Below are 55,436 nucleotides of genomic sequence, written 5' to 3'. Positions count from 1 at the left end.
CCATCGGCCGGTCGTACGGCCCGATCGGTGCCGGGAGCTGTGAACTGCCGGTCAGGTAGCGGTCGACGGCCGCCGCCACGGCCCGTCCTTCGGCGTGGTCGCCCAGACGGTCAGCGACTGGCCTGGCGCGGTGTCGCCCGCGACGGACACTGCTCGCGGGTTCGTCGTGAGGGCGACGCGGCGGGGAGTTCTGGCCCGTCGGGGCTCACACCACCATCGGCCGGTCGTACGGCCCGATCGGTGCCGGGAGCTGTGAACTGCCGGTCAGGTAGCGGTCGACGGCCGCCGCCACGGCCCGTCCTTCGGCGATCGCCCAGACGATCAGTGACTGGCCGCGCGCGGCGTCGCCCGCGACGAACACTCCTCGCGTGCTCGTCGCGAAGTCCGCGTCCCGGGTGATCGTGCCGCGGGGGGCCATCGCCAGTCCCAGTTGGTCGATGAGGCCGTCCTTGCGGTCGGGCCCGGAGAATCCGAGGGCGAGGAGTACGAGATCGGCGGGGAGGCTGCGGTCGGAACCGTCCAACGGGCGGCGCCCGGCGTCCACTTCCACCAGATGCAGCGACCGCACGCGGCCGCCTGTGTCCCCCTCGAAGTGGAGGGTCGAGGCCGCGAAGAGCCGGGCGTCCGCGTGCGCCGCGGGCGCGGTCTCCAGATCGCGCGCCTCCTCGTGCGCGGCCGAGAGTCGGTAGATCTTCGGATACGTCGGCCAGGGCTCCGCGTCCTCGTCGCGCTCGGCGCCCGGCTGGGCGTAGATGTCCAACTGCGTGACGGACGCGGCCCCTTCACGCACCGCCGTACCCAGACAGTCCGCCCCGGTGTCACCACCGCCCACGATCACGACATGCTTCCCGGCGGCCGACAGGGGAGAGGCCGCCACGTCTCCCTCGCACACCCGGTTGGCCAACGGCAGGTACTCCATCGCCTGGTGGACCCCGGTCAACTCCCGCCCTGGTACGGGAAGTTCACGCCAGGCCGTCGCCCCCGTGGCGATCACCACCGCGTCGTAGCGCGCCCGCAGTTCCACCGCCCCGACGTCCCGGCCGACCGTCGTCGACGTACGGAACTTCGTGCCCTCGGCCCGCATCTGCTCAAGCCGCCGTTCCAGATGCCGCTTCTCCATCTTGAACTCGGGGATGCCGTACCGCATCAGCCCGCCGAGCCGGTCGTCCCGCTCGTACACGGCGACCGTGTGCCCGGCCCGCGTCAACTGCTGTGCCGCGGCAAGGCCGGTGGGCCCGGAACCGATCACCGCGACGGTCCGCCCCGACAGCCGGTCCGGTGGCCGAGGTGGCGCGAAACCGTCGGCCCAGGCCCGGTCGGCGATGGCCACCTCGACGTTCTTGATGGTCACCGCGGGCTGGTTGATGGCGAGCACACACCCCGCCTCGCACGGTGCCGGGCACAACCGCCCGGTGAATTCGGGGAAGTTGTTGGTGGCGTGCAGCCGGTCGGCCGCCGCCCGCCAGTCGTCCCGGCTGACCAGATCGTTCCACTCGGGGATCAGATTGCCGAGCGGACAGGCCTCGTGGCAGAACGGGACACCGCAGTCCATGCACCGGTCGGCCTGCCGATTGACGATCGGCAGCAGCGCGCCCGGGACGTACACCTCGTCCCAGTCCCGCACCCGCTCCTCGACAGGCCTGCGGGGCCACTCCTCGCGCGGAGTGGTCATAAAACCCTTGGGATCGGCCATGGCCGTCTTCCTCGCGTGCGCATACGACAGGCCGTGCGTCATCGGGCGGCACTCTTTCAGCCACGATACGGCCGTAGGGCCGGACATGCAGAGCGGGAAGACCGCCTTATTGAGCGGCTCCGCCCGGCCCTCACTCAGTTGATCTTGAGGTTCCTCTCAGGTGAGGGCCAGCATGTACACCAGCGCGGCGGCGGCCGAGGCGGCCGCGCGGACGTGATTCCACATCGTCCACTCGCGTAGGTACGACGGCCAGTACGCGGCGGCCTCCGGTGTCCCCGGGTCCAGCTTCAGCAGTGCCTCGTTGCGCGGCACGTTCGCCACGAGGGTCAGCCCGAACGCCCCGACCAGGTACAGCGCGCTGCCCAGCAGCAACTCCGTGGTCCCCCGGTCCGGCCACAGCACGAACGTCACCACCGTGATCACCGCGCACACCACCGCCGAGCCGGCGAACAGCAGCATGAAGACGGGAGTCGTCGCCGCCCGGTTGATCGCGTTCATCGCGGCGACCCCCTGCGCGGGCGGCAACTCGGCCAGCCCCCGCATGACCAGCACGGAGAAGGCGCAGAACACACCGGCCATCACCCCGGTCGTGAGCACCCCCAGAACCGTCAGGGTCACATACGGTTCACCGATCATGCCGACACCAACTCCCGCCCGTAGAGCCGTGATCCTGCCCACCCCCACCCACCAGGACAAGTCAAGGCCGGCCTCGCTCCGGTAACCATGGCCGAGAATCGCCGGAGCATACACGAACGTCCACGGCCGCCTCCGGCGTAAGCGCCCGACCTTCCCGCCACCCCCGCAGCACCTCCTCCACCCGCACCGAGATCCGCCGTCGTGCCTCATGCCGGGGCACCCCGCTCATCAGCAACTGGTCGTAGGGCGTGTCCACATGCCGTACGGACGCCACCACCGCCGAGACCACCGCGCCCTCGGACAACGCCTGCCCCGCCGCACTCCGCCCCACCCGCCCGCTGCCCCGCACCGAGGCATGCGCGGCGATCGTCCGCGCCCGCTCCTGTGGGCAGCCGGGGAACAGCCGTCGTATCTCCGCCGCGAACGCCTCCGTGAACCGCAGGTCCTCCGCGGCCCGCCGCCCCGCGTCCCGCACCCGGCGCCGCCGTCGCGCCTCCGCGTCCGCCAGACACCGCTCCTCGGCGCGCGCGAGCCCCGCCTCCTCGACGAGGACACCCTGCCGCTCGTAGCGGCCCCGGCGCCGGTCGAACCGCACCACCACCGCCGACAGCGCACTCTCCTCCCGCGCCCGGCGTGTCAACGCCGTGTCCCCGCGCGGCAGGAACACCAGATGCCCGAGGTCGGCACAGTCGAGACACCGAGGCACCCCACCCTCGACCACCACCAACGGCAACGGCCCACGCCGACACTCGGCACAGTGCCGCTTCCTGAGCGGCTGAACGACCATCGGCCCACCACGGGCCGGCGGAGCCGCGAACGATGCCATACGGGATGCATTCCCTTCCGTCATACTCCTCTCCCCTCGCCTGCTCGCCGACCCCACCACCTCGACGCGCCCTGACCGCAACCTGCCGCATCATGGGCTCTGTGCGACTGGAAGCGATCACCTGGGACCGGCTCGGCGACCTCCTCGCCGAGCATCTGCTCGATCTGAAGCCGGCCGACGGCGGCCCCTGGCCGCGTATCGCCTTCGACGGTGCCCCGGCGGCCCGGCCGGGCGATCTCGCCGAGCGGGTCTCGGAGGCGCTGCGCATCCGCGGCCGCTCCTCGCACGTCGTCTCCACCGAGGGCTTCCTGCGCCCCGCCTCGCTGCGTCTGGAGTACGGGCACCAGGACGTCGAGGCGTACTACGACGGCTGGTTCGACACCCGTGCCCTGTGGCGCGAGGTCTTCGGCCCGCTCGAACCGGACGGTGACGGCCGTGTCCTGCCCGACCTGTGGGACCCGACCGCCGACCGGGCCACCCGCAGCCCCTACGTCCAACTCCCGCCCGGTGCGGTCCTGTTGCTGCACGGTCCCTTCCTCCTTCGGCACTGGTTCCCCTTCGACCTGACCGTCCACGTCCTCCTCTCACCCGGCGCCCTGCGTCGCCGTACCCCCGAGACCGAGCACTGGACCCTTCCCGCCTTCGAGCGCTACGAGGACGAGACCGACCCGGCCGGGACGGCGGATGTCCTGGTGCGCGCCGACGATCCGCGTCATCCGGCGTGGGGCGGGTGGCCCGAACGCTGAGCCGCACCCGCTCGACGGCGGGCGTGCCGGAAGTGGCGACCGTCCGGGTGCGTTCACCCCGCCGCGCGGCGAGAATGAAGGGCGCCGGGACTAGCGGAACGTTCTGTGCCGCGCCGGCCGTCCGGCACCGGGAGGTACTTCATGACCACCGCCGGAGACATCATGCACCGGGGCGCCCAGTGGATCCCCGCCCATGAAACCCTGGACCGCGCCGCCCAACTGATGCGTGAACTGGGCGTCGGAGCGCTGCCCATCAGCGACGAGAACGAACGGCTCTGCGGCATCCTCACCGACCGGGACATCGTCGTCGGCTGTGTGGCCGTGGGCCACGACCCGGCGAAGATCACCGCGGGCGAGATGGCCCAGGGCACACCCCGCTGGATCGACTCCGGCGCCGATGTCGGCGAAGTGCTCCAGGAGATGCAGGGACACCAGATCCGCCGGCTCCCCGTCATCGAGAACAAGCGCCTCGTCGGCATGATCAGCGAGGCCGACCTCGCCCGGCACCTGACGGAGGACCAGCTCGCCACCTGGGTCGAGAGCGTCTACGCCCGGAGCGCCATGCGCTGAACTCCCCGTTCAGAGCCAGCCGTTGCGCCGGAAGCCCCGGTACAGCGCCAGACAGGCCACGGATATCACGCCGATGACCAGGGGATAGCCGAACCGCCAGTGCAGCTCCGGCATGTGGTCGAAGTTCATGCCGTAGACACCGCACACCATGGTCGGCACGGCGATCACCGCGGCCCAGGCCGTGATCTTCCGCATGTCCTCGTTCTGCGCGACCGTCACCTGGGCGAGGTGCGCCTGAAGAATCGAGTTGAGCAGTTCGTCGAAGGACGCGATCTGCTCCTTCGCCCGCAGCAGATGGTCGGAGACATCACGGAAGTAGGCCTGTATCTCGGGGCCGACCACCCGCATCGGCCGGGTGGCCAGCTCCTCCAGCGGGCGGCTGAGGGGGACGACCGCCCGCTTCAGCTCCAGGAGTTCACGCTTGAGCTGGTAGATACGGCCTGGGTCCGCCCGCGCGCCGTTCTCCGCGAACACGTCCGTCTCCACCTGGTCGATGTCCGCCTGCACCGAGTCCGTGACGCTCAGATAGTCGTCGACCACATGGTCCGCGATCGCGTGCAGCACCGCGGCCGGACCCTTGGCGAGCTGCCGCGGGTTCGACTCCAACTCCTCGCGCAGCGGCCCCAGTGAGCCGTGCCGCCCGTGCCGCACGGTGATGACGAAGTCGGCGCCGACGAACACCATGATCTCGCCGGTGTCCACGACCTCGCTCGTCGCCGTCAGCGTCTCGTGCTCGACATAGCAGACCGTCTTGAACACCGCGAACAAGGTCTCGCCATAGCGCTCCACCTTCGGGCGCTGATGCGCCTCGACCGCGTCCTCGACCGCCAGCGGGTGCAGGTCGAAGAGCTCGGCGATGCCCGCGAACTCGTCGTTCGTCGGCTCGTGCAGACCGAGCCAGACGAAGCCGTCCTCCTTCTTGCGCACCCGCTCGACCGTGTCCACCAGATCGCCCGCGACCGGGACCCGGGCACCGTCCTGGTACGTGACGCACTTCACCACCGAGGAGCCCAGCGGTGACCGGGCGTGGTGGCTCAGGTCGACCCGCGGGCGCCGCCGGGCCAGCCGTGCCACCTTACGGAGGCCGCCGACCCTGCCCAGGCCCGTGACCTTCCGAAGATTCCCTGCCATGGACATCCGGATCTCCTTGCGTGGATCCCCTCGCATCGCATTTCTGCGCCTTGGCGTGCCAGTTTGCCAGGCCGATGTGAGCGGCGGGAAAGCCTGTGGGAACGGAATCCTCCGCTTTGTTCCCGGCTGTGGATGAACCGGTGCTCGGCCGTGGCAAGGGGGGTGCGGAACCGGAGCGTCGCCCCCTCCCGGCAAGCGGAGCAACTGGGATGATCGCGGCATGACGCGATCCGACGGGTATCTCCTCGACAACCGGCAGTCCGAGGCGGGACAGCGCTTCGACGCCTTCGCCACGCTCTTCGACCCCACGACGTTCCGGCACTTGGAAGGGTTCGGCGTCGGACCCGGCTGGCGCGTCTGGGAGGTCGGCGCAGGCGGTACCTCGGTGGTGTCCTGGCTGGCCAAGAAGGTCGGACCGACCGGGAAGGTGATCGCGACCGACATCGACACCTCGAAGGTCGCCTCGGCCGCCCGCCCGCCGATCGAGGTGCGCGTCCATGACGTGGGCGCCGAAGAACCGCCGGGGGAGGGCTTCGACCTCGTGCACGCCCGACTCGTCCTCGTCCATGTCCCGGACCGGGAACGGGCGTTGCACTCGATGATCAAGTCCCTGCGCCCCGGCGGCCGCCTCCTGGTCGAGGACGCCGACCCCGCCCTCCAGCCCCTGCTCTGCCCCGACGAACACGGCCCCGAGCAGCAACTCGCGAACCGTCTCCGCCACGGCTTCCGCGAACTCCTCGCCGACCGCGGCGCCGACCTCTCCTACGGCCGCAAACTCCCGCGTCTGCTCCGCGAGGCCGGCCTGCGCCGCGTGGAGGCCGACGCGTACTTCCCGGTCACCTCACCGGCCTGCGACGTCCTGGAATCCGCCACGGTCCGCCAGATCCGCGACCAGCTCGTCACGGCGGGCCTGGCCACCGACGAGGACATCGACCGCCACCTGGCCAATGTCGCCTCCGGCACGATGGACCTGGCGACGGCGCCGATGATCTCGGCCTGGGGGCGGAAGGCGTAGGCGGGGAGCGGGAGTCGACACCGGGCGGGAGGGCGACAGCCCGTTCAGGATGTCGACAGTTTCAGCCCTCGACCGGCGGTCGCCCTCCCACCCGTTCCACCGCCCGCGCCCCCGCCCGGCACCCCTCCCGCGCGGCCTCCTCAGGCTCGGCGCCCCTCAGCAGGGTCGCCAGGAACGCGCCCGTGAAGGCGTCGCCGGCGCCCGTGGTGTCCAAGGGAGTGGCCGGCTCGGCCGGCACGCGCGCGTGGACCGTGCCGGAGTGGGCCACGAGGGCTCCCTCGGCGCCCTGCTTGGTGACCACGAGCGGGACATGGCGGCTCAACTTGGCGGCCGCGTCCGCCGGATCGGGCAATCCCGTGAGCAGACACGCCTCGTCACGGCTCGGCAGCAGGACGTCCACCCCCTCGACAAGCCCCAGGAAACGGTCGACACCCAGCTCCACCAGGAACCCCGCCGACGCCGGATCCAGACTCACCGGCACCCCACGCGCGCGTGCCGACTCCACCGCCAGGGCCACCAGCGCCCGGCTCGGCTCGGAGAACAGCAGATACCCCGACAGATGCAGCCGTACGACACCGTCGAGCAGCGCGTCCGACCAGTCGCCGGGATCGAGCCGCAGGGACGCGCCACTGTCGGTGAGGAACGTCCGCTCGGCCGACGCCCCCGTGTCGACCAGACAGATCACCGTCCCGGTCGCCGCCTCCGGATCGACGACGAGACGGGGCCGCACCCCGGCGGCGACCAGCTCCCGCTCGTGCCACGCCGCCGCGTCCGCACCCACGCGGCCGAGCAGCCGTACGTCAGCACAGCCCCAATGAGCCGCCCAGCACGCCACGTTGGCGCCCGCGCCACCCGGCACGGTGCGGATCGCGGCGGTGGTGTCGGTGCCCGGGGCGAGCGGCCCCCGATGCCGGGCGACAACGTCGGTCACGACGTCCCCGACGACCAGGAGCGCGCCGTTCGACTCCGTCGTCACGCTCCGGCCCAGGCCGCCGCGATCCGCCCCGCCAGCCGTACGTTGCCGCGCACGGCCGCCAGGTTGGCGCTGAGCGAGGCACCGTCGGTGTGGTCCACAAGGTAGCCGAGCAGGAACGGCGTGACGGCCTGCCCGGTGATGCCCTCGACCTCGCACGCGTGCAGCGCGTCGGCGAGCACACGCGCGTGCAGCGCGGGGTCCAACTGCTCGTCCTCCGGGACCGGATTGGCGACGATCAGGGCCGACTCCGGGGCGTCGAGCGCGTCCTGCGCCCGCATCACGGCCGCGACCTGCTCCGGGGTCTCCAGCGTCCAGTCCACCGGGTGTCCCGAGTCGGAGAGGTAGAAGCCGGGGAAGCGGTCCGTGCCGTATCCGGCGACCGCCACGCCCAGCGTCTCCAGGCGCTGCAAGGTCGCCGGCACATCCAGGATCGACTTCACGCCCGCGCACACCACCGTGACCCGGGTGGACGCCAGCAGCCCCAGGTCGGCGGACTCGTCCTGCGTCACCGTCCACTCCCGGTGCACCCCGCCGAGCCCGCCGGTCGCGAAGACCCGTACGCCCGCCCGTGCCGCGAGCAGTGCCGTCGCCGACACCGTGGTCGCCCCGCTCGCGCCCGCCGCCACCGCGAGCGGCAGGTCGCGGTGGCCCAGCTTGCGGATCCCGTCCTCGTTGGCGACCCGCTCCAACTGGTCCTTGTCCAGGCCGACATGGGGCCGCCCGTCCAGCACGGCGATCGTCGCCGGTACGGCACCCTCCTGCCGTACGGCCGCCTCCAGTTCCAGCGCGACCTGCAGATTGCGCGGGCGCGGCAGCCCGTGCGCGATGATCGTCGACTCCAGGGCCACCACGGGTCGACGCGCGTCGATCGCCTCGCGTACCTCCTCGGACACCACCAGCACCACGCGCCTCCTATCGTTCGGTCTTCCCTCATCCCTGGCGGGCGTCGTGCCTCGTCAAACCCTCGCGGGCTGTGGGAGACACCACCAGCTTGAGACATGGCGCGAGAAGGGGGGCCACACCCGCGTGGTCCCCCTTCCGGTTCGAAGGCGTCAGACCGGGCTGACGCCCGCCAGCGTCCCGTGCGGATCGAGGACGTACTTGCGGCTGGCGCCCTGGTCGAACTCGGCGTAGCCGCGCGGTGCGTCCTCCAGCGCGATCGGGGTCGCGTTGACCGCCTTCGCGATGTGCACGCGCCCGTGCAGGATCGCCATCATCAGACTCCGGTGGTACGTCATCACCGGGCACTGGCCGGTCGTGAAGTGGTGGCTCTTGGCCCAGCCGAGGCCGAGCCGCACCTTCAGGGTGCCGCTCCTCGCGTCCTCGTCGACCCCACCGGGGTCGGCGGTGACATACAGCCCGGGGATGCCCAGCGCACCGCCCGCGCGCGTGATGCCCATCAGCGAGTTGAGGACGGTCGCCGGCGCCTCCGGGGCGTTCGGGCCGTGCGCCCGTGCCTCGAAGCCGACCGCGTCGACCGCCGCGTCCACCTCGGGCTCGCCGACGATCTCGGCGATCTGCTCGCCGATGTCGCCGCGCGAGACGTCGACGGTCTCGCAGCCGAAACTCCTTGCCTGGCCCAGGCGTTCGGCGTTCAGGTCGCCGACGATGACCACCGCGGCGCCCAGGAGCTGTGCGGAGGCGGCGGCCGCCAGGCCGACCGGTCCGGCCCCGGCGACGTACACCGTGGACCCGACCCCGGCGCCCGCGGTGACCGCGCCGTGGAACCCGGTCGGGAAGATGTCCGACAGCATGGTCAGATCGAGCAGCTTCTCGCGTGCCTCGTCCCGGTCCGGGAACTTCAGCAGGTTGAAGTCCGCGTACGGGACCATGGCGTACTCGGCCTGACCGCCGACCCAGCCGCCCATGTCGACGTAGCCGTAGGCCGCCCCCGGACGGGCCGGGTTGACGTTCAGGCAGATGCCGGTCTTGCGTTCCTTGCAGTTGCGGCACCGCCCGCAGGCGATGTTGAACGGTACGGAGACGATGTCGCCCACGTCGATGAACTCGACGTCCGGACCCCGTTCGACGACCTCTCCGGTGATCTCGTGTCCGAGGACCAGCCCCTCGGGCGCGGTCGTCCGACCGCGCACCATGTGCTGGTCACTGCCGCAGATATTGCTGGCGAGCACCTTCAGGATCACACCGTGGCGGCACTTGCGGCCGACGTTCTCGCGTGCGACTCCTGGCCCGTCCTGCAGTTCAAGCGTCGGGTGGTCGATGGTCCTGACCTCCACCGCTCCCGGCTTGAGATACGCGACTGCCCTGTTTCCGCTTCCACTCATCCGTGATCGCCGTCCCTTCGGCTCGGAGCCCTCGGACGCCAGTGGCTGTGCGCATGACCGAGTCTGCTACCGGCTCGGCCTCCCGGCCACCCTTCGCGGGGCATCCGAGACCGGGGTCTTCCGGGATCGGGTGAACAGCGCCAGCGCGGCCAGGGGTATCAGCAGGCAGGCGGCGGCGAGGTTCAGCCAGCCATAACTCCCCTCCGCGACCACGAGACCGGCCACCGCTCCGCCGATCCCGGCCGAGGTGTTCATGGTGAGGTCGGACAGGCCCTGCGCGGCGGCACGCGCGGGCTGCGGCACCGAGTCCGTGAGCAGCGCCGAGCCGGAGACGAGCCCCGCCGACCAGCCCAGGCCCAGCACGAACAGCCCCAGCGCGATCTGCCCATGGCTTCCGCCCGCCGTACCGGCGAGGAACACGGCCAAGGCCAGCAACCCCACCGCCAGCCCTATCCCCGACAGCCTTCCGACCCGGTCCGACAACCGGCCCATCAGCGGCGAGAACGCGTACATCCCCGCGATGTGCCCGCTGATCACCAGCCCGACCAGATCGATTCTCGCCCCGTGATGGCCCAGTTCGACCGGGGTCATCGCCATCACCGACACCATCGCGGTGTGCACCACGGCCACCGTCACCAGCGCGAGCCGCGCCCGCGGCGAGGCGGCCACCGCGGCGAACCCCGCCCGCAGCGATCGCGCGGCCGGCGACAGGTCCTTGTCCGACGCGAGCGCACGGGCCGTCAACAACGGGTCGGGCCGCAGAAGTACGGCGACCACGACCGCGGCGATCAGGAAGATCCCGCCCGCCCAGAGGAAGGGGCCGGCCGCCGCGGGTATCCCGAGCCCGGAGACACTACGGCCCGCGGGCGCGGCGATGTTGGGTCCGAGGACCGCCCCTATGGTCGTCGCCCACACGACCCGGGAGATGGCCCGCGCCCGCTGCTCCGGCTCGGCCAGATCGGCGGCGGCGAACCGGGACTGCAGATTCGCCGAGGAGGCCGCCCCGAACGCGGCCATGCCGCACAGCAGCAGCGGAAAGCTCCCGACGCTCGCCGCGAGCACCACGACACCGGCTCCCAGCGCCCCGACCAGATAGCCGAGGACCAGGCCGGGACGCCGGCCGCGCGCCGTCATCAGCGCCGCGAACGGCATCGACAGCAGCGCGGTGCCCGTCACGGTCGCCGTGGGCGCCAGCCCGGACAGCGACTCGGTCCCGCTGACCTGCTTGGCCAGTACGGCGGCCAGCGCGATCCCGGTGGCGACACCGAGGCCGCCCAGGATCTGGGTCGCGATCAGCACGGCGGACACCCGGCGCCGCAACGCGGGCAACCGGTCGGCCGTGACGGACAGCGCGGCCCACCCCTCGATGGCGGTCACCGAGCGCCCCCGCTGCCGCCGTTGCCGCACGCGTACGTGAAGCCGGTCCTCACCAGCACAGAGCCCCCCGATCGTTTCCTGTCCGCCCAAGCCCTCAGAACATCAGAACAACGGCTCGGGCAGTACCCCCTCCAGAGCCAGCAGTTGCCGCTTCGTCTCCAGGCCGCCCCCGAAACCGCCGATGCCGCCGTCGCTCTCGACGACCCGGTGGCAGGGCACGACGACCGGCAGCGGATTGGACCCCATCGCCACCCCCACCGCCTGCGCCGCGCGCGGCTGACCGACGCGCCCGGCCAGATCGCCGTAGCCGACCACCGAGCCGTACGGGACGCCGGACGCCAGCTCGCTCAGCACCTGGCGGTTGAAGCCGGAGATCAGGGACCAGTCGAGCGGCAGCTCGAAGTCGCGCCGCGTGCCGGCGAAGTAGGCCTCGATCTGACATATCGCCTCGGCCAGCAGGGGAGAGCCGGGCGACTCCACCGGCTCGGTGCCCAGTCGGGACGCCAGCCGGTCGAGCGTCCTGTCACGCACCGCGTCCGTGGCGTGGAACACGACGTTGACCAGGCCGTCCTGTGTCGCGGCCAGCAGCAGCGGACCGATGTCGGTACCGACGACGGTCCACACGACCCGCTGCTCGTTCTGCCCAAGGCTGTCCATGCGCCCACCGTACGACCCGGCACTGACAACGCCCCGCGAGCGGCCTCAGAACCCGTTCAGCGCGGACCGCACCACGTCCGGTCTGTTGGTGATGAGGCCGTCGACTCCGTATCCGGCGACCTTCCAGGCGGTGGGCGCGTCGTCGACGGTCCAGGCGTACACCTCCATCGGACGGTCGTGGGGGCCCGTGAACCCGTGCACCGCGGAGACGTAGCCGGCGGAGATCGAGCCGTACGACGGGTTGATCAGGTCGGTGTAGGCGGCGTACTCGTGCAGGGCGGACAGGGGAGGCGTGCCGAGGAAACCGGTCCTGATGCCGGGCTTGAGATCGTGCACGATCCGGATGCTGTCCGCGCTGAAGCTCTGCACGATCAGCCGGCGGTCGAGGTGCGACGTGTCCAACCAGCCCTCGTTGCCCAGGAGCTTGAGGGTCTGCTGCTCGATGCCGGGGTACAGCTCCGGGTTCTTGATCTCCAGGAGCAGGCTCTGGTGGTTGTGCTCCACCTCGCGCATGTACTGCGTGAGGGTGGGCACGCGTGTGCCCGTGTACGTGGGACCGAACCAGCTCCCCGCGTCGAGGCGCGCGATCTCGGCGGCGGTGAAGTCCTTCACCTTCCAGGGGGCCCGATGGGGGAACACCTCTTCGACATCGGTGGTGCGTTGGAGGCTGTCGTCGTGGATGACGACGAGTTCGCCGTCCTTGGTGCGCTGGACGTCGTTCTCGACCCACTGGAAGCCGAGCCGGGCCGCCTTGTCGATGGAGGCCAGAGTGTTCTCGGGGGCGTACGCGGACGCACCGCGATGGGCGACGATCGCGGGCCACTGGGCGGCGTCACCGGCCCGGGCGGCAGGGGAGGGGAGCAGAAGGGCGGCGGCCCCCAGGAGCGCGGTGGTCGAGGCGGCGACTGCGCGCAGGTGCATGCGTACTCCTCGCATCGGGCGATGACATACAGCTCAAGAGTGGCAGCGGAACGTATCTGCCTGTGGGTACAGGATGGACACAGAATGAATGGAGTTGCCGAAGTCCGCTCACCGATGCCGCACATGTGGGGCAGGGCCGTGTTTCTTTGCCGGAAAATCGTTCGACCATTCCGGTGCGGGTCATACTCTCTGCGTCGACCCTGACCGTTCCCGCGGTCCTGGGGCTGGGCGCGTTTCAGGAATTCCGGGACAGAACAGGGCGGAAGGGTAACTGCGCATGCAGGGCACGGTCGACGGATTCAGCTACGGACTCGTCACACCGCTGGTGGCCTATCTCATGGCGTGCCTCGGCGGTGCCCTCGGCCTGCGCTGCACCACCAGATCGATGCTCGTGGCCCAGTCCTGGCGCCCCGGATGGCTCGCCCTCGGTTCGGCCGCGATCGGTTCCGGCATATGGACGATGCACTTCATCGCGATGATGGGCTTCTCGGTCCGGCAGACACCGATCCACTACGACAAACCGATGACCTTCGCGAGCCTCGCCGTCGCCATCGTCATGGTGGGCGTCGGGATCTTCATCGTCGGCTACCGGGGAGCCAAGGGGGCGGCGCTGTTCACCGGCGGCACCCTCACCGGCCTGGGCATCGCCTCGATGCACTACCTGGGCATGGCCGGGATGCGCCTCAACGGAAAGCTCGAATACAACACCTTCACCGTCGGCGCCTCCGTCGTCATAGCGGTCGTGGCCGCGATCAGCGCCCTGTGGGCGGCCGGACAGGTCCGCGGCATCCTGTGGAGCGTGGGCGCGAGCCTCGTCATGGGGCTCGCCGTCACCGGCATGCACTACACCGGCATGGCCGCCCTCACCGTCCACGTCCACGGCGCGGCCGCGACCACCGACGGGGTGTCCGCCGCATCACTGCTCGCGCCCATGCTGATCGGTCCGCTCGCCTTCCTCTGCCTTGCCGGGGTCGTCGTGCTGTTCGACCCGATGATGGTCATGGGGAAGCCCGTCCTGCCCCCCGTCGAGCACAAGCCCGGCGTTCCGGCCGGCGCTGTGGTCCCGCACCCCCGGCGCGTCCAGGTCCGCCCCGGCCGCGAGCTGGGCCACCGCCGCTCCCGCACCCCGCAGAACCGCTGATCCGACCCCGTTGTCAGTGGCGAGTCGTACGGTTGGTTCCATGCGGCCCGTTTCCCACATCGAACGCACGGTGGCGCCCTTCGAGGTCGTCAGCCCCTACCAGCCCAGCGGCGACCAGCCGGCGGCCATCGCCGAGCTGGCCCGACGCGTCGAGGCAGGTGAGAAGGACGTCGTCCTGCTGGGCGCGACCGGCACCGGCAAGTCCGCGACCACCGCGTGGATGATCGAGAAGCTCCAGCGCCCCACCCTGGTGATGGCGCCGAACAAGACCCTGGCCGCCCAGTTGGCCAACGAGTTCCGCGAGCTCCTGCCGAACAACGCGGTCGAGTACTTCGTCTCGTACTACGACTACTACCAGCCCGAGGCCTACGTCCCGCAGTCGGACACCTACATCGAGAAGGACTCCTCGGTCAACGAGGAGGTCGAGCGCCTGCGCCACTCCGCGACCAACTCGCTGCTCACCCGCCGCGACGTCATCGTGGTCGCCTCGGTCTCCTGCATCTACGGCCTCGGTACTCCCCAGGAGTACGTGGACCGCATGGTCCCCCTCAAGGTCGGCGACGAGATCGACCGCGACCAACTGCTGCGCCGCTTCGTGGACATCCAGTACACGCGCAACGACGTGGCCTTCACCCGAGGCACCTTCCGCGTCCGCGGCGACACCATCGAGATCTTCCCGGTCTACGAGGAACTGGCCGTCCGCATCGAGATGTTCGGCGACGAGATCGAGGCCCTCTCCACCCTCCATCCGCTCACAGGCGAGATCATCAGCGAGGACGAGCACCTCTACGTCTTCCCGGCCTCCCACTACATCGCGGGCCCCGAACGCATGGAGCGGGCGGTCAACGACATCGAGAAGGAACTCGGCGAGCGACTGGCCGAGATGGAGAAGCAGGGCAAGCTCCTGGAGGCCCAGCGCCTGCGGATGCGGACCACGTACGACCTGGAGATGCTCCGCCAGATCGGGTCCTGCTCCGGCGTGGAGAACTACTCGATGCACTTCGACGGCCGCGAGCCCGGCTCCGCGCCGAACACCTTGATCGACTACTTCCCCGAGGACTTCCTCCTCGTCATCGACGAGTCCCACAACACGGTCCCGCAGATCGGCGCGATGTACGAGGGCGACGCCTCCCGCAAGCGCACCCTCGTCGACCACGGCTTCCGGCTGCCCTCCGCCCTGGACAACCGCCCCCTGAAGTGGGAGGAGTTCCAGAAGCGCATCGGACAGACGGTCTACCTGTCGGCGACCCCGGGCAAGTACGAGCTGTCGCGCGCGGACGGCGCCGTCGAGCAGATCATCCGCCCCACCGGCCTCATCGACCCCGAGGTCGTCGTCAAGCCCACCGAGGGCCAGATCGACGACCTGGTGCACGAGATCCGCAAGCGCACCGAGAAGGACGAGCGGGTCCTGGTCACCACGCTCACCAAGAAGATGGCCGAGGACCTCACGGACTACTTCCTGGAACTCGGCATCCAGGTCCGCTACCTGCACAGCGACGTCGACACCCTGCGCCGCATCGAGCTGCTGCGCGAGCTGCGCTCCGGCGAGTTCGACGTCCTGGTCGGCATCAACCTCCTCCGCGAGGGCCTCGACCTCCCCGAGGTGTCCCTGGTCGCCATCCTCGACGCCGACAAGGAGGGCTTCCTGCGCTCCGGCACCTCCCTGATCCAGACCATCGGCCGCGCGGCGCGCAATGTCTCCGGTCAGGTCCACATGTACGCCGACAAGATCACCCCGGCGATGGAGAAGGCCATCGAGGAGACCAACCGCCGTAGGGAGAAGCAGGTCGCGTACAACACGGCGAACGGCATCGACCCCCAGCCGCTCCGCAAGAAGATCAACGACATCGTGGCGCAGATCGCCCGCGAGGACGTCGACACGGAGCAACTCCTCGGCTCCGGCTACCGCAAGGCCAAGGACGGCAAGGGCGCCAAGGCCCCCGTGCCCGCGCTCGGCGGCAAGGCCGCGAAGAGCGCCAAGTCCGCGAAGGGGAAGGCCGGCGACGGGGTGCCTACCGACCGCCCCGCGGCCGAACTCGCCGAGCAGATCGAGGAGATGACGGAGCGCATGCGCGCCGCCGCCGCGGATCTCCAGTTCGAGGTCGCGGCCCGACTGCGCGACGAGGTCCACGAGATGAAGAAGGAACTGCGGCAGATGAAGGAGGCGGGCCTGGCCTGACCGCCCGGGTGGACCGCTGGACCTCGGGGTATGCGCTCTGTGTTGCAAGACCGACACAAAGTCCGATGCGGGGTTCGGCACTGTCAGTGGCGCTGCGTAGGGTTCTGGACATCCGCGGATTCCGCGGCAACAGGGGACAGTCCGAGAGGGGAACAGCCGTGACCGTCAACATGACCAAGGGTCAGGCCATCAGTCTGCAGAAGAACGACGGGGCCAGCCTGACCGCGGTGCGCATGGGTCTCGGTTGGCAGGCGGCTCCTCGGCGTGGGCTGTTCGGTTCACGCACCCGGGAGATCGACCTCGACGCGTCGGCCGTGCTGTTCGCCGACAAGCAGCCGGTCGACGTGGTGTTCTTCCGCCACCTGGTGAGCGACGACGGCTCGGTGCGCCACACCGGTGACAACCTCGTCGGCGGTGTCGGCCAGGGCGGGGACGACGAGGCCATCCTCGTCGACCTCGCGCGCGTGCCGGTCCACATCGACCAGATCGTCTTCACCGTGAACTCCTTCACGGGCCAGACCTTCCAGGAAGTGCAGAACGCGTTCTGCCGCCTGGTCGACGAGACCAACGGCCAGGAGCTGGCCCGCTACACGCTGGCGGGCGGCGGCCAGTACACGGCCCAGATCATGGCGAAGGTGCACCGCTCCGGCCCCGGCTGGACGCTGACGGCCCTCGGCACACCGACCAACGGCCGCACCTTCCAGGACCTGATGCCGGCGATCCTGCCGCACCTCTAGAGCGGCCCGGCGCACACGACACGACACGGCTGAGCAGGGGGACGAGAGCGATGGCGGCCGAGCTGGTGCGAGGGCAGAACCACCCGCTCTCCCAAGTGCGTCTGGAGATCCGGGTCGCGGCCGGCCGGCCGGTCGTGGCCGCCGCCACGCTCGGCGACGAGCAGGGCAGGATCCACGGCGTCGAGTGGGTGGCCCACCCGGGCACGCCCACCCTGCCCGGCCTGGAGGTCTCCAAACAGGCCGCCGCCGACCACCGCCTCGCGGTCGACCTGGGCGCCATGCCCGAGGCCGTGCACCGTGTCAGCGTGCTGCTCGCCCTGCCACCGGGCGCCGACGGCCCCGCCCGCTTCGGTGCCGTGGCCGCGCCCTTCGTGGCGGTCACCGGCCTCGACGGCAGCGAGGTCGCCAGCTACACGATCACCGGCCTCGACACCGAATCGGCGGTCGTGGCACTGGAGTTGTACCGCAGGCAGGGCGCCTGGAAAGTGCGCGCCGTGGGCCAGGGCTACGCGGGCGGCCTCGCCGAACTCCTCACCGACCAGGGCCTGCCCGAGGCGCCGCACCTGGCGGGCCGTATCAATGAAGCGGTGGCCCAGGGCCTGGCACGCTCCGTGGCGGCACCCCCACCGCGCACCCCGGACGGCGACCGCACCCGCCAGGCGGCCACACCGGCCCTCGGCCCCGACGCGAGCGGTCCTACGACACAGGGCGCCTCCGGTGTCGTAGCGCCGCAGCCGACGTCTCCGTACGGTGCGCAGCCGCAGTCCGGACATCCCGGTTCCGCCGCGCCCGCGGACCCCACCGCCACCCAGCCCGCCACTCCTGCCACCGGCAGCCCGATCGACTACAGCCACCCGCGCCGGCAGGTCGGGGCGCCCCCGTCGCCGCCGCCGACCGCGCCCCCGGCTCCGCCCGGAGAGCCCGCGCGGCCCGTCGCCGGTGACGCCACCGGGTGGTCGATGGAGGAGCGGCTCTACAACCAGGTGTGGGGCATGTTCGAGGACCTGGCGCGCACGATGGCCGCGTACCGCAGTGCGGTCGACTTCGCGGACTCGCGCATGGAGAAGGAGCTCGACCAGGCGCTCTCCGACCCGCGCAGCCGGCTCGGCGGCCAGGGCGACGCCGCCCGCGAGGCGGCCCAGGCCAAGCACGCCCAACTCGTCGACCAGGCACGGGCGGCCCTCGACCGGGACCTCGCCCAGCTCGCCGCCGAGTCCGAGGTGGTGGAGCCCGCGCTCCCACCGGCGTTCGCCGGCTGGGACAACCCCGTCTGGCACGGCTACCGCGTCCCGATGGAGATCCCCATGGCCCTGCGCCTCGGCGACCTCCATCTCCCGGAGAGTCCCGAGCTGCGCATCCCGATGCTGGTCCGGCTGCCGTTGGAGCGCGGCCTGTGGATCGACAGCGGTGACGGGGAGTCCCTCGACGGCTCCTTCGCCGACTCCCACGAGCTGAGGCGCCTCGCGCTGGACACGGCCGTGGCGCACGCGGCCCGGCTGCTCGCCGTCTACCCGGCGGGCGAGTTCACCGTGCACGTCATCGACCCGGCCGGTTCGGCGGCGCAGGCGCTGGTCCCGCTGGTGCACACAGGGGTGCTCGCGACGCCGCCCGCCATGGGGGCCGCCGGTGTGGCGGACGTGCTGGCACGGCTCACCCAGCGGGTCGACCTGGTGCAGATGGCGGTGCGCGGCGGAGCCGCCGACGCACTGCCGCCCGGCCTCGACACCGCCGAGCAACTGCTGATCGTCAACGACTTCCCGCACGGCTTCGACGACCGGGCCGTGACCCAGCTCCGCTATCTCGCGGACGAGGGCCCGTCCGTCGGCGTCCATCTGATGATGGTCGCGGACCGTGAGGACGCGGCGGGCTACGGCCCGTTGCTCGACCCGCTGTGGCGTTCGCTGATGCGACTCACCCCGCTGCCCGACGACCACCTCGCTGACCCCTGGGTCGGGCACGCCTGGACCTACGAGCCCTCGCGCGTGCCGCCCGGCAGCCAGGTGCTGCGGCAGGTGCTGACCGAGGTCGCGACCGCTCGCACCAGGTATCGGTAAAGCCCCCACCACCTGGGCTTTTGTCTTTCTTTTGCCCATCCCTTTACCTTTCCTTGGTGATTGGGGTAGGCTTTTCCGTACGGAGGGGAGTACTCCCTATCTGCTGCGGCGTACCCGTCAATACGGATCAGGCCAGATCCCGGGGCGTCGGCCCTGGGCGCCCGTCCAAGGTGGAAGAGACCTCCGGTAGCGACGACGCTGACCATTTGCCGTTAATACCGCCGGAGGAGCAGTAGTGGATGTTTCCGTGACCCTGTGGGTCCTGACCATCGTGGGGCTGGCCGCCCTCATCGCGGTCGACTTCTTCATCGGCCGCAAGCCGCATGACGTGTCGATCAAGGAAGCCGGAATCTGGACGATCGTCTGGATCGCCCTGGCCGGACTCTTCGGACTCGGCCTGCTCGTCTTCGGCGGCGGCCAGGCCGGCGGCGAGTTCTTCGCCGGCTTCATCACCGAGAAGTCGCTGAGCGTCGACAACCTCTTCGTCTTCGTCCTGATCATGGCGAAGTTCGCCGTGCCCTCGCAGTACCAGCAGCGGGTGCTGCTTGTCGGCGTCCTCATAGCCCTGGTCCTGCGGGCCGTCTTCATCGCGGCGGGCGCGGCCGTCCTCGCCAACTTCGCGTGGGTCTTCTACATCTTCGGCGCCTTCCTCATCTGGACCGCCTGGAAGCTCATCCAGGAGGCGCGGGCAGACGAGGAGGACGAGGAGTTCGAGGAGAACAAGCTCCTCAAGGCCGCCGAGCGCCGCTTCGGTGTGGCCGACCGGTACCACGGCACCAAGCTGTGGATCCGGGAGAACGGCAAGCGGGTCATGACCCCGATGCTCGTCGTGATGCTCGCCATCGGTACGACGGACGTGCTGTTCGCCCTCGACTCCATCCCCGCGATCTTCGGCCTGACCCAGGACCCGTACATCGTGTTCACGGCCAACGCCTTCGCCCTGATGGGCCTGCGCCAGCTCTACTTCCTCATCGGCGGCCTGCTGAAGAAGCTGGTCCACCTCAGCTACGGCCTGTCGGTCATCCTCGGCTTCATCGGCGTCAAGCTGGTGCTGCACGCGCTGCACGAGTCCGGGGTGCATGTCCCGGAGATCTCCATCCCGGTCTCGCTGGGCGTGATCTGCGGGGTCCTGATCGTCACCACGATCACCAGCCTGATGGCCAACAAGAAGCAGGCGGCGGCCGAGGCGGCGCGGACGGGGACCGAAGGCGCTCCGAAGGACAGCATCGACGCCTGACCACGCCGGACGTAGGAACGACGAACACCGGGAGCACCGCACGAGGAATTGCCGACCGCCGCTCCCGGTGCTTCGTTGTATACCGGGCGCGCCCGGCCGGGGAGCGCCGAGGCCGGCTGGAGGCATCCATGGACGTATCGAAGAAGTTCGTGCAGATCGTCGACTTCGAGACCGATCGCTTCGACGAGATGCGAGCGGTGGCGGACGAGGCGGACAAGCGCATGGCCGGCCGGACCGGCGGACCGACCCACCGCCTCGTCCTGCGGGACCGGAGCAATCCGGGCCATGTCCTCGTCGTGATCGAGTTCGATTCGTACGAGGACGCCATGCGCAACAGCCAGGACCCGGCCACCACCGAAATGGCCGAGCAGATGGCCGCGTTGTGTACCAGGCCGCCGTCCTTCACCGACTGCGACGTACTGGACATGACCGAGTTCAAGTAGCGCGTGACGGGCTCCGCGGCGCCGGAGTGCGGGGCCCGTACGCCTCTGCGAGGATCGCTTCATGATCGCTCGGCTCAGGTCGCTCACCACCCGGTGGACGACCCTCGTACCGGTGCTCGCGGCGATCCTGCTGATCTTCACCTGGGGGCGGAAGGATCTGCCCGGTGTGGTCGTCGCCCTGGTGACCCTGGTCCTCGCCGGCGCCGTGCTGGCCGCGGTGCACCACGCGGAGGTGATCGCCCACCGCGTCGGAGAACCCTTCGGCTCCCTGGTCCTCGCCGTCGCCGTCACGATCATCGAGGTCGCCCTGATCGTCACCCTGATGGCCGACGGCGGCGACAAGAGCTCGACGCTCGCCAGGGACACCGTCTTCGCCGCCGTCATGATCACCTGCAACGGCATCGTCGGCCTGTGTCTTCTCGTCGCCTCGCTGCGCCACGGCACGGCGGTCTTCAACCCCGAGGGCACCGGCGCCGCCCTCGCCACCGTGGCGACCCTGGCCACCCTCAGCCTGGTCCTGCCGACCTTCACCACCAGCAAGCCCGGCCCGGAGTTCTCCGGCGCCCAGCTCACCTTCGCCGCACTGTCCTCACTCGCCCTGTACGGCCTCTTCGTGGCCACCCAGACCGTGCGGCACCGCGACTACTTCCTGCCGGTCACCCGGCAGGGCCGGGCGATCACCAAGGACCCCCACGCGGACGTGCCCTCCGCGCGCACCGCGCTGATCAGTCTGGGGCTGCTGGGCCTCGCCCTGATCGGCGTGGTCGGGCTGGCCAAGGGGGTGTCGCCGACCATCGAGTCCGGCGTCGAGGCTGCCGGGCTGCACCATGCCGTCGTCGGCGTGATCATCGCGCTGCTCGTCCTGCTCCCCGAGACCATCTCAGCCCTGCGCTCCGCCCGCCGTGACCGGGTGCAGACCAGCCTCAACCTCGCGCTCGGCTCGGCCATGGCCAGCATCGGCCTCACCATCCCCGCGGTCGCCCTGGCGTCCATCTGGCTCTCCGGGCCACTCGTCCTCGGCCTCGGCTCCACCCACATGGTGCTGCTCGCCCTGACCGTGGTGGTCAGCTCGCTGACGGTGGTGCCGGGCCGGGCGACACCGCTCCAGGGCGGGGTCCATCTGGTGCTGTTCGCGGCGTACTTGGAGCTGGCGATCAACCCGTAGCCGTGTCACCCGGCGGCAGGCTCGGGGACCGCCACCCGCGCCGGCCGCGTCTCCGGCAGTAGCGCGAAGCAGCCCAGGCTGCACAGCGCGATCCCCGTCAGATAGACGCCCACACCCCACGGAACCCGCCCGCCGTGCTCCGCGAGCGCCGTCGCCACGATCGGGGTGAGCGCGCCGCCGAGGACCCCGCCGAGGTTGTAGCCGACAGCGGCGCCCGTGCAGCGCACCCGTGGCGCGTACAGCTCCGGCAGATACGCGCCCACTACGGCGAACATCGTCACGAACGCGAGCAGCGCCCCGAGGAACCCGAGGAACATCAGCAGCGGTTCGCCCGTCGCGAGCAGCGCGACCATCGGGATCATCCACAGCGCGGCGGCCGTGCACCCCAGCAGACACAGCGTCCGGCGTCCGTAGCGGTCGCTCAGCAGCGCCATCAGCGGGGTCAGCGAACCCTTCACCACCACGGCCGCCATGATGCAGACCAGCATGTCGGTACGGCCGACGCCGAGCCGCTCGGTGCCGTAGGCGAGGGACCAGGTCGTCACCGCGTAGAAGATGGCGTAACCCGCCGACAGTGCCCCGGCGGTCAGCAGCACCAGCCGCCAGTGCTCGCGGACGACCTCGGCGAGCGGCACACGCGCGTGGTCGTCGATTTCGAGGAACCGTGGGCTCTCGGCGAGCGACGAACGCAGCCACAGCCCCGCCAGGGCCAGCACCCCGGCGACCCAGAACGGCACCCGCCAGCCCCACTGGGCGAACTGCCCGTCAGTCAGGGTTGCCGACAGCGCCAGCATCACACCGTTGGCCAGCAGGAACCCCACCGCGGGCCCGATCTGCGGAAAACTCGACCACAGCCCGCGCCGCCCGGCGGGCGCGTGCTCGGCTGTCAGGAGCACGGCCCCGCCCCACTCCCCGCCGAGCCCCAGCCCCTGCAGAAAGCGCAGCAGCAGAAGAAGCAGGGGAGCGGCCACCCCGATCGAGCCGTACGACGGTACGCAGCCGACGGCGACGGTCGAGGCGCCGGTCAACAGCAGCGAGGCGACGAGGACCGGCCGCCGTCCGCGCCGGTCCCCGAAGTGTCCGAACAGCACCGAGCCCAAGGGCCGCGCCAGGAAGCCCACACCGAACGTCCCGAAGGCGGCCAGTGTCCCCGCCACCGGCGAGAACGTCGGGAAGAAAAGCGGGCCGAGGACCAGGGCCGCCGCAGTGCCGTAGACGAAGAAGTCGTAGAACTCGATCGCGGTCCCGGCGAGCGAGGCGGTCGCGAGGCGGAGCATGGACGGGGTGTTTACGGTGCGTGCATCGTGCATGCCGCGTCAACTACCCACGGTGAGCAACGGTTACGGGGGCGCGCGGTGGTGCGGAGACGGCGTGATAGACCGGAGCCGAGCAGCGGCCGTCGACCGACGGTCACGCCTCGAACGACATGTCCGAACGGACCGGAGGAATCGTGCCCCGCACCCTGGCCAACGCCCCGATCATGATCCTCAACGGCCCCAACCTGAACCTCTTGGGACAGCGCCAGCCGGAGATCTACGGCTCCGACACACTCGCCGACGTCGAGGCCCTGTGCGTCAAGGCGGCGGCCGCGCACGGCGGCACGGTGGACTTCCGGCAGTCCAACCACGAGGGCGAACTGGTCGACTGGATCCACGAGGCACGCTCGAACCACTGCGGCATCGTGATCAACCCGGCCGCCTACTCGCACACATCCGTCGCGATCCTGGATGCCCTCAACACCTGTGACGGGCTACCGGTGGTGGAGGTCCACATCTCCAACATCCACCAGCGCGAGACGTTCCGGCACCACTCGTATGTGTCGCTGCGCGCCGACGGCGTCATCGCGGGGTGCGGTGTGCAGGGGTACGTGTTCGGCGTGGAGCGGGTCGCCGGGCTGGCAGGGGCGGGGAAGGCCGACGCGTAAGCACCGGCCTCCAGGCGTACGCCCCTTACAGACCACCCGTTACAGGCGGCCCGCCTCCACGATCCGGCGCAGGAAGCGCCGGGTGCGTTCCTGCTGCGGGTCGCCGAAGATCTGCTGGGCGGTGCCGCGCTCCAGGACGATCCCGCCGTCCAGGAAACAGACCTGGTCGGCGACGTCCCGGGCGAAGCCCATCTCGTGCGTGGCCAGCACCATGGTCATGCCCTCGTCCTTCAAGTCCCGGACCACGGCGAGTACTTCACCGACCAGCTCGGGATCGAGCGCGGCGGTGATCTCGTCGAAGAGCAGCAACCGGGGACGGACGGCCAGCGCGCGCACGATCGCGACCCGCTGCTGCTGCCCGCCACTCAGCCGGTCCGGATACGCGCCCGCCTTGTCCCCGAGCCCGAGCCGCTCCAGCAGCTCGCGCGCGTGTGCCTCGGCCTCCGCGCGGGAGACGCCGTGCACCCGGCGCGGGGCGAGGGTGATGTTCTCCAGGACCGTCATGTGCGGAAACAGGTTGTACGCCTGGAAGACCACGCCGATACGGCGCCGTATCGCGTCCTGGTCGACGCGTGGGTCGGTGATCTCCTCGCCGTCCAGCCAGATCGCGCCGTCGTCGATGTCCTCCAGGAGGTTCGCGCACCGCAGCAGCGTGGACTTGCCGGAACCGGAGGCGCCGATCAGCGCCGTCACGGTGTGCGGCGGGACCTCCAGGTCGACGTCCCGCAGGACGACGGACGGACCGAAGGTCTTGCGGACGGCCTCCATGCGCAGCACGGGAGAGGTGGCGGGGATGTCGGCGGTGCTCATGTCGTGCCTCCCTGGGCGCGCTGCCGGTCCATCCTGGCCGTCACCCAGTCCGTGAAGCGGGTCATCGGGATGGTCAGCGCCACGAAGACGAGTCCCGCGACGATGTACGGGGTGTAGTTCAGGGCGCGCTGCGCGATGATGTCGGACGCCCGTACGGCGTCGATCGCGCCGCCGATCGAGACGAGCCCGGTGTCCTTCTGGAGGGACACCAGATCGTTCAACAAGGGCGGCACCTGCCGGCGTACGGCCTGGGGGAGCACCACGTGCCGCAGCGCCTGCCGGTTGGTCAGGCCGAGCGAACGGGCCGCCGCGCGCTGCGAGGGGTGCACGGACTCGATGCCGGCGCGGAACACCTCGGCGACGTAGGCCGAGTACGTGAGCGTCAGCGCCGCGCCGCCGAGCAGCACGGGGTCGACGGTCACGCCCTGGAGGCGCAGCGCGGGCACTCCGAAGACCACGATCATCAGGTTGATGATGAGCGGCAGCCCGCGGAAGAAGTCCGTGTACGCCGCCGCCAGCACCCGCAGCGGGAAGAACACCGGCCCGCGCAGGGTGCGCGCGATGGCGATCAGCATGCCGAGCGCGAGCACCAGCACACCGCAGATCAGCAGCAGCCGGACGTTGAGCCACAGCCCTTCGAGGACCTTGGGGAACGCCTCGCGCGCGTACCGCCCGTCGAAGAACGTCTCCTTGGTGCGCTCCCAGCCCGGCGCGCTGACCACGACCAGGTACAGGACGACGGCGGTGACCAGGGTCGACACCGCGGCGATCGCGGTCGCGCGACGGGCACGCGCGCGCTTGTGGCGCTCGCGGTCCAGGCGTCGCTGGGAGGGGACGTACGTGTCGCCCCCGCCGGGCATGTCGCCCTTGTCGTCCGCGCTCTCCCGGCCCGACTCGTCCTTCACCACGGTCACTTGAGGACCGGGGCGTCGACGGCGTCGGACAGCCACTGCTTCTCCAGCGCGGCCAGGGTGCCGTCCTTGCGGAGGGCATCGACAGCCGAGGTCACGCACGAGGTGAGGGCGCTGCCCTTGTCGAGGACGAGCCCGAACTGCTCGGGCGTGCCGCCCTGGTTCTCGAACTGTCCGACGATCTTGGCGTTGGTCACCTCGGCGGAGGTGACGTAGAAGGCGGTCGGCAGGTCGGTGACGATCGCGTCGACCTGGCCGTTCTTGAGCGCGGAGATCGCCTGGTCGTTCTTGGAGAACGCGGCCTCGTCCTGTGTCGGCTTCACCACGTCGCTGATGTAGTTGAGGCTCGTGGTGCCCACCTGGGCGCCCAGCTTGAGGCCCTTCAGACCCGCGATGCTCGTCGCCTTGGCGGCCTTGCTGCCCTTGAGCGCGATGACGGCCTGACGCACGTCGTAGTAGCCGGACGAGAAGTCGACGGCCTTCTTGCGCTCGGTACTGATCGACACCTGGTTGATGTCGAAGTCGAAGGTCTTCACGCCGGGAGCGAAGGCCTTGTTGAAGGGGACGCTCTGCCAGGTGACGGCGCTCTTGTCGTAACCGAGCTGCTTCGCCACGGCGTACGCGACCGCCGACTCGAAGCCCTTGCCGTTGGCCGGCTTGTCGTCCTCGAACCAGGGCTCGTACGCCGGTTGGTCCGTCGCGATCGTCAGCTTGCCAGAGGTCTGGGTGGCCAACTTGCCCTTGGCGCAGGTGGTTCCGGTCGATGTGGAGGCCTGGTCGGAAGCCTTGTCCTCCGGTTGCGGAGCACAGCCGACAGCGGTGGCGAGCAGGGCTATGGTGACGGCGGCTATCGCGCGACGCGGTACGCGAGGGGCAAGGTGCATGGCCGGAGAGTGACAGTCGGACGTCGTGATTGTCCAGGTCACAGCCGCGATTGTCCGCATAGTGGGAATAGGTGTTGCGCTCTTGTGAACAGCGCCTGTGAGGCGGTGATTCCACGGCGTTCGCCGGGGCCGCCGGTCGAGGGCGGGGAATGATGGACCGGCGGCCCATCCGCGCGGGAGCCGTCATCCCGCGCGGGGCTGCCTCCAGTTGACCGCGCAACCAGGCGTGCGGGGAGCGAGCGCGGGACACCGGCGCGTGCGAAGCGTTCACACGGGGCGCGCACGACGCGGTTCACGCCGTGCGCGCACTGTTCCGGCGGAATCTCACCACCCGCGCGCGTGCCACTCCGGCAGGTGCGGACGCTCGGCGCCGAGGGTGGTGTCGTTGCCGTGCCCCGGGTAGACCCAGGTCTCGTCCGGGAGCACGTCGAAGATCTTCGTCTCGACGTCGTGGATCAGACTGGCGAACGCCTTCGGGTCCTTCCAGGTGTTGCCCACGCCGCCGGGGAACAGGCAGTCCCCGGTGAACACATGAGGATGCCCATGCGGGTCGTCGTAGACGAGCGCGATCGAGCCCGGCGTGTGGCCCACGAGGTGACGCGCGGTCAGCTCCACCTGTCCGACCCGGATCGTGTCGCCGTCGTCGACCAGGACGTCGGTCGCCACGGGAATGCCGTCGGCGTCCTCCCGCCCCGCGTACGTACGCGCGCGCGTGGCCGCCACGACCTCGGCGAGCGCCTGCCAGTGGTCTCCGTGCTGATGGGTGGTGACGACGGCCGCGATGCCGTCGTCACCGATCGTGCCGAGCAGGGTCTCCGCGTCGTTCGCCGCGTCGATCAGCAACTGCTCGTCCGTGGCCCGGCAGCGCAGCAGATAGGCGTTGTTGTTCATGGGCCCGACCGCGATCTTGGTGATCATCAGGTCCGGCAGCTCATGCACGTCCGCCGGACCACCGACCGTCACCTCTCCGCTGTACGTCATGGTGGTCAGCCTATAGCGGGGGAAGCGTAGGCAAGGCGCCCCCGTCGACCGTCAGCCCCGCCCCGTCACGGCGTCCGCAGAGCCAGCCGAGGAGATCGGCGGGGCCTCCGGTGACGGTGAGTTCGGGTTTCTCGGCGGGGCGGCCCGTGGTCCACGCGTGCGTGCCGTCGGTGAGGTGGGTCGAGGGTACGTCGGGGTGGCCGGTGAAGCGCTCGGCCAGGAAGTCGGTCTCCCGCCGGGTGAACTCCTCCGGCAGGTCCTCCAGCTCGTACCCGATCCCCAGGTCCACGTGATGCAGCTCGACCTCGACCCAGCGCCGGAACGGCACGCGCGAGGCGGTGTCGACGACCCCGTTGCGCAGCTCCACCCGGCGCGACCAGTCCGCGGGGGCGGCGCCCGTCGCCTGGAAGCGGGCCGCGCTCTCGCGCACGTCGGCGAGCTGGACGGCGAGGGGGCGCGGGGCGTCGCGCTCGATGTCCGCGTCCCGGGTGCCCGCCGAGGCGTACATGGGGCGCCCCTCCAGGACGTTCACAAGCGCGTCCGCATTGCGGGCGAGATGGGCGAGGACATGGTTGCGGCTCCAGCCGGGGAGCCGTGACGGCCCGGAGGCCGAGACGTTGTCCAGGGCGGCGGCTGCGGTGAGCACTCGCTCGGTCGCTTCCTGTACAGAGGCCAGGTCATGAGCGTGATCAATCATGCTGCTGACCCTAGTCCCGCCACACCTTTGGGTGAAGGTGGTGAAGCGGTGCCGTAAATCGAATGCGCGTGCTATATCGTCGGCCGTGGCGTCGGGCATGCTGGAAGGCCGGAGGTTGTTATGCCTCGGCCGGGATTCCGACCGGCGTTGTCAGTGGCTCCCCCTAGTCTGGGAATGACGGGGGCCCCGCCCCTGTCACTTCTCTCAAGAAAGGTGCGGACCGGCGTGGCCGACCGTCTCATCGTCCGTGGCGCGCGCGAGCACAATCTGAAGAATGTCTCGCTCGACCTTCCACGCGACTCGCTCATCGTGTTCACGGGCCTGTCCGGGTCGGGCAAGTCCTCCCTGGCCTTCGACACGATCTTCGCCGAGGGCCAGCGGCGCTACGTGGAATCGCTCTCCTCGTACGCCCGCCAGTTCCTCGGCCAGATGGACAAGCCGGACGTCGACTTCATCGAGGGTCTCTCCCCGGCCGTCTCCATCGACCAGAAGTCGACCTCGCGCAACCCGCGCTCGACGGTCGGCACCATCACCGAGGTCTACGACTATCTGCGCCTGCTCTTCGCGCGCATCGGCAAGCCGCACTGCCCGGAATGCGGCCGCCCGATCACGCGCCAGTCGCCGCAGGCCGTCGTCGACAAGGTCCTGGCGCTCCCGGAGGGGAGCCGCTTCCAGGTCCTGTCGCCGCTGGTGCGCGAGCGCAAGGGCGAGTTCGTCGACCTCTTCGCGGACCTCCAGACCAAGGGCTACAGCCGCGCGCGTGTGGACGGCGAGACCATCCAGCTCTCCGAGCCACCCGTCCTGAAGAAGCAGGAGAAGCACACCATCGAGGTGGTCATCGACCGCCTCACGGTGAAGGACTCCGCCAAGCGCCGCCTCACCGACTCCGTGGAGACCGCCCTCGGTCTGTCCGGCGGCATGGTCGTGCTCGACTTCGTCGACCTCCCCGAGGACGACCCCGAGCGCGAGCGCATGTACTCGGAGCACCTGTACTGCCCGTACGACGACCTGTCCTTCGAGGAGCTGGAGCCCCGCTCCTTCTCCTTCAACTCGCCCTTCGGCGCCTGCCCCGAGTGCTCCGGCATCGGCACGCGCATGGAGGTCGACGCCGAGCTGATCGTCCCGGACGAGGACAAGTCCCTCGACGAGGGCGCCATCCACCCGTGGTCGCACGGCCACACCAAGGACTACTTCGGGCGTCTCATCGGCGCCCTCGCGGACGCGCTGGGCTTCCGCACCGACATCCCCTTCGCGGGGCTCCCGCAGCGCGCCAAGAAGGCCCTGCTCTACGGCCACAAGACACAGATCGAGGTCCGGTACCGCAACAGGTACGGCCGCGAGCGTGTCTACACGACGCCCTTCGAAGGCGCCGTCCCCTTCGTCAAGCGCCGGCACGGAGAGGCGGAGAGCGACGCCAGCAGGGAGCGCTTCGAGGGCTATATGCGCGAGGTGCCCTGCCCCACCTGTCACGGCACGCGCCTGAAGCCCGTCGTCCTCGCGGTCACGATCATGGGCAAGTCCATCGCCGAGGTCTCCGGGATGTCCATCAGCGACTGCGCGGAGTTCCTGGGCGGGATGAAGCTCGACGCCCGCGACAAGAAGATCGCCGAGCGCGTGCTGAAGGAGGTCAACGAGAGGCTGCGGTTCCTGGTCGACGTCGGCCTCGACTACCTCTCGCTGAACCGCGCGGCCGGCACTCTCTCCGGCGGCGAGGCCCAGCGCATCCGGCTGGCCACCCAGATCGGCTCCGGACTCGTCGGTGTCCTGTACGTCCTCGACGAGCCGTCCATCGGCCTGCACCAGCGGGACAACCACCGGCTGATCGAGACCCTGGTCCGGCTGCGCGACATGGGCAACACCCTCATCGTCGTCGAGCACGACGAGGACACCATCAAGGTCGCCGACTGGATCGTCGACATCGGCCCCGGCGCGGGCGAGCACGGTGGCAAGGTCGTGCACAGCGGTTCCCTGAAGGAGTTGCTGGCCAACGACGAGTCGATGACCGGTCAGTACCTGTCCGGCAAGAAGGCCATCCCGCTGCCCGACATCCGGCGCCCGCACGACCCCTCCCGCCAGCTCACGGTGCACGGCGCCCGGGAGAACAACCTCCAGGACATCGACGTCTCGTTCCCCCTGGGCGTGTTCACCGCGGTCACCGGTGTCTCCGGCTCCGGCAAGTCGACCCTGGTCAACGACATCCTGTACACGCACCTGGCCCGCGAGCTGAACGGCGCGAGGAACGTACCGGGACGGCACACGCGCGTGGACGGCGACGACCTCGTCGACAAGGTCGTGCACGTCGACCAGTCGCCCATCGGCCGCACCCCCCGGTCCAACCCGGCGACGTACACCGGAGTCTTCGACCACGTCCGCAAGCTGTTCGCCGAGACGACCGAGGCGAAGGTGCGGGGCTATCTGCCCGGCCGCTTCTCCTTCAACGTCAAGGGCGGCCGCTGCGAGAACTGCGCGGGCGACGGCACCATCAAGATCGAGATGAACTTCCTGCCGGACGTGTACGTCCCGTGCGAGGTGTGCCACGGCGCCCGTTACAACCGGGAGACGCTGGACGTCCACTACAAGGGCAAGTCCATCGCCGACGTCCTGAACATGCCGATCGAGGAGGCCACGTCGTTCTTCGAGGCGGTCCCCGGGATCGCCCGGCACCTCAACACCCTCAAGGACGTGGGCCTGGGCTACGTTCGGCTCGGCCAGTCCGCGACCACCCTGTCCGGCGGTGAGGCCCAGCGCGTCAAGCTCGCCAGCGAGCTGCAGCGCCGCTCCACCGGCCGTACGGTCTACGTCCTGGACGAGCCCACCACCGGCCTGCACTTCGAGGACATCAGCAAGCTCCTCACCGTGCTCGGCGGCCTGGTCGACAAGGGCAACACGGTCATCGTCATCGAGCACAACCTCGACGTGATCAAGGTCGCCGACTGGGTCGTCGACATGGGCCCGGAGGGCGGCGCGGGCGGCGGTCTGGTCATCGCCGAGGGCACACCGGAGCAGGTCGCCGCGGTACCGGCCAGCCACACCGGCAAGTTCCTCCGCGAGATCCTCGACGCCGACCGGATCAGCGACGGGGCCCCGGTGAAGGCCCCGCGCAAGACTGCCGCCAAGAAGACAGCGGCGGCCGCGAAGAAGACCGCGGTCGCGAAGAAGACCGCCACACCCGCCAAGAAGGCCACGCCCGCGAAGAAGACGACGCGGGCCCGCAAGGCCTGACCGGAACAGAGGAGCACACGGACACGGCGCCCGCGGGAAACTCCCCGCAGGGCGCCGTATCCGTATCAACGACCGCTACAGACCGCCCAGTTCGGAGGCGTACGGCGGCTCCGCCCCCGCCCGTGAACAGGTGATCGCCGCCGCCCGCGCCGCGAACCGCAGCAGCTCGACCCAGCCGTCACGGCCCAGGCCGGCCATCCCCTCCGGGGACAGGGCGCCCCGCGTGGACAGCCCGTGCAGCAGTGCCGCGTTGACGGTGTCACCGGCGCCGATCGTGTCCACGACCTCGACCTTCTCGCCCGGCACCGGATACACCGTGCCGTCCCGGGTGAACGCGGCGAGCCCGTCACCGCCCTGAGTGATCACGACCGCCGAGGGACCGGCGTCCAGCAACTCGCTCGGGGTGCCGCCCAGCCACAGCGCGTCCTCCTCCGACAGCTTGAGGAGCGACACATACGGCAGCCAGCTCCGGAAGCGCGCCCGGTAGGCGTCCGCGTCCGGGATCAGGCCCGCCCGGATGTTCGGGTCGAGCAGGGTGAACACGCCCCGCGCCGACGCGCTCCGCAGCAACTCCTCGTAGGCGCTCGCCCCCGGCTCCAGGACCAGCGAGCAGGTACCGAAGGACACCGCCTCGGTCTCGGCGGGCAGGGCCGCGGGCATCGAGAAGAGCCGGTCGGCGGTGCCGTCGACGTAGAAGGAGTAGGTGGCCGAGCCGTTCGCGTCGAGCGTGGCGACCGCGAGCGTGGTCGGCTCCGGGCCGCGCTGCACGTCCAGGACGTCCACGTCGGCCTGCCGCAGCCCGGCGAGGAGGGCCTCGCCGAACGCGTCGTAGGAGACCCGGGAGGAGAAGGCGGTGGGGGAGCCGAGGCGGCCGAGGGCGATCGCCGTGTTGTAGGGGCCGCCGCCGAGCGCCGGCTTGAGGGCCGCGAGGGCGCCCGGGCCCTGCGGTACCAGATCGATCAGGGCCTCACCGGCGACGACGATCACGAGACGTTTCCCTTCTTGGACTGATGGAACTCATGGGATGTGTCAGGCTGTTGGGCCTCTTCAGGATTTTCCTGCCGTTCGCGGCAGCCGCAGGACGTGCGGTGGACTAAGGCGCAGGGGAGCCGCAGGAGTTGGGCGGGCCGGTCCGGCGCCGCGAGCCTGTCCAGCAGGAGTCGTACGGCCTCGGCGCCCATCTCCCTGCTGGGCTGGGCGATCGCGGTGAGCCGGGGCTCGAACAGGTCCGCCCAGGCGAAGTCGTCGAAGCAGCAGAGCGCGAGATCGCCGGGGACGGAGAGGCCGCGTTCGCGCAGGGCGCGCAGGGCACCGATGGTCATCGCGTTGTTGGCGGTGACCAGGGCCGTGGGCGGGGCCGCGAGGGACAGCAGGGTCGCGGTGGCCCGCTCGGCGGCGTCCGAGGCGGAGTCGCCGTGCGCCAACAGCCGTTCGTCGTACGGGAGTCCGGCGGCGGCCAGGCCGTGCCGGTATCCGGCGATCCGCTCACGGGTGGTGCTGAGCCCGGGCAGGCCCGCGACGAGGCCGATCCGGCGGTGACCCAGTCCGGCGAGATGAGTGACGAGTTGTGCCGTCGGCTCGATGTTCTCGGCGCACACCTGGTCGAACGGGGACGCCTCGTCAGACCCCCATGTGCGGTCAAGGAACACCGTCGGTACGGAGTGCCGCCTCAGGTAGGCGACAAGGGCGCCCGGGTCCGCCGACGGCGCCACGATCATGCCGTCCACCCGGCGCTCGTGCAGGAGTTGGACGACCTTGCGCTCGTGCTCCGGGTCGTCGTGCGGATCGGCGATGAGCAGGCTGTAGCCGTGCTCCAGGGCGCCGGCCTCGACGCCCTGGAGGATCTCCGTGAAGTACGGGTTGCTGATCGCCGACACCGCGAGCCCGATCGAGCGGGTGCGGGACGTCACCAGGGAGCGGGCGAGGGTGTTGGGGGTGTAACCCAGTTCCTCGATCGCGGTCAGTACGGCCTGCCGGGTGGCGGGCAGCACCGGACGGGTGTCGTTCAGAACGTGCGAGACGGTCGCGACGGACACACCGGCGCTCCGTGCGACGTCGGCCATGGTGGCCATCGCGGGTTTCCCTCCCCGAGCCGTGGTGGGCCTTCTGGCCGGGAACGTATCCCATCCGCAGCTCGACGTAAACGCTTGCGCAAGCGTTTACGTACTGTGAGCGCTCCTCCGGTGAACCCACCTCAAAGCGGGCGGAACACCGCGGGTAAGGTCGCCGTGCACCGATCTCCGAACGGTCGCGCACCGCCGCCTGAACAGCCCGAACAAGCTGGAGACCCCCATGCCCGGCCGCCCCGCCCCGAGCCGTCGTACCGTCCTGCGCGGAGCGGCCCTCACACCCGTCGCCGGGCTCGGACTCACCGCCTGCTCGGGCGGCGGATCAGGGGCCCCAGCGACCCCGACCGCGCCCGTGGACCTCGGCGCGGAGAGCGAGATCGCCAAGGGGGGCGCCAAGCTCTACCGGGACAGCAATGTGGTGGTCAGCAGGGCGGCGGACGGCACCCTCAAGGCGTACAGCACGATCTGCACGCACGCGCAGTGCCCCATCAACAAGCTGGACGGCACGACTCTCATCTGCCCGTGCCACGGCAGCCAGTTCGACGCCACCACCGGCAAGGTGCTCCAGTCCCCGGCCACCGAGCCGCTCCAGGAGCTGAAGATGACGGCCGGGAACGGCAGGATCGTCGTGGGGCCGGGCGCCTGACCTCAGGCGTCCCGACGGTGGCGGCTCACTCCCAGTCCCAGCCGATCCCCACGATCCCCGACCGCATCCGCGGCTCGACGAGATGCACCGAGTGGTGCCCGCCGGTCAGGCGCAGCTCCTGACGGCCGCTGCGCGGGGCCGCCGCCGAGTGCTGGGTGAAGCGGTGGCAGCGGGCCGGCAGCGCGTTCTCGTCGAAGCTCACCTGGAGCGCGTACTGGCCGCCCGCGATACCGAAGTCACGGACGTACTCGCGGGAGACACCGGCGGTGCCGTCCTCGACGCCGTAGCGGAAGAGGAACGTATCTCCGGAGCGCAACCTGGTGTCGAAGAGGAGTTCGGCGACGAGGATGCCGGTGTCGTGGTGGCGGCGGACCCGGCCCGTGCGGCAGTTCTCCAGGGCATGCACGGTCATGCGTTCCGGAGCGCAGTCCGGGTCGCCGTAGTGGACGGCCACGAAGCGGTCGATGCCGTCCCGGTGGGCGCGGACGATGTGGTGCGACTCGCGGCTCGCCAGCTCGCGGCGCGGTCCCACCCGCACGCGCTCGTGGTGGCCGAGGGTGTGCAGGCCGCTGTCGAGTGAGCACTCCAGTTCGGCCAGCAGTTGTCCCAGGACGCCCGAGGCCGCGACGAAGGAGCGGTACGAGCGGGCGGCCGGGCGCTGGGCCACGGAGCGTTCCTCGGCCTCGGCCAGCAGCCGGATCAGTGACTCCTCCGGGAGCTGGAGGATCTCCTCCAGCGCCCGTACGGCACGCAGCGACTCGGGGCGCTGCGGGCGGCGGGCGCCCTGCTGCCAGTAACTCAGGCTGGTGACCCCGACCTTGACGCCGTAGCGGGTCAGATGGTGCTGGACGCGCTGCAGCGGCAGTCCGCGGGCGGCTATGGCGGCGCGCAGCGCGACGTGGAAGGGGCCGCCGCGCAGGGCCGAGTCCAGTTCCGCGGTGGCGACGTCCGCCTGCTGTGTGGCGTGCGGCATGCAGGGCCCTTTCTGTGAATGTTCACAACGGCTGGTCAGGCCGTTCACGCGGGTTGCTTCGGGGCCCCCGTCGGCACCGGAGAAGGGTCTTCACATCCGTACGCCGTCGTTCACGCCCCGAGTTCCCCCGCATTGAAGCGTGTTGACCAAGTCCCGACAACACTTGTCGCCCAACAGTCATATGTGACCTGGCCGAGTCGCGACGGGTGTCCTCACGGCGGTGCGGCCGGCTCCTCGCCGCCCAGGACGTCCCTGATCGCCCGTGCGGACAGGGCCGACTTGTGCAGGAAGCCGAGCGCGGGACTGGCGGCGATGAGTTCCTGGAAGTCCTCCATCGAGTTCGTCGAGATGAGGATCACCGCCGGTACGTCGCCCACCAGTCGGCCCGCGACGTCGAAACCGTTCTCGCCGTCGAGGTCGAGATCGACCAGGACGACGTCAGGAGCCGTCTCCCGGGCCCGGGAGACGGCGTCCGCGCCCGTCGAGGCAATGCCGACGACTTCTACGCCGCCACGTTCCAGCAGGGCGCGAGCCGCCTCCAGGAACCGGGCGCTGTCATCGACGAGGAGACAGCGCAGCGACATGCGCACAGCTTGCCAATGCGTGGTCGTGCGCGCCTTCCGGCTAGCCGGAAAGTGCTGAAGTCCCGTGCCGCGTCGGAAGGTTCTCGTGCACACAGGGCGATGGGGGCGGGACGGGCGGTAGCATGACGGCGCCCTGGGGGGGCCATGTCGGCCGGTCGGGTGGGGGTGTGCCATGAACGGTGTGAGCGTCACGCGCGCGTGGGTCGCGGGCCGTCGGGTCCGTCGGCTCCGGAGAACCCTGGTCCCCTGGACGCTGTGCGCGGCCCTGCTGCTGGCCGCGTGCGACAGCAGCGGAGGGGGCGACGCCAAGGGGGCGGGCGCGTCGCCGAAGGACACCACCTGCGACGGGAAGATCCACGGCATCGCGCACATCACGGTGTGGTACCACGCAGGTCCCAGCGGCGAGTTCACCACGTTGCAGAAGCAGGTCAAGGAGTTCAACGGGCAGCAGAAGCAGGTGCGGGTCGAGCTGGTCACCCTCCCCGAGGACCGCGCCTACACCGCCCTGGTGCTGTCCGCCGCCGCCAGCGGAGACCTGCCCGACCTCCTCGACTTCGACGGACCCAACCTCTACAGCTACGCCTGGTCGGGCAAGCTCCGGCCGATCGACTCCTGTGTGCCCGCGAGCGTCCGCGCCGACCTGCTGCCGACGATCCGTCAACAGGGCACCTATGCGGGCAGGTTGTGGGGCGTCGGCACCTTCGACTCGGGCATGGGCCTGTATGTGCGCAAGTCGGTCCTGAGGAAGGCCGGGATACGCATCCCCGCCGGGCCCAAGGACGCCTGGACGGCCACCGAACTCACGGGCATCCTCCGCAAGCTCCGCAAGCAGGGCTACAAGGCGCCCCTCGACCTGCGGCTCGTCTACTCGCAGCCGGGCCAGGAGTGGAACACCTACGGCTTCGCGCCCGCCGTGTGGTCGGCGGGCGGCGACCTCATCGAGCCCGGCGACCACCGCACCGCCGACGGGTATGTGAATGGCCCCGGTGCGGTCAAGGCGCTCACCGACATGCAGAACTGGGCCAAGGACGGGCTCATCGACATGGTCAAGGACGACAAGGCGTTCGTCAGCGGCCGCAGCGCGATCTCCTGGTGCGGGCACTGGACCTATCCGGAATTCAACAAGGCCTTCCCCGGGGACGTCGCGATCGTCCCGCTGCCCGACTTCGGCCGGGGGACCGCCACCGGCATGGGCTCCTTCCAGTGGGGCGTCCCGGCGGGCGACGCCGACGGCGACGCCGTGTGGCGCTTCCTGTCCTTCCTGCTCCAGCCCGCCCAGGTGCACCGGATGAGCGTGGCCAATGGAGCGATCCCGGCGACCGAGAGCGCGGTCAAGCTCTCGCCGCAGTACGCGCCCGGCGGCCCCGAGCACCTGTTCATCGAGCAGCTCCGGGACGGAGTGGCCCGCCCCAGGCCGCAGACACCCGCCTATCCGGCGATCAGCGACGCCTTCTCCCGCGCCTTCGCGAAGATCATCTTCGATCGGGCGCCGGTGCAGGCCACCCTGGACGAGGCCGCGAAGAAGATCGACAAGGACCTCGCGGCGCACGACGGCTATCCGGCGAACACATCCTGAGAACGGGCTGCGCGCGCGTGCCCGACGCCGATGTTCCCGGGACCTCGTCAACACCCTGACGATCATGGCCGGTTCGCGGCAGGCTGGGCACGTGAGCCACCACCCTCGCTCCTTCCCGCCCACCGGCCGCTGAGGGCCGGTCGTGCGCCGCCGCCTGTCCCCGGGCCCGCTCCGCAGGGTGCTCGCGGGGCTCCGCCCCCGGACCGGTCGCTCCGCGCCCGCCGCCGCCCTCCGCGCCCCCTTGCTCGCGCGGCTGCGCGTCGGCCGCAAGCTGATGCTCCTGGTGCTGCTTCCGGTGACCGGCATGATGGCCTTCACCGTCTTCGGCACCGTCTCCCAGTGGCGCGACGCGCAGACGATGCGGGACTTCCGTACGGCGACCGAGCTGTCGTTCCGGACCACCGCGCTGACCGACGCCCTCGCCGGGGAACGTATCGCCGCCGTGAAGGCCCGGCTCCGCCCGGGACCGGCGACCCTGAAGGAACGCGCCGGGGCTCAGCACGCCACCGACCGCGCGTTGGACGCGGCCCTCCGCGACACGGCCGAGTGGACCGGGTCGCCCGACGTGCGCGGCCGACTCGACGCGCGGAACCGCCAACTGCACGCCCTGCGGTTCCAGACGGGCACCGGCTCGCTCACCGCGCCCCAACTCGCCGACCAGTACGACACGATCGAGAACGACCTCCTGGAACTGACCGCCACCCTGGAGTCCGGCCGTCCGACCCGCACCTCGGGGCAGGCGGCCGACGCCCACGTCGCGCTCCTGAACGCCATCGAGGCCGCCGAACGCGAACGCACCGAACTCGCCGTGCTCTTCGACACTCCCGAGGCCCCGCAGGCCACCGCCACGGACCGCTGGTCGGCCCTGGAGAAGGCGCTCCTGGACGACTTCGGCCAGACCGCGCCCGCCGGCCTCAAGGTCAGCCTGTACGTCATCCTCCTCCAGCACCCCGGCCTCGTCGTCCGCCAGACCCGCGAGACCCTCGCCGACCCGCACGCCGACCGGAATGCCTGGCCGTCGTACGGCAGTTGGCTGACCGCGTCGACCCGGCGCATCGACGCCCTGCGCGGCATCCAGCACCGGGCCGCCACCGAACTGGGCCGGGACGCCCGGCGCGACCTCGCCACCGCGCGGGCCCGCGAGACGCGCGACCTGACCGTGTCGCTGGCCGTACTGGCCGCCGTCACCGTGCTCGCGCTCACCCTGCGCCTGTCGATCACCCGGCCGCTCAGTGAGGTGTCCGCGGGCGCCCGGGCGCTGTCCGAGGGCGATCTGTCGTACGACATCCGGTACGCCGGCCGGGACGAACTCGGCGCCGTCGCCGACACGTTCCGCGAACTGAGGGTGACCACCGAACGGCTCGCCGCCGAGATCAACACCATGAACACGGCGATCGACGACAACCGGCTCGGCCACCGCGCGGACGTCGCCTCGTTCGAGGGGACCTGGGCGCAACTGCTCGGCGGCATGAACGGCACCATGGCCTCCTTCGCCGCGGCCCACGGGCGGCGCGACCAGGCCGAGCAGGAGCTGGCGAGCATCTTCCACCTCTCCCTCGACCTGTTGTGCATCGCCGGACTCGACGGCTACTTCAAGCGCGTGAACCCCGCCTTCGAGCGGACCCTCGGCCACTCCGCCGAGACCCTGCTGAGCAGACCGTGGCTGGAGTTCGTCCACCCCGAGGACCGGGCACGCACGCGTGCCGTCCTCGACGAGCTGGCCGACGGCGCCGAACTGGGCGAGTTCGAGAACCGCTTCCTCCGGGACGACGGCACCGAACGCTGGCTCCAGTGGAGCGCCCGCCCGGTCACCGGAGAGGGCCTCATCTACGGCGCCGCGCGCGATGTCACCGAGAGCCGCCGCACCGCCCGTGAACAGACCGCGCTGCGCCGGGTCGCCACCCTCGTCGCCCGCGGGGTGCCACCGCACGAGGTGTTCTCCGAAGTCGCCCATCAGGTGGGCAGGGTGCTGAGCAGCGGCCCCGCCGCGGTGCTGCGCTACGGCACCGACGGCGCCACCACCGTCCTCGGTTCCGCCCACGGCCCCGCCGTCGAGGCCGACACGGCCGTGGCCGCGGAGGTGGGGCGAACCGCACGCCCCGCGCGCGTGGGCGGCTCGGTGGGCGCGCCCATCGTCGTGGACGACCGGCTGTGGGGTGCCGTCGTCGCGAGCGCCGCCGGACCCGAACCGCTGCCCCCGGGCACCGAGTCCCGGCTCGCCGACTTCACCGAACTCGTCGCCACCGCCCTGGCCAACGCCGACAGCCGGGACCAGCTCACCGCGTCACGCGCGCGCGTGGTGGCCGCTGGGGACGCCTCCAGACGCCGTATCGAACGCGATCTGCACGACGGCGTCCAACAGCGGATCGTCTCCCTCCAACTCGACCTCAGAACGGCCCAGTCGATGCTGGAGGAGCAGCCGGAGGACCTCGCCGAGCAGTTGGACCACATCGCCAAGGGCCTGGACGACGCCTTCGCCGACCTGCTCCAGGTCGCGCGCGGCATCCACCCCGCGATCCTCTCCAAGGGTGGCCTGGGCCCGGCCCTGCGCGCGCTGGCCCGCCGCTCCGCCGTCCCCGTGGAACTCGATCTGCGCCTGCCCGCCGGCCGCCTCCCGGAACAGACCGAGGTCGCCGTCTACTACGTGACCTCCGAGTGCCTCACCAACGCGGCCAAGCACGCGCGCGCGAGCTTCGTGCGGGTGTCGGCGCGCGTCGAGGACGACGTCCTGGAGGTGACGATCGCCGACGACGGAGTGGGCGGCGCCGACCTCGGGCACGGTTCCGGGCTCATCGGACTCGTCGACCGCGTCGAGGCGATCGGCGGCAAGCTGCACGTCGGCAGCCCACCGGGGAAGGGCACGACCCTCACCGTACGACTGCCGCTGCCCCGGACAGGGGTGTGACCGCCCGAGGCGTACGCCATGGGGTCCAGGCCGGGGGAGCCGTGGACTCGGTGACGTCGCGTACGCGTCGGGCGGTCTTCTCGGACGGAGAGGCGACCGTCCGGCTCTGGGGGTGGTGGATTCCACCGTGCGGGGTCAGGGCCGGCCCTGGACGCTTGGCGCGGCCCACGACCGGTCCGCTCGCGTCTGCTCTGTTCTGTTCTGCTATGAGAATCGCCCGGACGCGGCCCCATGTCGTCACGGGCACCCCCCAATTCCCGTACCTGCTAGCCGTACCCGACCAGGTCCGGCAGGCTGTCCGTGGCGCACGGCAGCGGGTCGGGCAGGGGGAGCCGGGACGATGGACGCATCGCAGCAGACCGCGCGGGGACGGGTCGTCCTCGCCGACGACGACGTCCTGCTCAGGGAGGGCCTGGCGAGCCTGTGCGCACGCCTGGGCTACGAGGTGGCGGGCCAGGCCGGTGACGCGGTGGGACTCCTGGAACTGGTCGACACCGAGCGGCCCGACCTCGCGATCGTCGACATCAGGATGCCGCCCGACCACTCCACCGAGGGCCTGAAGGCGGCTCGTACGATCCGTGAGCGCCACCCCGACACCGGCATCCTCGTCCTCTCGGCCTACGTCGAGGTCGAGGAGGCCCTGGAGCTGCTGGCCGGCGGGCACAAGGTCGGGTATCTCCTCAAGAGCCGGGTCACGGTCGTCGACGACTTCATCGAGGCCCTCGACCGCATCCACAAGGGCGGCTCGGTCGTCGACCCCTCCTTGGTGCACGAGCTGTTCTCGGCGCGGCGCCGGGACGACCCGCTCTCCGTCCTCAGCAACCGGGAACGCGAGGTCCTGGCGCTGATGGCGGAGGGCCGCTCCAACGCCGGCATCGGCCGCCGCCTGTGGGTCACCGAGGGCACCATCGAGAAACACGTCCGCAGCATCCTGGGCAAACTCCGCCTTCCGGAGGCCGCCGACGACCACCGCCGTGTGCTGGCGGTTCTCACGTTTCTGGAGTCGCGGTAGGAGTTCCGCGAGGCATGCCGGGCGTTGTCCACAGCCCCGCCGCGCTGTCACCCCGCGCCAGTAGGGTGTGAAACATGGCCGACCCCTCCAGCTACCGCCCCAGGCCGGGAGAGATCCCGGACTCGCCCGGGGTCTACAAGTTCCGCGACGAGCACCGCCGGGTGATCTACGTCGGGAAGGCGAAAAGCCTGCGCCAGCGCCTGGCGAACTACTTCCAGGACCTGGCCGGACTCCACCCGCGCACGCGCACGATGGTCACCACGGCCGCGTCGGTGGAGTGGACGGTGGTGTCCACGGAGGTCGAGGCGCTGCAGTTGGAGTACTCCTGGATCAAGGAGTACGACCCCCGGTTCAACGTCAAGTACCGCGACGACAAGAGCTACCCGTATCTCGCGGTGACGATGAACGAGGAGTACCCGCGGGTGCAGGTGATGCGCGGTCACAAGAAGAAGGGCGTCCGCTACTTCGGGCCGTACGGCCACGCGTGGGCGATCCGCGACACGGTGGACCTCCTGCTGCGCGTGTTCCCCGTCCGCACCTGCTCGGCCGGCGTCTTCAAGAACGCCGCCCGCACCGGCCGCCCCTGTCTGCTCGGTTACATCGGCAAGTGCTCCGCCCCCTGCGTCGGCCGCGTCTCCGAGGAGGAGCACCGCGAACTGGCCGAGGAGTTCTGCGACTTCATGGCCGGCCGCACCGGCACGTACATCCGCCGCCTGGAGCAGCGGATGACGGACGCGGCCGAGGAGATGGAGTACGAGCGGGCGGCCCGCCTGCGCGACGACATCGAGGCCCTTCGCAAGGCCATGGAGAAGAGCGCGGTCGTCCTCGCCGACGCCACCGACGCCGACCTGATCGCGGTCGCCGAGGACGAGCTGGAGGCGGCCGTCCAGATCTTCCACGTCCGCGGCGGACGCGTGCGCGGCCAGCGCGGCTGGGTCACCGACAAGGTCGAGGACGTCACCACCGGAGCCCTCGTCGAACACGCGCTCCAGCAGCTCTACGGCGAGGAGACCGGGGACTCGGTCCCCAAGGAGGTCCTCGTCCCGGCCCTGCCCGACCCGGTGGAGCCGGTCCAGCAGTGGCTCACGGACCGGCGCGGGGCGAACGTGTCGCTGCGCATCCCGCAGCGCGGCGACAAGAAGTCCCTCATGGAGACCGTCGCGCGCAACGCCCAGCAGTCATTGATCCTCCACAAGACCAAGCGCGCCTCCGACCTCACCACCCGCTCGCGCGCCCTGGAGGAGATCTCCGAAGCCCTCGACCTGGAGAGCGCTCCCCTGCGGATCGAGTGCTACGACATCTCGCACCTCCAGGGCGACGACGTCGTGGCGTCGATGGTCGTCTTCGAGGACGGCCTGTCGCGCAAGAGCGAGTACCGCCGCTTCCAGATCAAGGGCTTCGAGGGCCAGGACGACGTCCGCTCCATGCACGAGGTGATCACCCGCCGCTTCCGGCGCTATCTTGCCGAGAAGGAGAAGACGGGGGAGTGGGTGGACGGCGACGAGTTGACGGACCTCAAGGACGACGAGGGGCGTCCCAAGCGGTTCGCCTACCCGCCGCAGCTCGTCGTCGTGGACGGCGGGCAGCCGCAGGTCGCCGCCGCCAAGAAGGCGCTCGACGAGCTGGGCATCGACGACATCGCCGTGTGCGGCCTCGCCAAGCGCCTTGAGGAGGTCTGGCTCCCCGACGAGGACGACCCCGTGGTCCTGCCCCGCACCAGCGAGGGCCTCTACCTCCTCCAGCGCGTCCGCGACGAGGCCCACCGCTTCGCGATCACCTATCAGCGTGCCAAGCGCGCCAAGCGCTTCCGGGCGAGCCCCCTGGACGACGTGCCCGGCCTCGGCGAGACACGCAAGCAGGCGCTGATCAAGCACTTCGGGTCGGTGAAGAAGCTGCGGTCCGCGACAATCGACCAGATCTGCGAGGTTCCCGGCATAGGTCGCAAGACCGCCGAGACCATCGCGGTGGCCCTCGCCCAGGCGGCCCCGGCCGCACCCGCCGTGAACACGGCGACTGGAGAGATCATGGAAGACACGGAAGACGGGACACCCGGGACGACGGCGGGTGCCCCAGGGGATCCCGTACCCGCGGGCGCCCCGGACGAGCGACGGGGGCAGGAGACATGACGGAACAAGAGAAGCAGCCCACAGCGGACCGAGATCGGACGCACAAGGAACCGGGCGAGGATCAGGCTCCGCAGCCAGCGGTCCAGAACGACGGAGCACAGGTGAGTACGGACAGCGCGACAGCCGGCGGAGTGCCCGAGACGGCCATCCCCGAGCTGGTGATCATCTCCGGCATGTCCGGAGCCGGGCGGTCCACGGCCGCCAAGTGTCTGGAGGACCTCGGCTGGTTCGTCGTCGACAACCTCCCGCCCGCCCTGATCCCCACCATGGTGGAACTGGGCGCCCGCTCCCAGGGCAACGTGGCGCGGATCGCGGTCGTCGTCGACGTACGCGGCCGACGCTTCTTCGACAACCTCCGCGACTCCCTCGCCGACCTGGCGTCCAAGCACGTCACCCGGCGGATCGTCTTCCTGGAGTCCTCCGACGACGCCCTGGTGCGCCGCTTCGAGTCCGTGCGCCGCCCGCACCCCCTCCAGGGCGACGGCCGCATCGTCGACGGCATCGACGCCGAGCGCGAACTGCTGCGCGAACTGCGCGGCGACGCCGACCTCGTCATCGACACCTCCAGCCTCAACGTCCACGAACTGCGCGCCAAGATGGACGCCCAGTTCGCCGGCGAGGAAGAGCCCGAACTGCGGGCCACCGTCATGTCCTTCGGCTTCAAGTACGGCCTGCCGGTCGACGCCGACCTGGTCGCCGACATGCGCTTCCTGCCCAACCCGCACTGGATCCCGGAGCTGCGCCCCTTCAACGGCCTCAACGAGGAGGTCTCGGCGTACGTCTTCAACCAGCCCGGCGCCAAGGAGTTCCTGGACCGGTACGCCGAGCTGCTGCGCCTGATCGCGGCCGGCTACCGGCGTGAGGGCAAGCGGTACGTGACGATCGCGATCGGCTGCACCGGCGGCAAGCACCGCTCGGTCGCCACGGCGGAGAAGCTCGCCGCGCGGCTCGTCGCCGAGGGTGTGGAGACGGTGGTCGTACACCGGGACATGGGACGGGAATGACGGGACGTAGCCCACGGCTGGGCAGGCTCCGCCGAGTGGTGCCCGAGGGACGCACGACCAGGCCGGTGGAAGCCCGCGGCGGCAAGCCGCGCCGGCGCGGCACCCAGCCCAAGGTGGTCGCCCTCGGCGGCGGCATGGGCCTGTCCGCCTCGCTCACCGCACTGCGCCGGATCACCGGCGACCTCACCGCCGTCGTCACCGTGGCCGACGACGGCGGCTCCAGCGGACGCCTGCGGGACGAACTGGGCGTGCTGCCCCCGGGCGACCTGCGCAAGGCGCTGGCCGCGCTGTGCGGCGACGACGACTGGGGCCAGACCTGGGCCCGCGTCATCCAGCACCGCTTCCAGTCCAAGGGCGACCTGCACGAGCACGCGGTCGGCAATCTGCTGATCGTCGCCCTGTGGGAGCAGCTCGGGGACCATGTCCAGGCCCTCGACCTGGTCGGCAAGCTGCTCGGCGCGCACGGGCGCGTGCTGCCGATGTCCGCCGTACCGCTGGAGCTGCAGGCCCTGGTCAAGGGGCACGACCCGGCGCGGCCCGACGACATCGACACCGTCCGGGGACAGGCGACCGTGGCGCTCACGCCCGGCGAGGTGCAGTCCGTGCACCTCGTGCCGCACGACCCGCCGGCCGTGCCCGAGGCCGTCGCCGCCGTGCTCGACGCGGACTGGGTGGTGCTCGGTCCCGGCTCCTGGTTCTCGTCGGTCATCCCGCACCTGCTGGTGCCGGAACTGCTCGACGCGCTCACGGAGACGAAGGCGCGCCGGGTACTCTCCCTGAACCTCGCTCCGCAGCCCGGAGAAACCGATGGCTTCTCCCCGCAGCGTCATTTGGAGGTTTTGGGACGACACGCCCCTAAACTCGCCCTGGACGTGGTGCTGGCCGACGAGGCCGCCGTGCCCGATCGCGCGTCGCTCACCGAAGCCGCCAAGCGGCTCGACGCCGCGGTCGAGCTGGCGCCGGTGGCCCGGCCGGACGGAACTCCAAGGCACGACCCGGAGCTGTTGGCCGCCGCGTACGACCGTATTTTTCGGATGCATGGAAGGATCGGCCCATGGCGATGACGGCAGCGGTGAAGGATGAGATCTCCCGGCTCCCCGTCACCCGGACCTGCTGCAGGAAGGCGGAGGTCTCCGCCATTCTGCGGTTCGCCGGAGGCCTCCACCTGGTGAGCGGGCGCATTGTGATCGAGGCGGAGCTGGACACCGCGATGGCGGCGCGCCGGCTCAAGCGGGACATCCTGGAGATCTTCGGCCACAGTTCCGAACTGATCGTGATGGCGCCCGGCGGACTGCGCCGCGGCTCCCGTTACGTCGTCCGGGTGGTCGCGGGCGGCGATCAGCTCGCGCGGCAGACGGGGCTCGTGGACGGCCGCGGACGCCCGATCCGGGGTCTGCCGCCGCAGGTGGTGTCGGGGGCCACGTGTGACGCGGAGGCGGCCTGGCGCGGCGCGTTCCTGGCCCACGGCTCGCTGACCGAGCCCGGCCGGTCCTCCTCCCTGGAGGTGACCTGCCCGGGTCCCGAGGCCGCGCTCGCACTGGTCGGCGCCGCCCGCCGGCTGTCGATCGCGGCGAAGGCGCGCGAGGTGCGCGGGGTCGACCGGGTGGTCGTGCGCGACGGCGACGCGATCGGCGCCCTGCTCACCCGACTCGGCGCGCACGAGTCGGTGCTGGCCTGGGAGGAGCGCCGGATGCGCCGCGAGGTGCGCGCCACGGCGAACCGTCTCGCCAACTTCGACGACGCCAACCTGCGCCGCTCGGCCCGCGCGGCCGTCGCCGCCGGTGCCCGGGTGCAGCGCGCGCTGGAGATCCTCGCCGACGAGGTCCCCGAGCACCTCGCCGCCGCGGGCCGGCTGCGCATGGACCACAAGCAGGCCTCCCTGGAGGAACTGGGCGCCCTCGCCGACCCGCCCCTCACCAAGGACGCGGTGGCCGGCCGTATCCGCCGCCTCCTGGCGATGGCCGACAAGCGGGCCCAGGACCTCGGCATCCCGGGCACGGAGTCCAGCATCACCGAGGAGATGGCCGACAACCTGGTCGGCTGACGGTTCCTCAACACGCCGGTGGGGATGACCTCTTGGGCCATCCCCACCGGCGTTTGTATTTCGTTGAGGCGCCCTTGACTCGATCATGAAGTGTCATGAGCCTGGCAACTGTTCGCCGCTGTGGCGGACAACCGCTAGGGGGGTTCATGAGACACAGAGCGAGATCGATCCTCGCTGTCGGCACGCTCCTGATCGCTGGAGCGAGTATCGCGCCCATCGCCCAGGCGCAGGGCGGAGTCTCCGCGAAGCCGGACCCGGACGAGGTCAAGGTCTTCCACGCCGACGTCACCCAGAAGCAGATACCCCTGCTCCTGAAGGCCGGACAGGACGCGCACGAACTCGGCGACAACCAGTTCTCCGCCTCCGGAAAGACCGCCGTCGAGGTCTACCTCACCGACCAGCAGGCCCAGAAGCTGGAGAAGCAGGGCGTCGACCTCACCGAGCACACCCTGTCGGCCAAGGCCGAGACCCGCGTCGAGGACGCGGCACAGGGCGTGTTCCGGCCGTACAGCGGAAGCGGTGGGCTGGAGGAGGAGATCGTCAGGACCGGGCAGGCCAACCCCGGCCTCGCCAAGGTCGAGTCGATCGGGAAGACCATCGACGGCCAGGACATCCTCGCGCTCAAACTGACCAAGAACGCGAAGACGACCAAGGACGGCTCCAAGCCCTCGGTGCTGTACGTGTCCAACCAGCACGCGCGCGAGTGGATCACGCCGGAGATGACCCGCCGGCTGATGCACTACTACCTGGACAACTACAAGACCGACCAGCGCGTAAAGAAGATCGTCGACTCCACCGAGCTCTGGTTCGTGCTGTCCGCCAACCCGGACGGCTACGACTACACCTTCCAGAACTCCGACACCCGCCTGTGGCGCAAGAACCTGCGGGACGTCAACGGCGACGGCACCATCTCCACCGGCGACGGCGTCGACCTCAACCGCAACTTCGCCTACAAGTGGGGCTACGACGACGAGGGTTCGTCCCCCAACCCCACCAGCGAGACCTACCGGGGCACGGCCCCCGCCTCCGAGCCCGAGACCCAGGCGCTGGACAACTTCGAGAAGCGGATCGGCTTCTCCTACGGCATCAACTACCACTCCGCCGCCGAACTCCTCCTCTACGGAGTCGGCTGGCAGGTCGCCACACCGACCCCGGACGACGTGCTCTACAAGGCGCTCGCCGGCACCCCGGACAACCCGGCGATCCCGGGCTACCGCTCACAGGTCTCCTCGGAGCTGTACACGACCAACGGCGAGGCGGACGGCCACGCGTCGAACGTCAACGGCATGTCGATGTTCACCCCGGAGATGTCGACCTGCCAGACCGCGTCGAACATCGACCCGAACGACGCCTGGAACGCGGCCGACTGCCAGTCCGTCTTCAACTACCCCGACGACGAGAAGCTGATCCAGGACGAGTTCGCGAAGAACATCCCCTTCGCGCTCTCCGTCGCGGAGACCGCCGCCCACCCCGACCAGCCGAAGTCCTCGGTCGGCCTCAGCGCCGCCGACTTCACCCCGGCCACCTTCACGACGTCGTACTCGCGCGGCGCCGACCAGGAGGTCTCCGTCGTCGTACGGAAGTCCGTGCGCGACAAGGAGCTCAAGTACCGCGTCAACGGCGGCCGTACGCAGGACATGGCGCTCAGGCCCTGGAAGGGCGGCCAGACCTACGGCGGTGACGACAACCTGTACTTCGACGAGTACCGGGCCAAGGTCAAGGACGGCGACCAGGGCGACAAGGTCGAGGTGTGGTTCACCGGTGAGACGAAGGCCGGGAAGCCCACCTCCAGCGCCCACTTCACCTACACGGTGGCCAAGAGGGCGGTCGCGGACACTCTTGTGGTCGCTGAAGAAGGTGCCGCCGCCACCCAGACACAGGCCTACGTCGACGCGCTGAAGGCCAACGGCCGCAAGGCGGTCGTCTGGGACGTCGCCACCCAGGGCGCGCCCGACGCGCTCGGCGTGCTCGACCACTTCAAGACGGTCGTCCACTACTCGGGCCCGGCCGGCCCCGGCAACGACACCCAGCTCCAACTGCGCGCCTTCCTCAACGAGGGCGGCAAGCTGATCGAGGCCGGCGAACAGGCCGGTGGCAGCGTCGACCTCGGCGACGGCACTCCCTCGAACGACTTCAGCCAGTACTACCTGGGCGCCTACTCCCGTACGTCCCTCCCCGGGGCCACCGGCTTCACCGGCTCCGGCAAGCTCGCCGGCTTCACCGGGGCGCTCGGCGACGCGCCCGGCAACCCGCTGGACCGGGCCGGGAGTTACAGCGTCACCTCCGACTCGCTGTCCCCGGCCACCTACCCGCAGTTCGCGAGCGCCGGAGCGGGCCAGTTCGCCGGGACCGTCAACCCGTACGGGCCCTACTCGGGTTCCTACATGGCCGCAGCCGTCCACACCGACGACGCCTACAAGCGCCTCACCCGCACCATCGACCTCACCGGCGTGACCGCGTCCGACAAGCCCACGCTCCGTAGCGAACTGCTGTGGGACACCGAACCCGGCTACGACCACGCCGTGGTCGAGATCCACACGACCGGGGCCGACGACTGGACCACGCTCCCGGAGGCCGGCGGCGCCACCAGCACCGCCCCGCCCTCGGAGTGCGAGGCCGGATTCCTGGTCGCCGAGCACCCCTGGCTCAAGCACTACCTGACCTTCGCCACCAGCGGCTGCACCGCGACCGGCTCCACCGGCGCGTGGAACAGCCTCACCGGCGCCTCCGACGGCTGGCAGCAGGTCAACTTCGACCTGAGCGCCTACGCCGGCAAGTCGGTCGAGGTGTCGCTGAGTTACATCACCGACCCGGGCTCCGGCGGTCACGGCGTCCTCGCCGACGACGCCTCGCTCGTCGTCGGCGGTACGGCGACCCAGACCGAGGGCTTCGAGACCTCTCTCGGCGCCTGGAGCGTGTCAGGACCCCCTCCGGGCAGCCCGGCGGCCCTGAAGGACTGGACCCGCACCGGAGCCCTGTTCCAGACGTACGGCGCGGTCACCACCGACCGCACCGTGATGCTGGGCTTCGGCCTGGAACAGGTCACCTCGGCCGCCGACCGCGCGGCCCTGCTGAAGAAGGCGCTGGCGGCTCTCCAGAGCTGACCCGGACCTGGTTCCGAGCCGACTCGGTATGACGATGTCATGAACATCAAGTGCGGTCCGTACTCCTACTGGCGGGTACGGACCGCACTGCCGTGTATGGGGCATCTCGATGTCACCACGGAGGGCTCAGGGAGGTAGGGTCGTAGGCGGTCGGGGACATCCCATACAGCTCGCCGGATTCGAACCCGGCGTACCAACGAGGAGATCGGTTCGTGACGATCCGCGTAGGCATCAACGGCTTTGGCCGCATCGGTCGTAACTACTTCCGCGCGCTGCTGGAGCAGGGTGCTGACATCGAGATCGTGGCTGTCAACGACCTGGGTGACACCGCGACCACCGCTCACCTGCTCAAGTACGACACCATCCTGGGCCGCCTCAAGGCCGAGGTGTCGCACACCGCCGACACCATCACCGTCGACGGCCACACCATCAAGGTGCTCTCCGAGCGCAACCCCTCCGACATCCCGTGGGGCGACCTCGGCGTCGACATCGTCATCGAGTCGACCGGCATCTTCACGAAGAAGGCCGACGCCGAGAAGCACATCGCCGGCGGCGCCAAGAAGGTCCTCATCTCGGCTCCGGCCAAGGACGAGGACATCACCATCGTGATGGGCGTCAACCAGGACAAGTACGACGCGGCCAACCACCACGTCATCTCGAACGCCTCCTGCACCACCAACTGCGTGGCGCCGATGGCCAAGGTTCTCGACGAGAACTTCGGCATCGTCAAGGGCCTGATGACGACGGTCCACGCGTACACGAACGACCAGCGCATCCTGGACTTCCCGCACAAGGACCTCCGCCGCGCCCGCGCCGCCGCCGAGAACATCATCCCGACGACGACCGGTGCCGCCAAGGCGACCGCCCTGGTGCTCCCGCAGCTCAAGGGCAAGCTCGACGGCATCGCGATGCGCGTCCCGGTCCCGACCGGCTCGGCCACCGACCTGGTCGTGACGCTGGCCCGCGAGACCACCAAGGACGAGGTCAACGCCGCGTTCAAGAAGGCCTCCGAAGACGGCGACCTCAAGGGCTACCTCACCTACACCGAGGACGAGATCGTCTCCTCGGACATCGTCGGCGACCCGGCCTCCTGCACCTTCGACTCCTCCCTGACCATGGTCCAGGAGGGCAACACGGTGAAGATCCTCGGCTGGTACGACAACGAGTGGGGCTACTCCAACCGCCTCGTCGACCTCACCGTCTTCGTCGGCGGCCAGCTCTAACTCCCAGAGCAGGCAACTCGATGTGAGCCAGGGCTCGGACAGCGCACGCCGCGCTGCCCGAGCCCTGCGCTACGTAGTGATCGATCAGCCCTCTCGGACCTGAAGAGCCCTCCCTAGGAGCCCCATTCATGAAGACGATCGACGAACTTCTCGCCGAAGGCGTGGCCGGCAAGCGGGTCTTCGTCCGCGCCGACCTCAACGTCCCGCTGGCCGACGGCCTCATCACCGACGACGGCCGCATCCGCGCCGTGCTGCCCACCGTCAAGGCCCTCGCCGAGGCGGGCGCCAAGGTGGTCGTCGCCTCGCACCTGGGCCGCCCCAAGGGTGCCCCGGACCCGGCCTTCTCCCTGCTCCAGCCCGCCGAGCGACTCGCCGAACTCCTCGGCGCGCCCGTCGCGTTCGCCCAGGACACCGTCGGCCCCGCCGCCCACGACGCGGTGAACGGCCTCGAACCCGGCCAGGTCGCGGTCATCGAGAACCTGCGCTTCAACGCGGGCGAAACCTCCAAGGACGACGTCGAGCGCGGCGAGTTCGCCGACCAGCTCGCCGCCCTGGCGGACATCTACGTAGGCGACGGTTTCGGCGCCGTGCACCGCAAGCACGCCTCCGTGTACGACCTCCCGGCCCGCCTGCCGCACTACGCCGGCTACCTCATCGCCACCGAGGTCGGCGTCCTGAAGAAGCTCACCGAGGATGTCCGGCGGCCCTATGTCGTCGCCCTCGGCGGCTCCAAGGTCTCCGACAAGCTCGCCGTCATCGACCAGCTCCTCGGCAAGGCCGACCGCATCCTCATCGGCGGCGGCATGGCCTTCACCTTCCTCAAGGCCAAGGGCTACGAGGTCGGCACCTCCCTCCTTCAGGAGGACCAGATCCCGGCCGTCACCGAGTACATGGAGCGGGCCAACAAGGAGGGCGTCGAGCTGGTGCTCCCGGTCGACGTGGTGGTGTCCCCGGGCTTCCCGGACCTGAAGGCCAAGGCGTCCACCGAGCACACCGTCGTCGACGCGGAGAAGATGCCCGAGGGCCAGCTCGGCCTGGACATCGGCCCGAAGACCGGTGAGCTGTACGCGACCAAGCTCGCCGACGCCGAGACCGTGTTCTGGAACGGTCCCATGGGCGTCTTCGAACACCCCGACTACGCCGAGGGCACCAAGGCGGTCGCCCAGGCCCTCGTCGAATCGAACGGCTTCACCGTCGTCGGCGGCGGAGACTCCGCCGCGGCCGTGCGCACGCTCGGCTTCGACGAGAAGGCATTCGGCCACATCTCGACCGGCGGCGGCGCCTCCCTCGAATACCTAGAGGGCAAGACGCTCCCCGGCCTCGCCGCACTGGAGGACTGACCTACATGAGCACGCGCACGCCGATCATGGCGGGCAACTGGAAGATGAACCTCAACCACCTCGAGGCCATCGCCCACGTCCAGAAGCTCGCCTTCGCCCTCGCGGACAAGGACTACGAGGCCGTCGAGGTCGCCGTCCTGCCGCCCTTCACCGACCTGCGCTCCGTGCAGACCCTGGTCGACGGCGACAAGCTCAAGATCAAGTACGGCGCCCAGGACATCTCGGCGCACGACTCCGGGGCCTACACCGGCGAGATCTCCGGTGCGATGCTGGCCAAGCTGAAGTGCACCTACGTGGCCGTCGGCCACTCCGAGCGCCGCCAGTACCACGCGGAGACCGACGACGTCGTCAACGCCAAGGTCAAGGCCGCCTACAAGCACGGCCTCACCCCGATCCTTTGCGTCGGCGAGGAACTGGAGATCCGCGAGGCGGGCAACCACGTCGCCCACACGCTCTCCCAGGTCGAGGGCGGCCTCAAGGACGTCCCGGCCGAGCAGGCCGAGTCGGTCGTCATCGCCTACGAGCCCGTCTGGGCCATCGGCACCGGCAAGGTCTGCGGAGCCGAGGACGCCCAGGAGGTCTGCCAGGCCATCCGCGGCAAGCTCGGCGAGCTGTACACCCAGGAGCTGGCCGACCAGGTCCGCATCCAGTACGGCGGCTCCGTGAAGTCCGGCAACGTCGCCGAGATCATGGCCCAGCCCGACGTCGACGGCGCTCTGGTCGGCGGTGCCTCGCTGGACGCCGACGAGTTCGTCAAGATCGTGCGCTTCCGCGACCAGTGAGACCGTGAGTAGGCCTTAGCGACGATCCGTCGTACCCTTGCGGGGACATGGCTCCACAGCCATGTCCCCGTCGTCCATCCGAATCCGAGGAAGTTGGTCCAGCCGTGGTTTTGGGGTTCTCGATCGCCCTGATCGTCTTCAGCCTGCTGCTGATGCTGCTGGTGCTGATGCACAAGGGGAAGGGCGGCGGTCTCTCCGACATGTTCGGTGGCGGCATGTCGTCGTCCGTCGGTGGTTCTTCGGTCGCCGAGCGCAACCTCGACCGCATCACCGTGGGGCTCGGTCTTCTCTGGTTCGCCTGCATCGTCGTACTCGGCCTGCTGATGAAGACGAACTGACCGCACGTTCCTTCGCACATTCCGCACGTAAGGCCCCATGTTCGGTACGCGCAGCTTAGCGCGGCCTATCATGGGGCTTGCGTCTAGGTGTGGAGGCTGTAACTCCAACCACTGGACGCGCGTTGGGCCTTACGTAGACTGAGGCGCTCGCAACGGAGCGACAACGCCGACTCGCTTCGCGGCACCATCACGCAGGGAGTTACGACCGTGGCAAGTGGCAACGCGATCCGAGGAAGCCGGGTCGGGGCGGGGCCGATGGGTGAGGCCGAGCGTGGCGAGTCCGCGCCCCGGCTGCGCATCTCCTTCTGGTGCTCCAACGGGCACGAGACGCAGCCCAGCTTCGCCAGCGACGCGCAGGTCCCCGACACCTGGGACTGCCCGCGCTGCGGCTTTCCCGCCGGACAGGACCGGGACAACCCGCCGGACCCGCCGCGCACCGAGCCCTACAAGACGCACCTCGCGTATGTACGGGAGCGGCGCAGCGACGCGGACGGCGAGGCGATCCTCGCCGAGGCGCTCGCCAAACTGCGGGGAGAAATCTAGGAGTTGAACCGGCCGGACGCCCACGAGGTGTCTGGCCGGAGCTGTCTCCCGCCCCCGGCGGCCGACCGCCTCCGGACCGATTGTCAGTGGCGCCCTCTACGGTTTGTGAACAGGCGAATCGTGAGGGGGAGTTGTGACGACGGTCGACATGACGGGCGGTCATGCGCCCGCGTGGCGCGGGGGATTCGGGCGGCTCTGGAGCGCCGCCGTGATCTCGCGGTTCGGGGACGCGCTGCGTACGGCCGCGCTGCCGCTCCTCGCCGTGCGGCTCACCGACGATCCACTCGTCATCGCCTCCGTCACCGCCTGCGGATACCTCCCCTGGCTGCTCTTCGGACTCCTCGGCGGGGCCGTCGCGGACCGGGTCGACCAGCGGCGTGCGATGTGGGCCGTGGACTCGGTACGGGGGCTGCTCGTCGCCGCCTTCGCCGTGACCGTCGTCCTCGGCCATGCCTCGATCGCTCTGCTCATCGCGCTGGCCTTCGCGCTGACCACCCTCCAGACCCTCTTCGACAACGCCTCCACGGCTCTGCTGCCGGCCCTGGTCGACCGCGCGGCCCTAGGCAGCGCCAACGCCCGGCTGATGACCGGGCAGAAGATCGCGGGCGGCCTGATGGGGGCGCCCGCGGTGCCGGTGCTGATCGCCGCGGGTGCCGCCGTGCCCTTCGTCGCGGACGCCGGGACCTTCCTGGTGGCCGCCGCGCTGGTCGCCTCGCTGCGGATCACGGCGCCCGACCGTGGGCCGAGACCGGCGGGCGGCACGCTGCGCGGAGAGATCGCGGACGGGCTGCGCACTCTGTGGCGCGACCGACCCCTGCGCGGACTGTGCGCCGCGACCGCCCTGTGCAACATCGGCATGGGCGCGCTGATCGCCACCCTGGTGATCCTGGTGACCGGCTGGCTGGACGCGGGCACTACCGGATACGCGGCGGCGACCACCGCGTTCACCGTCGGCGGCCTGGCCGGGGGAGCGGTGAACCGGCGGATCACCGCCCGGCTCGGCGCGCTGCGGAGCGTGCTGCTCGCGGGCCTCGTGCAGATCGGCGCCCTCGTCGTCATGGGCTCCGTGCACAGCCTGACCGCTGTCGTGGCGGCCCTCGCGGTCTTCGGGCTCATGAGCATGGTGTGGAACGTCAACACGACCACACTGATGCAGCAGCGCACCCCCGCCGACATGCTGGGCCGGGTCAGCGCCGCCTTCCGCACCCTGGCCGTCGCCGGAGCGCCGCTGGGCGCCCTCCTCGGCGGTGCCGCGGCCGGCGCCTGGGGACCGAACACGCCCGCCCTGCTCACCGCCGCCTTCTTCGTCCTGTCGGTCATCGCACTGATACCTGGGGTCAAGCCGGACGTACCTGTTGTTGCCCCGGAGGACGACGGGACCACCGCTCGCTCCGCGAGTTGATCAATTAGGTTGGGACAGGCCCCAGGTCGGTAGGAAAGAAGGCTGAAGTCGCAATGAACGCAGACGGCCGTACCAGGCTCAACCAGACGCCCGAGTGGACCGCCTTGGCCAAGCACCGTGAGGAGCTCGGCGAGGTCCGGTTGCGGGAGCTGTTCGCCGCCGATCCCGGACGCGGCACCGGCTACACGCTCCGCGTCGGTGACCTGCACCTCGACTACTCGAAGCATCTCGTCACGGACGAGACACTGCGGCTGCTCCACGCGCTGGCCGCAGCCACGGACGTCTTCGGGCTGCGGGACGCCATGTTCCGCGGCGAGAAGATCAACGTCACCGAGGACCGCGCGGTCCTGCACACCGCGCTGCGCGCCCCGCGGGACGCGGTGATCGAGGTCGACGGCGTGAACGTGGTGCCACAGGTGCATGCCGTGCTCGACAAGATGGCCGGCTTCGCGGACCGGGTCCGCTCCGGCGAGTGGACCGGCCACACCGGCAAGCGCATCAAGAACATCGTCAACATCGGCATCGGCGGCTCCGACCTCGGTCCGGC

The 55,436-nt window shown here is 70.3% G+C and carries 47 protein-coding genes and 1 pseudogene; 28 read left to right on the top strand and 20 right to left on the bottom strand.

Annotated features, from left to right (window positions below; translation table 11 throughout):
- Window positions 1–205 precede the first annotated feature (205 nt).
- The 3 genes from ABZT04_RS32100 to ABZT04_RS32090 all read right to left on the bottom strand — a co-directional run bounded on the left by ABZT04_RS32100 (window position 206) and on the right by ABZT04_RS32090 (window position 3,155).
- Window positions 206–1,693, bottom strand: coding sequence for a glutamate synthase subunit beta (locus ABZT04_RS32100; protein WP_356060477.1), 1,488 nt, complete (start codon window positions 1,691–1,693; stop codon window positions 206–208).
- Between the two features lie 156 nt (window positions 1,694–1,849).
- Window positions 1,850–2,329 (bottom strand): anthrone oxygenase family protein, encoded by a 480-nt coding sequence (locus tag ABZT04_RS32095; protein ID WP_356060476.1) that lies wholly within the window; start codon window positions 2,327–2,329, stop codon window positions 1,850–1,852.
- Between the two features lie 61 nt (window positions 2,330–2,390).
- Entirely contained in the window at window positions 2,391–3,155 is a 765-nt protein-coding gene (locus ABZT04_RS32090; RefSeq protein ID WP_356060475.1) for a DUF2293 domain-containing protein, read from the bottom strand.
- A 92-nt stretch (window positions 3,156–3,247) separates the two neighbouring features.
- On the opposite strand from ABZT04_RS32090, the gene ABZT04_RS32085 reads away from it, so the two are divergent.
- Both ABZT04_RS32085 and ABZT04_RS32080 read left to right on the top strand, forming a co-directional pair.
- Window positions 3,248–3,901 carry a uridine kinase gene (locus tag ABZT04_RS32085; RefSeq protein WP_356060474.1) on the top strand — a complete coding sequence of 218 codons (654 nt, stop codon included), beginning with the start codon at window positions 3,248–3,250 and terminating at the stop codon, window positions 3,899–3,901.
- 141 nt (window positions 3,902–4,042) lie between these two features.
- The gene (locus ABZT04_RS32080; protein WP_356060473.1) at window positions 4,043–4,471 is read left to right on the top strand and encodes a CBS domain-containing protein; all 429 of its coding nucleotides are present in this window, start codon (window positions 4,043–4,045) and stop codon (window positions 4,469–4,471) included.
- A gap of 9 nt (window positions 4,472–4,480) precedes the next feature.
- Here ABZT04_RS32080 and corA read toward each other — a convergent pair whose 3' ends face one another.
- Window positions 4,481–5,608, bottom strand: a complete 1,128-nt coding sequence (gene corA / locus ABZT04_RS32075) for a magnesium/cobalt transporter CorA (protein ID WP_356060472.1) — start codon at window positions 5,606–5,608, stop codon at window positions 4,481–4,483.
- 214 nt (window positions 5,609–5,822) lie between these two features.
- Between corA and ABZT04_RS32070 the strand changes: the two genes are divergently transcribed.
- Window positions 5,823–6,617 carry a methyltransferase domain-containing protein gene (locus ABZT04_RS32070; RefSeq protein ID WP_356060471.1) on the top strand — a complete coding sequence of 265 codons (795 nt, stop codon included), beginning with the start codon at window positions 5,823–5,825 and terminating at the stop codon, window positions 6,615–6,617.
- Window positions 6,618–6,678: 61 nt separating this feature from the next.
- On the opposite strand, the gene ABZT04_RS32065 is transcribed toward ABZT04_RS32070, so the two are convergent.
- From ABZT04_RS32065 to ABZT04_RS32040, 6 genes are all read right to left on the bottom strand, one after another.
- Window positions 6,679–7,593: a sugar kinase gene (locus tag ABZT04_RS32065; protein ID WP_356060470.1), complete on the bottom strand. Its 915-nt coding sequence runs from the start codon at window positions 7,591–7,593 to the stop codon at window positions 6,679–6,681.
- Window positions 7,590–8,498, bottom strand: coding sequence for a pseudouridine-5'-phosphate glycosidase (locus ABZT04_RS32060; RefSeq protein ID WP_356060469.1), 909 nt, complete (start codon window positions 8,496–8,498; stop codon window positions 7,590–7,592). The genes ABZT04_RS32065 and ABZT04_RS32060 overlap by 4 nt, the downstream gene beginning before the upstream one ends.
- 147 nt (window positions 8,499–8,645) lie before the next feature.
- The gene (gene fdhA / locus ABZT04_RS32055; RefSeq protein WP_356060468.1) at window positions 8,646–9,878 is read right to left on the bottom strand and encodes a formaldehyde dehydrogenase, glutathione-independent; all 1,233 of its coding nucleotides are present in this window, start codon (window positions 9,876–9,878) and stop codon (window positions 8,646–8,648) included.
- A 66-nt stretch (window positions 9,879–9,944) separates the two neighbouring features.
- Window positions 9,945–11,255 carry an MFS transporter gene (locus ABZT04_RS32050; protein WP_356060467.1) on the bottom strand — a complete coding sequence of 437 codons (1,311 nt, stop codon included), beginning with the start codon at window positions 11,253–11,255 and terminating at the stop codon, window positions 9,945–9,947.
- Between the two features lie 102 nt (window positions 11,256–11,357).
- Window positions 11,358–11,912: a methylated-DNA--[protein]-cysteine S-methyltransferase gene (locus tag ABZT04_RS32045; protein ID WP_356060466.1), complete on the bottom strand. Its 555-nt coding sequence runs from the start codon at window positions 11,910–11,912 to the stop codon at window positions 11,358–11,360.
- A gap of 45 nt (window positions 11,913–11,957) precedes the next feature.
- Complete coding sequence (locus ABZT04_RS32040; protein WP_356060465.1) at window positions 11,958–12,833, bottom strand: glycerophosphodiester phosphodiesterase family protein; 876 nt, start codon at window positions 12,831–12,833, stop codon at window positions 11,958–11,960.
- Between the two features lie 277 nt (window positions 12,834–13,110).
- On the opposite strand from ABZT04_RS32040, the gene ABZT04_RS32035 reads away from it, so the two are divergent.
- The 7 genes from ABZT04_RS32035 (at window position 13,111) to ABZT04_RS32005 (ending at window position 21,789) form a co-directional block, all read left to right on the top strand.
- Complete coding sequence (locus tag ABZT04_RS32035; protein ID WP_356060464.1) at window positions 13,111–13,974, top strand: MHYT domain-containing protein; 864 nt, start codon at window positions 13,111–13,113, stop codon at window positions 13,972–13,974.
- A 40-nt stretch (window positions 13,975–14,014) separates the two neighbouring features.
- Window positions 14,015–16,153 carry an excinuclease ABC subunit UvrB gene (gene uvrB / locus ABZT04_RS32030; RefSeq protein ID WP_356060463.1) on the top strand — a complete coding sequence of 713 codons (2,139 nt, stop codon included), beginning with the start codon at window positions 14,015–14,017 and terminating at the stop codon, window positions 16,151–16,153.
- A 158-nt stretch (window positions 16,154–16,311) separates the two neighbouring features.
- Window positions 16,312–16,890, top strand: a complete 579-nt coding sequence (locus ABZT04_RS32025) for a TerD family protein (protein ID WP_355913051.1) — start codon at window positions 16,312–16,314, stop codon at window positions 16,888–16,890.
- 50 nt (window positions 16,891–16,940) lie between these two features.
- Window positions 16,941–18,944, top strand: a complete 2,004-nt coding sequence (locus ABZT04_RS32020; RefSeq protein ID WP_356060462.1) for a TerD family protein — start codon at window positions 16,941–16,943, stop codon at window positions 18,942–18,944.
- Window positions 18,945–19,179: 235 nt separating this feature from the next.
- Window positions 19,180–20,181, top strand: a complete 1,002-nt coding sequence (locus ABZT04_RS32015; protein ID WP_356060461.1) for a TerC family protein — start codon at window positions 19,180–19,182, stop codon at window positions 20,179–20,181.
- Window positions 20,182–20,309: 128 nt separating this feature from the next.
- Window positions 20,310–20,624, top strand: coding sequence for a hypothetical protein (locus ABZT04_RS32010; RefSeq protein WP_356060460.1), 315 nt, complete (start codon window positions 20,310–20,312; stop codon window positions 20,622–20,624).
- Between the two features lie 61 nt (window positions 20,625–20,685).
- Window positions 20,686–21,789, top strand: a complete 1,104-nt coding sequence (locus ABZT04_RS32005; RefSeq protein ID WP_356060459.1) for an ionic transporter y4hA — start codon at window positions 20,686–20,688, stop codon at window positions 21,787–21,789.
- A gap of 5 nt (window positions 21,790–21,794) precedes the next feature.
- On the opposite strand, the gene ABZT04_RS32000 is transcribed toward ABZT04_RS32005, so the two are convergent.
- Window positions 21,795–23,066, bottom strand: a complete 1,272-nt coding sequence (locus ABZT04_RS32000) for an MFS transporter (RefSeq protein WP_356060458.1) — start codon at window positions 23,064–23,066, stop codon at window positions 21,795–21,797.
- 173 nt (window positions 23,067–23,239) lie between these two features.
- Between ABZT04_RS32000 and aroQ the strand changes: the two genes are divergently transcribed.
- Window positions 23,240–23,713, top strand: a complete 474-nt coding sequence (gene aroQ / locus ABZT04_RS31995) for a type II 3-dehydroquinate dehydratase (RefSeq protein WP_356060457.1) — start codon at window positions 23,240–23,242, stop codon at window positions 23,711–23,713.
- Window positions 23,714–23,752: 39 nt separating this feature from the next.
- Here the strand turns inward: aroQ and ABZT04_RS31990 are convergent, their stop codons facing one another.
- From ABZT04_RS31990 to ABZT04_RS31970, 5 genes are all read right to left on the bottom strand, one after another.
- Window positions 23,753–24,523 carry an amino acid ABC transporter ATP-binding protein gene (locus tag ABZT04_RS31990; protein WP_356060456.1) on the bottom strand — a complete coding sequence of 257 codons (771 nt, stop codon included), beginning with the start codon at window positions 24,521–24,523 and terminating at the stop codon, window positions 23,753–23,755.
- Window positions 24,520–25,437 carry an amino acid ABC transporter permease gene (locus ABZT04_RS31985; protein ID WP_356060455.1) on the bottom strand — a complete coding sequence of 306 codons (918 nt, stop codon included), beginning with the start codon at window positions 25,435–25,437 and terminating at the stop codon, window positions 24,520–24,522. Before ABZT04_RS31985 ends, ABZT04_RS31990 begins: the two co-directional genes overlap by 4 nt.
- Complete coding sequence (locus ABZT04_RS31980) at window positions 25,434–26,318, bottom strand: ABC transporter substrate-binding protein (RefSeq protein WP_356060454.1); 885 nt, start codon at window positions 26,316–26,318, stop codon at window positions 25,434–25,436. Before ABZT04_RS31980 ends, ABZT04_RS31985 begins: the two co-directional genes overlap by 4 nt.
- Window positions 26,319–26,642: 324 nt before the next feature.
- On the bottom strand, window positions 26,643–27,299 hold the full coding sequence (locus ABZT04_RS31975) for an MBL fold metallo-hydrolase (protein ID WP_356060453.1): 657 nt from the start codon (window positions 27,297–27,299) through the stop codon (window positions 26,643–26,645).
- A 10-nt stretch (window positions 27,300–27,309) separates the two neighbouring features.
- A complete protein-coding gene (locus ABZT04_RS31970; RefSeq protein ID WP_356060452.1) occupies window positions 27,310–27,996 on the bottom strand; it encodes a maleylpyruvate isomerase family mycothiol-dependent enzyme in 687 nt (228 codons plus the stop codon).
- A 225-nt stretch (window positions 27,997–28,221) separates the two neighbouring features.
- Here ABZT04_RS31970 and uvrA point away from each other — a divergent pair, with 225 nt between their 5' ends.
- Window positions 28,222–31,218 (top strand): excinuclease ABC subunit UvrA, encoded by a 2,997-nt coding sequence (uvrA, locus tag ABZT04_RS31965; protein ID WP_356060451.1) that lies wholly within the window; start codon window positions 28,222–28,224, stop codon window positions 31,216–31,218.
- Window positions 31,219–31,293: 75 nt separating this feature from the next.
- On the opposite strand, the gene ABZT04_RS31960 is transcribed toward uvrA, so the two are convergent.
- Both ABZT04_RS31960 and ABZT04_RS31955 read right to left on the bottom strand, forming a co-directional pair.
- Complete coding sequence (locus ABZT04_RS31960; protein ID WP_356060450.1) at window positions 31,294–32,205, bottom strand: carbohydrate kinase; 912 nt, start codon at window positions 32,203–32,205, stop codon at window positions 31,294–31,296.
- Complete coding sequence (locus ABZT04_RS31955; protein WP_356060449.1) at window positions 32,202–33,290, bottom strand: LacI family DNA-binding transcriptional regulator; 1,089 nt, start codon at window positions 33,288–33,290, stop codon at window positions 32,202–32,204. The genes ABZT04_RS31960 and ABZT04_RS31955 overlap by 4 nt, the downstream gene beginning before the upstream one ends.
- Window positions 33,291–33,510: 220 nt before the next feature.
- Between ABZT04_RS31955 and ABZT04_RS31950 the strand changes: the two genes are divergently transcribed.
- Entirely contained in the window at window positions 33,511–33,933 is a 423-nt protein-coding gene (locus ABZT04_RS31950) for a Rieske (2Fe-2S) protein (RefSeq protein ID WP_356060448.1), read from the top strand.
- Window positions 33,934–33,958: 25 nt separating this feature from the next.
- Here ABZT04_RS31950 and ABZT04_RS31945 read toward each other — a convergent pair whose 3' ends face one another.
- Window positions 33,959–34,906, bottom strand: a complete 948-nt coding sequence (locus ABZT04_RS31945) for a hypothetical protein (RefSeq protein WP_356060447.1) — start codon at window positions 34,904–34,906, stop codon at window positions 33,959–33,961.
- A gap of 212 nt (window positions 34,907–35,118) precedes the next feature.
- Entirely contained in the window at window positions 35,119–35,490 is a 372-nt protein-coding gene (locus tag ABZT04_RS31940) for a response regulator (RefSeq protein WP_356060446.1), read from the bottom strand.
- Window positions 35,491–35,662: 172 nt separating this feature from the next.
- Between ABZT04_RS31940 and ABZT04_RS31935 the strand changes: the two genes are divergently transcribed.
- From ABZT04_RS31935 to ABZT04_RS31865, 15 genes and pseudogenes are all read left to right on the top strand, one after another.
- Window positions 35,663–37,066, top strand: a complete 1,404-nt coding sequence (locus tag ABZT04_RS31935; protein ID WP_356060445.1) for a sugar ABC transporter substrate-binding protein — start codon at window positions 35,663–35,665, stop codon at window positions 37,064–37,066.
- Window positions 37,067–37,340: 274 nt separating this feature from the next.
- Window positions 37,341–39,971 (top strand): nitrate- and nitrite sensing domain-containing protein, encoded by a 2,631-nt coding sequence (locus ABZT04_RS31930; RefSeq protein ID WP_356060516.1) that lies wholly within the window; start codon window positions 37,341–37,343, stop codon window positions 39,969–39,971.
- Window positions 39,972–40,311: 340 nt separating this feature from the next.
- On the top strand, window positions 40,312–40,983 hold the full coding sequence (locus tag ABZT04_RS31925; RefSeq protein ID WP_356060444.1) for a response regulator transcription factor: 672 nt from the start codon (window positions 40,312–40,314) through the stop codon (window positions 40,981–40,983).
- A 74-nt stretch (window positions 40,984–41,057) separates the two neighbouring features.
- On the top strand, window positions 41,058–43,109 hold the full coding sequence (gene uvrC / locus ABZT04_RS31920; RefSeq protein WP_356060443.1) for an excinuclease ABC subunit UvrC: 2,052 nt from the start codon (window positions 41,058–41,060) through the stop codon (window positions 43,107–43,109).
- Window positions 43,106–44,113 carry an RNase adapter RapZ gene (rapZ, locus tag ABZT04_RS31915; RefSeq protein ID WP_355912988.1) on the top strand — a complete coding sequence of 336 codons (1,008 nt, stop codon included), beginning with the start codon at window positions 43,106–43,108 and terminating at the stop codon, window positions 44,111–44,113. The genes uvrC and rapZ overlap by 4 nt, the downstream gene beginning before the upstream one ends.
- Window positions 44,110–45,177, top strand: a complete 1,068-nt coding sequence (yvcK, locus tag ABZT04_RS31910; protein ID WP_355912985.1) for a uridine diphosphate-N-acetylglucosamine-binding protein YvcK — start codon at window positions 44,110–44,112, stop codon at window positions 45,175–45,177. The genes rapZ and yvcK overlap by 4 nt, the downstream gene beginning before the upstream one ends.
- Complete coding sequence (whiA, locus tag ABZT04_RS31905; RefSeq protein WP_329555556.1) at window positions 45,168–46,157, top strand: DNA-binding protein WhiA; 990 nt, start codon at window positions 45,168–45,170, stop codon at window positions 46,155–46,157. The genes yvcK and whiA overlap by 10 nt, the downstream gene beginning before the upstream one ends.
- A 146-nt stretch (window positions 46,158–46,303) precedes the next feature.
- Entirely contained in the window at window positions 46,304–49,261 is a 2,958-nt protein-coding gene (locus tag ABZT04_RS31900) for a M14 family zinc carboxypeptidase (RefSeq protein WP_356060442.1), read from the top strand.
- A 212-nt stretch (window positions 49,262–49,473) separates the two neighbouring features.
- Window positions 49,474–50,484 (top strand): type I glyceraldehyde-3-phosphate dehydrogenase, encoded by a 1,011-nt coding sequence (gene gap, locus ABZT04_RS31895; RefSeq protein ID WP_356060441.1) that lies wholly within the window; start codon window positions 49,474–49,476, stop codon window positions 50,482–50,484.
- A gap of 128 nt (window positions 50,485–50,612) precedes the next feature.
- Window positions 50,613–51,824 carry a phosphoglycerate kinase gene (locus ABZT04_RS31890; RefSeq protein WP_356060440.1) on the top strand — a complete coding sequence of 404 codons (1,212 nt, stop codon included), beginning with the start codon at window positions 50,613–50,615 and terminating at the stop codon, window positions 51,822–51,824.
- A gap of 5 nt (window positions 51,825–51,829) precedes the next feature.
- Window positions 51,830–52,606: a triose-phosphate isomerase gene (gene tpiA / locus ABZT04_RS31885; RefSeq protein ID WP_356060439.1), complete on the top strand. Its 777-nt coding sequence runs from the start codon at window positions 51,830–51,832 to the stop codon at window positions 52,604–52,606.
- Between the two features lie 104 nt (window positions 52,607–52,710).
- Window positions 52,711–52,944 carry a preprotein translocase subunit SecG gene (gene secG, locus ABZT04_RS31880; RefSeq protein WP_356060438.1) on the top strand — a complete coding sequence of 78 codons (234 nt, stop codon included), beginning with the start codon at window positions 52,711–52,713 and terminating at the stop codon, window positions 52,942–52,944.
- Between the two features lie 207 nt (window positions 52,945–53,151).
- Window positions 53,152–53,487 carry an RNA polymerase-binding protein RbpA gene (locus ABZT04_RS31875; RefSeq protein ID WP_003957010.1) on the top strand — a complete coding sequence of 112 codons (336 nt, stop codon included), beginning with the start codon at window positions 53,152–53,154 and terminating at the stop codon, window positions 53,485–53,487.
- A 133-nt stretch (window positions 53,488–53,620) separates the two neighbouring features.
- The gene (locus ABZT04_RS31870) at window positions 53,621–54,889 is read left to right on the top strand and encodes an MFS transporter (protein WP_356060437.1); all 1,269 of its coding nucleotides are present in this window, start codon (window positions 53,621–53,623) and stop codon (window positions 54,887–54,889) included.
- Between the two features lie 53 nt (window positions 54,890–54,942).
- A pseudogene (locus ABZT04_RS31865) lies at window positions 54,943–55,436 on the top strand (glucose-6-phosphate isomerase); the annotation flags it as partial.

Origin of the sequence: Streptomyces sp. NPDC005492 (assembly GCF_040605995.1) — a bacterium.
Lineage (GTDB): Bacteria > Actinomycetota > Actinomycetes > Streptomycetales > Streptomycetaceae > Streptomyces.
Note: the sequence above shows the minus strand (reverse complement) of the source record. Positions and strands in the feature narration are given on the sequence as shown.

Bases quoted from the DNA above. Each gene is read 5' to 3' on its own strand.
- ABZT04_RS32100 (WP_356060477.1), bottom strand. From the start codon at position 1,693: ATGGCCGATCCCAAGGGTTTTATGACCACTCCGCGCGAGGAGTGGCCC.
- ABZT04_RS32095 (WP_356060476.1), bottom strand. From the start codon at position 2,329: ATGATCGGTGAACCGTATGTGACCCTGACGGTTCTGGGGGTGCTCACG.
- ABZT04_RS32090 (WP_356060475.1), bottom strand. From the start codon at position 3,155: ATGGCATCGTTCGCGGCTCCGCCGGCCCGTGGTGGGCCGATGGTCGTT.
- ABZT04_RS32085 (WP_356060474.1), top strand. From the start codon at position 3,248: ATGGGCTCTGTGCGACTGGAAGCGATCACCTGGGACCGGCTCGGCGAC.
- ABZT04_RS32080 (WP_356060473.1), top strand. From the start codon at position 4,043: ATGACCACCGCCGGAGACATCATGCACCGGGGCGCCCAGTGGATCCCC.
- corA (WP_356060472.1), bottom strand. From the start codon at position 5,608: ATGTCCATGGCAGGGAATCTTCGGAAGGTCACGGGCCTGGGCAGGGTC.
- ABZT04_RS32070 (WP_356060471.1), top strand. From the start codon at position 5,823: ATGACGCGATCCGACGGGTATCTCCTCGACAACCGGCAGTCCGAGGCG.
- fdhA (WP_356060468.1), bottom strand. From the start codon at position 9,878: ATGAGTGGAAGCGGAAACAGGGCAGTCGCGTATCTCAAGCCGGGAGCG.
- ABZT04_RS32045 (WP_356060466.1), bottom strand. From the start codon at position 11,912: ATGGACAGCCTTGGGCAGAACGAGCAGCGGGTCGTGTGGACCGTCGTC.
- ABZT04_RS32040 (WP_356060465.1), bottom strand. From the start codon at position 12,833: ATGCACCTGCGCGCAGTCGCCGCCTCGACCACCGCGCTCCTGGGGGCC.
- ABZT04_RS32035 (WP_356060464.1), top strand. From the start codon at position 13,111: ATGCAGGGCACGGTCGACGGATTCAGCTACGGACTCGTCACACCGCTG.
- uvrB (WP_356060463.1), top strand. From the start codon at position 14,015: ATGCGGCCCGTTTCCCACATCGAACGCACGGTGGCGCCCTTCGAGGTC.
- ABZT04_RS32020 (WP_356060462.1), top strand. From the start codon at position 16,941: ATGGCGGCCGAGCTGGTGCGAGGGCAGAACCACCCGCTCTCCCAAGTG.
- ABZT04_RS32010 (WP_356060460.1), top strand. From the start codon at position 20,310: ATGGACGTATCGAAGAAGTTCGTGCAGATCGTCGACTTCGAGACCGAT.
- ABZT04_RS32005 (WP_356060459.1), top strand. From the start codon at position 20,686: ATGATCGCTCGGCTCAGGTCGCTCACCACCCGGTGGACGACCCTCGTA.
- ABZT04_RS32000 (WP_356060458.1), bottom strand. From the start codon at position 23,066: ATGCTCCGCCTCGCGACCGCCTCGCTCGCCGGGACCGCGATCGAGTTC.
- ABZT04_RS31990 (WP_356060456.1), bottom strand. From the start codon at position 24,523: ATGAGCACCGCCGACATCCCCGCCACCTCTCCCGTGCTGCGCATGGAG.
- ABZT04_RS31980 (WP_356060454.1), bottom strand. From the start codon at position 26,318: ATGCACCTTGCCCCTCGCGTACCGCGTCGCGCGATAGCCGCCGTCACC.
- ABZT04_RS31975 (WP_356060453.1), bottom strand. From the start codon at position 27,299: ATGACGTACAGCGGAGAGGTGACGGTCGGTGGTCCGGCGGACGTGCAT.
- ABZT04_RS31970 (WP_356060452.1), bottom strand. From the start codon at position 27,996: ATGATTGATCACGCTCATGACCTGGCCTCTGTACAGGAAGCGACCGAG.
- ABZT04_RS31955 (WP_356060449.1), bottom strand. From the start codon at position 33,290: ATGGCCACCATGGCCGACGTCGCACGGAGCGCCGGTGTGTCCGTCGCG.
- ABZT04_RS31950 (WP_356060448.1), top strand. From the start codon at position 33,511: ATGCCCGGCCGCCCCGCCCCGAGCCGTCGTACCGTCCTGCGCGGAGCG.
- ABZT04_RS31945 (WP_356060447.1), bottom strand. From the start codon at position 34,906: ATGCCGCACGCCACACAGCAGGCGGACGTCGCCACCGCGGAACTGGAC.
- ABZT04_RS31940 (WP_356060446.1), bottom strand. From the start codon at position 35,490: ATGTCGCTGCGCTGTCTCCTCGTCGATGACAGCGCCCGGTTCCTGGAG.
- ABZT04_RS31935 (WP_356060445.1), top strand. From the start codon at position 35,663: ATGAACGGTGTGAGCGTCACGCGCGCGTGGGTCGCGGGCCGTCGGGTC.
- ABZT04_RS31930 (WP_356060516.1), top strand. From the start codon at position 37,341: ATGCTCCTGGTGCTGCTTCCGGTGACCGGCATGATGGCCTTCACCGTC.
- ABZT04_RS31925 (WP_356060444.1), top strand. From the start codon at position 40,312: ATGGACGCATCGCAGCAGACCGCGCGGGGACGGGTCGTCCTCGCCGAC.
- uvrC (WP_356060443.1), top strand. From the start codon at position 41,058: ATGGCCGACCCCTCCAGCTACCGCCCCAGGCCGGGAGAGATCCCGGAC.
- rapZ (WP_355912988.1), top strand. From the start codon at position 43,106: ATGACGGAACAAGAGAAGCAGCCCACAGCGGACCGAGATCGGACGCAC.
- yvcK (WP_355912985.1), top strand. From the start codon at position 44,110: ATGACGGGACGTAGCCCACGGCTGGGCAGGCTCCGCCGAGTGGTGCCC.
- whiA (WP_329555556.1), top strand. From the start codon at position 45,168: ATGGCGATGACGGCAGCGGTGAAGGATGAGATCTCCCGGCTCCCCGTC.
- ABZT04_RS31900 (WP_356060442.1), top strand. From the start codon at position 46,304: ATGAGACACAGAGCGAGATCGATCCTCGCTGTCGGCACGCTCCTGATC.
- ABZT04_RS31890 (WP_356060440.1), top strand. From the start codon at position 50,613: ATGAAGACGATCGACGAACTTCTCGCCGAAGGCGTGGCCGGCAAGCGG.
- tpiA (WP_356060439.1), top strand. From the start codon at position 51,830: ATGAGCACGCGCACGCCGATCATGGCGGGCAACTGGAAGATGAACCTC.